We start from the raw sequence: 57,671 nt of genomic DNA, 5'->3' as shown, positions 1-57,671 counted from the left end.
CCGGCTATCCCAACGGCTTCGAACTGACGATCGGCACGCCGAACGACCGTTACATCAACGACGAGAAGATCGCCCAGGCGGTCGCCCAGATGTACAGCCGGCTCGGCATCAAGACCCAGGTGGATGCGTCGACCGTCAACGTCTTCTTCTCACGGCGCAACAAGGGCGAGTTCAGCGTGTATCTCGCGGGCTGGAGCGCCGCGACCGGTGAAGCGTCTTCACCCCTGAAGTCCCTGGTCGCCACGAGGATCAAGGAGAAGGGCTTCGGGCCGACGAACTACACGGGATATTCCAACCCGAAGCTCGACGAGCTGCTCACCAAGGCCCTTGCCACCGTCGACGACAAGGAACGGGAAAAGCTCCTGGCCGAGACGATGAAGGTCGCGATGGACGACTACGCCGTCCTGCCCCTGCACTACGAGGTGACTTCGTGGGCCATGCGCAAGGGGCTGAGCTACGAACCCCGAGCCGACCAGTACACGCTGGCGGCAGCGATCCACGCGGCCAAGTAAGGGCGCCCGCCATTCGCCTGTCGGGGGCGGCATCAGCCGTCCCCGATCCATTTTCCCGTCCGCCATGTGGAATTCGACATGCTGGTTTTTCTGATCCGGCGCATCGCCCAGAGCGCGATCGTGGTTGCGATCATGTCCGTCCTGGTGTTCGCGGGCATCTTCGCGATCGGCAACCCCATCGACGTGCTGATCAGCCCCGAGGCCGACGAAGTCGAGCGAGCCGCCGCCATTGCGCGCCTCGGCCTCGATCGTCCTATGCACGAGCAGTTCCTGACCTTCGCCAAGAATGCTCTTTCCGGCGACCTCGGAACCTCGTTCGTCCACGGCGTGCCGGCCGTCAACCTGGTCCTCGAGCGCTTTCCGGCGACCCTTGAACTGGCGCTGTTCGCCATGATCATCGCGGTGCTGACAGGCATTCCGCTGGGCATGTGGGCAGGACTTCGTCCGGACTCCCGCGCAGGCCGCATCATCATGGCCGGATCGATCCTGGGATTCAGTCTTCCCACCTTCTGGGTCGGCATGCTTCTCATCATGGCTTTCGCCGTCTCTCTCGGCTGGCTCCCTGCCAGCGGCCGGGGATCGACCGTCAGCGTGTTTGGCGTCCCGTTCAGCTTTCTGACGCTCGACGGCCTCAAGCACCTGCTTCTCCCGGCGCTGAACCTGGCTCTCTTCAAGGTGTCTCTCGTGATACGCCTCGCCCGCGCCGGAACCCGCGAGGTGGCGCTGCAGGATTACGTCCGCTTCGCTCGCGCCAAGGGCCTGCCGATGCGGCGCGTCATCGGCGTCCATATTCTCAAGAACATCATGATCCCGGTGGTCACCGTTCTCGGCCTCGAGCTGGGCTCCGTCATCGCCTTTTCGGTCGTTACCGAGTCGGTCTTCGCGTGGCCGGGAATGGGCAAGCTCCTGATCGACAGCATTCTGGTGCTCGACCGCCCCGTGGTGGTGGCCTACCTGCTGGTCACCGTGCTCCTCTTCATCGTCATCAACCTCGTGGTCGATCTGATCTATTCGCTGCTCGATCCGCGCATTCGCCTGGGAGGCGGCAAGGCATGACCACGGCAACTTCGCTTCCCACGCCCCCCAAGGTGCAGACGCCCCTGAGGCGGTTCGTCTCCCAGTTTCTGGAAAGCCGCACCGCACTTCTCGGCCTGATCGCGCTGGCTCTGGTCGTCTCGTCGGCCCTGTTCGCTCCCCTGATCGCGCCGCAGGATCCTTACGATCTCAGCACGCTGAACATCATGGACGGAATGCTGCATCCCGGCGGAGAAAGCTTCGACGGAATCACATTCTGGCTCGGCTCGGACGAGCAGGGCCGGGACCTGCTGAGCGCGATTCTCTACGGCCTGCGCACCTCTCTCCTGGTCGCGTTCTCGTCCACGGCCATGGCGCTCGCCATCGGCTTGATCGTCGGCATGGTCGCAGCCTATGCCGGAGGCGGCACGGATTCCGCGATCATGCGGCTCGTGGATATCCAGCTGTCCTTCCCGGCGATTCTGATCGCGCTGATTCTGCTGGCCGTGCTCGGCAAGGGCGTCGACAAGGTGATCGTGGCGCTCACTGCCGTGCAATGGGCCTATTATGCCCGCACCGTACGCAGTGCCGCACTGGTCGAACGTCGCAAGGAATATGTCGAGGCTGCGCAATGTCTGGCGTTGCCGGGCCGCAGCATCGTGCTGCGTCATTTGCTGCCGAACTGCCTGCCGCCGCTGATCGTCGTCGCCACCGTGCAGGTCGCCCATGCGATCACGCTGGAGGCGACGCTCTCCTTCCTCGGCGTCGGCGTTCCGGTGACGGAGCCGTCACTCGGCATGCTCATCGCGTCCGGTTTCGACTACATGCTGAGCGGCGAGTACTGGGTCAGCGTTTTCCCCGGCCTTGCGCTGCTGATCACCATCGTCAGCATCAATCTGGTGGGCGACCAGATGCGCGATGTCCTCAACCCGCGCCTGCAGCACTGAGGAGGCGAACGTGACTCAACAGATTCCAGTGCTCGAAGTCGAGGATCTGCGCACCCACTTCTTCACGCGCGGCGGCGTTGCGAAGGCGGTGGACGGCGTGAGCTTCACCCTCAACCGCGGTGAAATCCTGGGCCTGGTCGGAGAATCGGGCTCTGGCAAGTCAGTCACCGGCATGTCGATCATCGGCCTCATCGATCCACCGGGCCGCATCGTCGGAGGCTCGGTCCGCTATCGGGGAGAGGACCTCGTGACGGCGGACGAAAAACGCCTGCGCCAGTTGCGGGGCACCCGGATCGCCATGATCTTCCAGGACCCCATGATGACGCTCAACCCGGTGCTCAGCGTCGAGACCCAGATGGTGGAGACCGTTCTCGCCCACGAGCGTGTTTCTCGCCGCGCAGCCCGCGACCGTGCCCGAGAGGCGCTCGCGCGTGTCGGCATTCCCTCTCCCGACGAACGGCTGTCGTCCTATCCGCATCAGTTCTCGGGCGGCATGCGCCAGCGCGTCGCCATCGCCATCGCCCTGCTCCACCAGCCCGAGGTCATCATCGCGGACGAGCCGACGACCGCGCTCGACGTTACGATCCAGGCCCAGATTCTCTTCGAGGTTCAGAAGCTGTGCCGAGAGACCGGAACCGCACTGGTCTGGGTCACGCACGACCTCGCCATCGTGTCGGCATTGGCCGACCGGATCGCCGTGATGTATGCCGGACGTATCGTTGAGACCGGCACCACGGAAGAGGTGATCGACCGGGCCCGCCACCCCTATACCCACGGCCTTCTCGGTTCCGTTCCGAGCCGCAACAAGCGTGGCCAACCGCTCGCCCAGATTCCCGGGATGACGCCGTCCCTGCTCTACCTGCCTGAAGGATGCGCCTTCCGTTCACGCTGCCCGCGCGCCACCGATGCCTGTCTCGCCCTGCCCTCCCTTGCGGGAGACGGCGGCCATGACTGGCGCTGCTTTCATCCCCATGGGGCCGCCGCATGACCAACGCTCTATCGTCACAAGCCAATCCTGAACCGCGTCGTGCAGCGACCGGCGGAGTCCAGCCGATCCTGGAACTCGCGCATCTGACCAAGCGCTTCTCCAGCAGCCTCGATTTCGCCGAGCGAGTGGCGAAACGGCTCGGAGCCAAGGTGCAGGAATATGACGTCCATGCCGTCGACGACGTGAGCCTGAGCATCGCTCCGGGCGAGGTGGTGGGCCTCGTCGGCGAATCGGGCTGCGGCAAAACCACTCTGGGCCGCATGGTGGCGGGGATCATGCCCCCCAGCAGCGGTCAGCTGCTCTATAAGGGACAACCGATGGCCGTCATGTCGCCCGAACAGGCACGACAGGCCAAGCTGAAGATCCAGATGGTGTTCCAGGATCCCATGGCTTCGCTCAATCCGCGCATGCGCGTGTCCGAGATCATCGGCGAAGCGCCGCGCGTTCACGGCATCGTCTCACGGAAGGAGCAGGCCGATCACGTCGCCACCATCATGGAGAAAGTCGGTCTCGACCCGACCTATGCGGCACGGTTCCCGCATCAGTTCTCCGGCGGTCAGCGCCAGCGGATCGGCATCGCTCGCGCCTTGGCGGTCAGACCGGATTTCCTCGTCTGCGACGAATCCGTTGCGGCGCTCGACGTCTCGATTCAGGCGCAGATCATCAACCTGTTCATGGAACTGCGTCGCGATCTCGGCCTGACCTACCTGTTCATCAGCCACGATCTCGGCGTCGTCGAGCACATTGCCGACCGCACGGTGATCATGTATCTGGGCCGGGTCGTCGAGATCGCGCCAACGCCCGAGCTGTTTTCGCAGCCGAACCATCCCTATAGCCGCGCGCTCCTCGATGAGGCGCCGCGGGTCGACACACGCAAGCGGATCTTCGCGCCGATCAAGGGCGAAATCCCGTCGCCTCTGGACCCGCCGTCCGGTTGCGCCTTCCACCCGCGCTGCCCGCATGCTTTGCCGCGCTGCACGATGGAACGCCCCCAAATGCGCGAAGTCGCGCCCGGGCGTTTCTCGGCCTGCCACCTGAATGACGCTCGCTAAGCGGATTGCGGGCGAGCCTGGAGCGATGATGAATACGGATACCCTCGTCAGCCTCGAACTGATCCGGGACCTCGTCGGCTTCGACACGACGAGCCGGAATTCCAACCTGGAAGTGATCGGCTATATCCGCGACTATCTGGACCGGATCGGCATCGAGAGCACGCTCGTGTTCGACGAAACCGGCCAGAAGGCCAATCTCTATGCCACTATCGGCCCACGTGACCGGGGCGGCATCCTGCTGTCCGGCCACACCGACACCGTGCCCGTCGACGGGCAGGATTGGACGAGCGATCCCTTCACGCTCACCCGGCGCGGCGACCGGCTCTATGGGCGGGGCACCGCGGACATGAAAGGCTTCGTGGCCATCGCGCTCGCCTTCGCGCCGGCCTTCGCACAAGCCGATCTGAAAACACCGATTCACTATGCCTTTTCCTACGACGAAGAAGTCGGCTGCGTCGGTGTTCGACGATTGATCGCCCATCTCAACGACTTGTCCGTGCGGCCGGGCATGGCGATTATCGGCGAGCCGACCGGGATGCAGGTCATCAGCGCCCACAAGGGCAAGCTGGGAATGCGCTGCCGGGTCAGCGGTCTTTCCTGTCACTCCTCCCTGGCCCCGCAGGGCGTCAATGCGGTCGAATACGCGGCCGAGGTGGTTTCCTACCTGCGCGGCATGGCGCGGCGGATCGCCAAAGAGGGACCGTTCGATGCCGATTTCGACATCCCCCACACCACGGTGCACACCGGCGTGATCCGCGGCGGCACGGCGCTCAACATCGTGCCTTCGGAATGCGAGTTCGTGTTCGAGTTCCGTCATCTCCCGGAACAGGATCCGCAAGAATTGCTGGCCGAGGTGAAGCGCTACGCCCATGAGGTCCTTGAGCCGGCCATGAAGGCCATCGCCCCCGATGCAGGCTTCTCCTGGCAGCAGCTGTCCTCGACTCCCGGCCTCGCTTCGGAGCCGGAGGACGACGTCGTCACTCTGGCAAAGGCCCTGGCCGGACAGAACGGCCACGCCAAGGTCGCCTTTGCGACCGAAGCCGGTCCGTTCCAGAAGCTGGGCGGCATCCCTGCCGTGGTGTGCGGCCCCGGCAACATCGCCCAGGCCCACAAGCCTGACGAATACATCGAACTCGGCGAGGTCGCCAAATGCGAGGCTTTCATGCGTCGCCTCCTCGACAGGGCGACGAACTGACCGGGCCGTCGACTCGGGCTTGACGGCTCCGTGGCAGCAACCTGGCACGGGCATCGAGAGCCGATGCCCGCCTGCCCCTTTCCCATCGCGACGGGCGGAACCCATGCACCGGCGAGACAGGTCCCGGTTCGGCTGACCGAAAACGCTTCAAGATCGCATGCTCTGCGGGCCGCAGGCGCGCCTTATGGCAAGCGGCTGCGTTCGGTGGCCTGGCGATGCGCCTCCTGGGCGGCCTTCAACTGCGCGCGGGTATACATCAGCGCGTGAGAGGCGAGATCGTGACCGTCGTCCCAGAGATTGCGCCAGATGCCGAGGATACCCTCCAGCGGCTGTCCGACGACACGGGACGAGAAGGACTCGAAGGTGATCGGCCCTTGATAGCCGGACCGGACGAGGGCGCGGAATGCGCCGGTGAGATCGACGGTTCCGGAGCCGAGATAGCCCCGATGGGAATCGCCGGTGTGGAAATAGCCGAGATAGTCGCCCGTTTCCATGATGGCGGATGCGATGTCCGATTCCTCGATGTTCATGTGATAGACATCGAGGTGGACCTTCACGTTGCTCGCGCCGATGCGCTTGCACATCTCCACGCCTTGCGCTGCGGTGTTGAGGACATTCGTCTCGTAACGGTTCACCACCTCGAGCACGAGTGTGATGTCGCTCCGCGCCGCGATCTCCGCCACCTCGCGCAGAACGTCCGCCGCCTGAGCGACGCCTTCGGGAGTGGCCGGCTTGGTATATTTGCCGAAAGCCGAGTAGAGGATGCCGCCGATGTACTGGCCTCCGCAGTCCCGGCAGACCGCGATGGCTTGTTCGAGCTTCGCTTGGCCCCGGCGCACCTTCTCCGGATCGCCGCTGGAAATGTCGGTGTCGAACTCGAGGCCGAGGGAGAAGTTGATCCCGATACCGTTCTTCTCGAGCTCCCGCCTCGTGAAATCCGGATCGATGGAGCCGGGATCGAGCGCGGGAGCCTCAATGAAATCGTAGCCGACTTCCGCTGACTTCGCGATGGCCCGCGCGCATTGGTCGTGGCTCCATCCTGCCTCCCAAACCAAGGCATGGACCCCAAGTCTATTCATGGATTACCTCCCCAGTATAGTTTTCTCGAGTCGAAAACTTTGTGATTTTCAGGAATATCTACACAAACGGCAACTTTGGAACGTAATTGACACATGTTTACTTAAGACTTAGCGTAGTTTTAAACGTTTTACTAGGCATCATGCCATGAAAAACACGCCAGCCCCGCGCCCTTCCATTCCCTCGATCCGCACGGTGGCGGACCGGGCCGGCGTTTCGGTCGCGACCGTTTCCAATGTGCTCAACGGAAAGCCGAACGTGTCTGCCGACGTGGCGGACCGCGTCAACGAGGCGGTGCGGGAATTGGGCTATACGGTCGACATAGCGGCTTCCCGCCTGCGCTCGCGCAAGTCGATGCTGGCCGGTGTCGTAGTGCCGGACCTGACCAACCCGCTCTTCGCCACCTTCGTGTCGACACTCGAGCATCTGGCGCGCCTCGACAAATTCGATCTCGTCGTCGTCTCTTCGCGCAACGACTGCACGGAAGAAGCCGCCCGTCTCGCCGACATGCGATCCTGGCGACCCGCCGGCCTGATCGTCATTCCCTGTGACGGCGCCTTCAAATCGCGCCGGCCTGCGGGCTTCGCGATACCGACCGTTCTCGCGGACCGCATCCCCGACGAGCCCGATTTCGATCTCGTGGCCGTGGACAATGCCGCCGCTGCGGGCGCGGTCGCCCGCCACCTCGACCGGCACGGCTACGAAACCTGCATGGTGATCGGATCGACGCTGTCGATCAGCAACGTACGCGAGCGCTGGGAAGGCGTGCGCGCCAAGGCGAAACGCATGCAGGTGGATATGATCGAGATCGGGATCGACGATCCGGCCGGCATGGATCGCCTCGAACGCTATCTGCGATCCGGTCGCCTGGCGCAGGCGATCTTCGCTCTCGACCATACGACCTCGCTCCTCACATACCGCTTGATGACCGACATCGGGATCAGGATGCCGGAGGAGGTCGCCTTCGCCAGCTTCGACGAGATGGAGTGGATGCGGCTCGTATCGCCGCCCCTCACCGCCGTGCGCCAGCCGGTGGAGGAGATGGCGGAGCAATCCTGGGCGCTCCTGAACAGGCGCTTCCGCAGCCCGGCGAGCGGTCCGGTGACCAGACGCCTCAAATGCATCGTCGAGATCCGCGCTTCAACACCGCGGTACCATGCCTCGCCGAAGGGCGAGATCGCAGCAACGACAACGGGAGGGTAGTTATGGGAGTCTCAAGGCGCCTTACCATGATGGCATTGGCGACCGGCCTTGTCGCCGGCGCGCTCGGCACAACGACGCAGAACGCCTGGGCGGCCGAACCGAAAGTCGGCGTCGTGGTCAAGATCGGCGGCATCCCCTGGTTCAACGCCATGGAGGCCGGAATCAAGAAGGCCGCGCCGGACGCGAAGGTCGATGCATGGATGGTCGGCCCGACCCAGGCCGACGCGGCGCAGCAGGTGCGCGCCATCGAGGATCTCATCGCCCGGAAGGTCGACGTCATCGGCATCGTGCCGAACGACTCCGCCGCGCTCGAACCCGTGCTCGCCCGCGCCCGCGCGGCCGGCATCAAGGTGCTGGCGCACGAGGGTCCGGACCAGAAGGAAAAGGACTGGGACTTCGAGCTCACCACGACCGAGGCCTATGGCCGCGCCCATATGGATCTGCTCGCCAAGCAGATGGGCGAGCAGGGCAAGTACATCGTCTATGTCGGATCCCTGACGGTGCCGCTGCATAACGCCTGGGCGGATGCCGCGATCGCGTACCAGAAGGAGAAGTATCCCAAGATGCAGATGGTGGGCGACCGCTTCGGCGTGGCCGAGAGCGTGGACGAGAGCATCAAGACCACGCAGGATCAGATTCGCGCCAATCCCGACCTGAAGGGCATTCTCACCTTCGGGTCGCAGGGCCCCATCGGGGCGGCGCGCGTGCTGGAGGATCGCGGCAAGGCTCAGTCGATCGCCCTCGTCGGCGGCTTCTCTCCGGGCCAGGGCGTCAAATACGTGAAGTCCGGCACCATTCGCGGCGGCTACATCTGGAACCCGATGACGGCGGGCGAAATCTTCGTTCAGCTCGCCGCGATGCTGGCGGCCGGCAAGGAGCCGACCGACAACATGGAGCTGACCGGGGTGGGTCCGGTCCATGTCGACCCCGGCAAGAAGCTGATCCAGGCGCAGAAGCTCGAATCGCTCGACAAGGAGAACATCGACCGCCTCGTCGCGCTGGGGCTCTGAGCGAAAGCCCGCGACCGGCCCGAACCCCTCGGGCCGGTCGCTTTCAGGGTTCCTCTTTCAGGGTTCCTCTTTCAGCGTTCCTGGGAGTTTCCGGAGTCTGCGACATGCGCGATGACGCCCCATTCCTGCGCCTGACCGGCCTTTCCAAGCATTTCGGAGGCGTGCGCGCGCTCGAGAGCATCGATTGGGATGTGCGCGCGGGCGAGATCCACTGCCTGGTCGGCGAGAACGGTTGCGGCAAGTCCACGCTCATCAAGACCGTTGCGGGCGTTCACCAGCCGAGCACGGGCACGATCGAGATCGACGGCCGAAATGTTTCGCCGCTCGATCCGGCGCGCGCCAAGGCCCTCGGAATTCAGGTGATCTTCCAGGATCTCTCGCTGTTTCCCAATCTGTCGGTGGCGGAGAACATCGCCATCGAGAACCACATGGATCACGCGCTGAAGCCCGTCCGCAAGAGACTCATGCGCCGGATCGCCCAGGCGGTGTTGAACCGCCTCGATTTCGATCTTGATCTCGACACGGTGGTGTCCGACCTGAGCGTGGCGGAGCGCCAGATCGTTGCGATCGCCCGCGGCCTCGCGGCGCAGGCCCGGCTGATCTTCATGGACGAACCGACCGCCTCCCTCACCCGCGCCGAGGTGAACCGGCTTCTTGACATCGTGTCGCGGCTGAAGGCCGACGGCATCGCGGTGGTGTTCGTCTCGCATCGCCTGGACGAGGTCGTCGAGATCGCCGAGCGCGTGACGGTGATGCGCGACGGGCGAAAGGTGGGAACCTGGAATGCGGCCGACGTCGATCAGCGCCGGATCGCCCATCTGATGACCGGTCTCGACATCTCTCACGCGGTCGTCGCCCGCGACATGTCGAGCGCGCCGCCCCTCCTGAAGGTCGAGGGCCTTTCGCGGCGCGGCGAGTTTGCGGATGTGGACTTCGTCCTGCGGCGCGGCGAAGTGCTCGGCATCGTCGGCCTGCTCGGGTCGGGCCGCACGGAAATGGCCCTGACGCTGTTCGGCATGCACCGGGCCGATTCCGGCACGCTCACTCTCGACGGAAAGAGACTCACGCTGCGCTCCAACCGCGATGCCGTCAGGGCCGGCATCGCCTATGTGTCCGAGGACCGGCTCGGGCTCGGCGTCGTGCTGCCTCAGTCCATCGGCGACAACATCATTCTCGCGGTGATGCGGAGCGTGGCCGGGCCCTTCGGCCTGCTCGGCAACCGAGGCCGCCGCGAGATCGCCGGAACATGGGTGAAGCGCCTCGCCATCAAGGTGCCCGGCATGGACCGTCCGGTCCAGACGCTGTCCGGAGGAAACCAGCAGCGCGTGGTGCTCGCCAAGTGGCTGGCGACATCGCCGAAGGTGCTGATCCTCGACTCGCCCACGGTCGGTGTCGACATCAAGAACAAGCAGGGGATCTACGAGGTCGTCGCCGAACTGGCGCATCAAGGGGTCGGGATCATTCTGATCTCGGACGAGGTGTCCGAGGTTCTCGCGACCTGCGACCGCGTTCTGCACATGCGGGCCGGGCGGATCGCCGACGAGGTCGTGCCCGGCCGCATCAGCGAACACGAACTGGAGGAGCACATCTATGCCTGAAGGCGTCCATGCCGCCAATGCTTCCTCCGCTGTTTTGCGCAGACTGCGCCGGAGACCGGAATTCTGGCTCATGGCCGTGATCCTCGTCGTCGGCGCGGTGCTCGGCCTCACGGCGCGGGATTTCCTGTCGCTCCCCAACATCATCGATCTCCTCGACACCTATTCGGTCCAGGCGATCATGGCCATGGGCCTGTTCGTGGTGCTGGTATCGGGCGGCATCGACATTTCCTTCGCGGCGACGGCCTCGGTCGCGCAATACGTGGCCGCCAAGCTCGCCACGCAGGTCGGCCTGCCGGCGCCGCTCGTGATCGCGGCCGGGCTGTCCATCGGCATTCTGCTGGGCTGCGTGAACGCGGCGCTCATTCACTACGTGCGGATCACGTCCATCATCGCCACCATCGCGACCATGAGCATCAGCTTCTCCCTGCTGATGTACTTCTCCGGCGGGCGCTCGATCTACAGTCTTCCCGACTGGTGGATGGATCGCATCGTCTTCTACCAGACCGAGTCCGCTTCAGGCGATCCCGCGCGGATCACGCTTCCGATCGTTCTGATGGCGGCCGTCGCCCTGTTCACCTGGGCCTGGATGACGCGTTCGTCCCTCGGGCGCCAGCTCTATGCCCTGGGCGGCAACCCGGAAGCCGCGCGCCGGATCGGCATGCATATCGGGCGGCTCCAGTTCGTCGCCTATGGCTACCTCGGTCTCACGGCGGCCCTGGCGGGCCTGCTGCAGGCGCATCGCGTCGGCGAGAGCGTCCCCAATGCGATGGTCAATACCGAACTGACGGTTCTCTCCGCGGCCGTTCTGGGCGGCGCGAGCCTGACCGGGGGGATCGGCACCGTTCCGGGAGTCCTGCTCGGCATCATGCTGCTCGCCATCCTTCAGAACGGGCTCAATCTGCTGGGCGTGTCGTCCTATTTCTTCCAGATCGTCATCGGCGCCACCATCCTGATCTCCACGTCGATCACGGTCCTCAGTTCGCGGCGCGGCCGACGCCATCGCATCCTTGCGGGAGCGCCCGCCCATGGCTGACTCCCGCCTGTCCCGGAACTATCCCGACAAAGGCGGTCTCGCCCATCTGATGGCGCGGCTGCGGCCCGGGCTGCCCGGGGGACACGCGGGCCTTGCCGCCTTGCTGATCCTGCTGCTCGTCGCGTTCACGGCCTTCGTGCCGAACTTTCTGAGCGCCAGCACCCTGCAGTCCTTCATGTATCAGCTGCCGCTCCTGGGTCTTCTTTCCCTTGCGATGGTCGTTCCCCTGATCAGCGGCGGCCTGAACCTTGCCATCATCGCCACGACGAACCAATGCGCTCTTCTGATGGTCTGGGTCATGAGATCCATGATCGCGGCCGATTCCGGCGGGGCCACGACGCTCGGCGTCATCTGCCTTGCCATGGCGGCGGGCTTTCTCCTGTGCCTGGTCATCGGGTTCGTCACGGGGGCGCTCGTGGCCTATACGGGCGTCCACCCGATCCTCGTGACGTTGGGAACGAAATCGCTGATCGACGGCATCAGCATCTATCTGACGCGCGGCATGGCATTGTCCGGACTGCCGGAGATGTTTACCCGCGCGAGTTCCTCGACCCTCTTCGGAATCCCGCTCGTCTTTCTCCTGATGATCGGAGTCGCGATCCTGATCGGGACGATCCTCAGGCATACGGTCTTCGGCGTGGCCTGCGCCATGATCGGATCGAACCCCGAGGCCACACGCTACTCGGCGGTCGACACACGCCGGGTCCTCGTGGGCGTTTACGTGATGTCGTCCCTGACATGCTTCGTGGCCGCCCTGGTCATGCTCGCGACCTTCAACACGGCGAGCGCGGATTACGCGCAATCCTACCTTCTGGTTACGATTCTGGCGGCCGTGCTCGGGGGCGTCGATCCCTTCGGGGGCTTCGGGACCGTGACCGGGCTGATGCTTGCGCTGTCGATCCTGCAGGTGATCTCGTCAGGGTTCAATCAGTTCGGGTTGAGCAACTACCTCACCGTGGCGATCTGGGGCGCCATCCTCATCGTCGTGGTGATGGTGCAGACGGCGCGGCCCTATCTCGTGGATGTCTTGGCCGGCATATGGAAATCGACCGATGGGCATGGTGGCAGTTTTCGACGTCGGCAAGACGAACGTTAAGCTCTCCGCCGCGTCGGCGGACGGCGTCATCGTCGAGACCCTGTCGGCGCCGAACGTCGTGCGGGACGGCCCGCCCTACCGGCACCACGACCTGGCGGCGCTGGAAGAATGGCTGATCGACGGCCTCTCCTCCTTGGCCGATCGTTTCGACATCGATGCGATCGCTCCCTGCGCCCACGGATCGGGCGGCGTTCTGGTGGGCCCGGACGGGGCCGCGATGCCGATGATCGACTATGAGCAATCGCTGCCGGCCGACGTCGAGAACGCCTATCCGGCTCTCGCCGGCCCTTTCTCCGACCGCGGCAGCGGGATCATGCTCGGGGCCGCTCACCTCGCCCGCCAGATGCTCTGGATCGAGATGCACTGGCCGGAGCGATTTCACCGGGCTCAGGCGTTCCTCGCCACCCCGCAGTACTGGGCCTGGCGACTGTGCGGGGTCCCGGCGAGCGAGGTGACGAGCCTGTCGGCGCAATCGCATCTCTGGTCTCCCGCGGGCGGATGCCCGGCCGCCCTCGTGGCGAAGAGGCAGTGGCAGCGCCTGATACCGCCGCTTCGCCCGGCATGGGACAGGCTGGGGCGGCTCAAGCCGGATATCGCCAATCGCACCGGGCTTGCGCCCGGAACGCGCGTCCTGTGTGGAATTCACGATTCATCGGCGAATTTCTATCGCTACCAGGCGGCAGGCCTCTCCGACCTGACCGTCGTCTCCACGGGCACCTGGATCGTCGCGCTCACCGACCGGGAAGCCCCAGACCTCCACGTGGAGAAGCCGGGGCGCACATGCAATGCCGACGTGTTCGGGCGACCGGTGCCGGGCATGCTGACGATGGGCGGACGGGAGTTCTCGGCGATCACCGCCGGCAGCAACGGGCCGGCGTCGCGCGAGGTCCTGGAGCGCCTCGTGCGATCCAGGGCGCTTGCGGTGCCGTTCTTCGGCTCGGATGACGGCCTGTTCCCGGGCGCCGCGCGGCGTGGCCGCATCGAGGGCCTCTCCACGGAGGATCCGGGCGCGCGCTTCACGCTGGGTGTGCTGTCGGTGGCGTTGTTGACGGCCGAATGCATCGAGGCCCTGCCGGCCGCGGAAACCGTGGTCCTCGACGGGAGCTTCGTCCAGGACGCGCTTTACGGTGCGTGCGTGGCGGCCCTGCTGCCCCACATGCGGATTCTCGTGAGCCGAAGTACGACCGGGACGGCGACCGGCGCCGCCCTCCTCGCCTCCCACACCATCCGCCGCGAACCCGCGCCGTTGGAGTTGGAGACGCCGGCCCCGCTCCACCTGCCCGAACTGACGGAGTACCGTGCGTGCTGGCGCGCACGGGCGAAAACCATGGAGACGCATCTTGACCGCGTATGACGACGACGCCGCCCGCAGCGAGATGGTGGCGACCTGCCGCCGCATGAACGAAACCGGCATCAATCAGGGCACGGCCGGCAACATTTCCCTGCGCAACCCGATGGGCTTTCTCATCACTCCCACCTCGCTCCCCTACGATCACATGCAGCCGGGCGACCTGGTGCAGATGGATTTCGACGGCCGTTACGAAGGGGAGCGCCGCCCCTCCTCGGAATGGCGGTTCCATCGCGACATCCTCCGGTCCCGCACGGACATCGACTGCGTGCTTCACTGCCACTCGGTCTATGCGACGACGCTTGCGGTACATCACAAGACCATCCCGAGCTTTCACTACATGACGGCCGTCGCCGGCGGCACCACGATCCGCTGCGCCCGCTACGCGACCTTCGGCACGCAGGCGCTCTCCGACGCCGCCCTCGAGGCCCTGGAAGACCGGCTCGCCTGCCTTCTTGGCCAGCACGGCCAGATCTCCCTCGGCAGGACCCTGTCCTCGGCGCTCGCTCTGGCCGTCGAGGTCGAGACCCTGTCCCGCCTCTACGTCCAGGCACTCACCCTCGGGGATCCGCCCATCCTTCCCGACGACGAGATGGCCCGGGTCATTCAGCAGATGAAGAACATGAGCTACGGGCAGGCTCCGGATCTCGATGGCGTCAACGACGCGGCCCGTCCTAGAGTATCGGACGTGAAAAGTGGCCCCACTTTTGGGTCCGATGCTTCACTCCTTGAATAGCGCATCGTTCGGAGCGGAGAACCGGGTCCACTTTTCGCTGGCGCGGCCCGCTGGGTCCGCACGATGCGCTAGTTCCGCAAAAGTGGATGCCGGTTTTGCGAAGAAAAGGCGTCTTTCTCAAACAACAAGAGCCTTTTCCATGAACCGAAGTTCATGGAAAAGGCTCTAGCCGAGCAAGCGCCGAGCGATCGCGTTGATTGTGAGGTCGATCGCAGCGCCCTCGTCGTCGCCGTCGCCGATGAACCAGGCCGCGGACAGCCCAGTCCATGCAACGACCCAGCGAAGGAGCCGCTCGGGTTCGAGTTTCATCAAGCCGCTCACGATATCCAGCCGGATTTCCAGGCGGCCCGGCAAGGTGGCGAGCGGCAGGCTCGGATCGCTGAGATCGGGGTTCGTGAAGATATTGGCGTAGTCGAAGGTTCGCTCGCCCAGCAATCCATGGGGGTCGATCGCCAGCCACCCTCGCTCGCCGAAATCGAGCACGTTCTCGTGGTGCAGGTCGCCGTGGAGCGGACCGACCGCATGCGGAGCGGCGAGAAGCTGGCGCGCGGTCTCGGCCGCAGGCGCAAGCGCCGCGTGCGTCGAAGCGAGGTGAAAAAGCGGCTGGAACCAGGACTCCAGCGGGTGCAGTTCCGGAAGCGGATCGCAGCGCGGTGCGTGCAGCCGAGCCGCAGTGTCGCACAGGATCCGGCAGGCCTCCTCGTCCTGGTCGGCCCGGGCCATCCGTGCGAGATTGCGGGCGCCTGCAGCCCGCTCCATGAGCAGGGCGTCCGCGGACGAGGCGACGACCTTGGCGGCGCCCTGACCATTCCACCACGTCATGAGACGGTAACCCGCCCGCTCGTCGGGGGTGCGAGCGACCTTCAGCATAGCAGGCGCACCCTCGTGCAGGACCGGAAGGACCCAACTGGAGCGTGTGGTCAGCAGAGAGCCGTCAGGAGCCAGGCGCCACGCCCCAAGGAACTCTCCGACCTTCGACGGGAGGGGAGCATGCATACCCACGGGATCTCTCCGCGACTGCGCCACTGTGAACGACGGGAATCGTTCCAGATTGTTGGAGATACGTTCCTATTGCCCTGAAGGCACGACAGCGGTCGCCTCGATTTCGACGAGTGCCTTCCGTTCCACCAGCCGCACGACTTGGACGAGAGCCATCGCCGGGTAATGCGCTCCAAAGACAGCCTGGTAGGCTCGACCCAATTCACGCTGATTCGCCAGATAATCGTCAATGTCGACCACGTACCAGGTGAGCCGGATGACATGCCGGGGCGTTGCCCCGCCCTCTGCGAGGATGGCGCAGATGTTCTCCAATACCTGGCGCACCTGTGCGACGAGGCCCCCAGGGAACTCGCCGGCCTCGTTCCAACCTACGACCCCACCTGTAACGACAATCCGTCCCTCTGCCATCATTCCGTTCGAATAGCCCTTGGGAACCGGCCAATTCTTCGGCTGCAGAATTTCGACCCCATTGTCTGGGGCCGACGTGATGGGAGAGCCTCTAGAGGCCGTCATTGGCATTTCTCCTGATAGAGTTCCAAGGCTGCGCGAATATCATCGGGAAGCGGAATCGATCGATGGGTTTCGAGCGACGTTGCGACAATGACGAGTTCCGCCAGAAGCACCGGCTCGGGCCCGCGCGAGGCATGGATACGAAGCCTGAAGGATGACCGTCCGATAGCACGAACCACAACTGCAAAGTCCAGCTTATCTCCCATGAAGCCGGGCTTTGCAAACTCTGCACTGGCATTCACATATCCCAGCCCGACTCTGCGCCTGCCGATCACCTCATGATAGTCGATGTGCAGTTCCTGGCAGAACCAATCCTCAATGACGCCATTGAGGATGTCGAAATAGCGCGCAAAATAGACGATCCCGGCCGGATCACAGTGAGAAAACCGAATGGGAACGGCGGTTCGCCAGACCGTTTCGCCAAGCGCCGGATCCTTAGGTGTCGGCAAGGGATTATCCAAGGGGTTATCCACGCCGCACTCTGCCTGTAACCGGGGTGCCGGACTCGGATCCATCGAGCATTTTCAGAAGTTCGCGCGCGATCACGACCTTCTGCACCTCGGTTGCGCCCTCATAGATGCGCAGCGCGCGGTTCTCACGGTAGAGCTCCTCGACCTTCACGCCCTTGGTGACCCCGAGGCCTCCGAAGATCTGGACGGCTTTGTCGATGACGCTTTGAGCAGCCTCGGTCGCGTGCATCTTGGCCATCGCGGCCTCCCGCGTCACCCGAGGCGCGCCCTGGTCCTTCGTCCACGCCGCGCGGTAGACGAGGAGCGCCGCGGTATCGACGTTCGTCGCCATGTCGGCCAGGGCCGCCTGCGTCATCTGGAGATCCGCCAGCGGGGCCCCGAAGAGATGACGTGAGGATGCGTGACGCAAGGCCTCGTCCAGGGCGCGACGGGCAAAGCCGAGCGATGCGGCTCCCACGGTCGCACGAAAAACGTCCAGGGTCGCCATGGCGACCTTGAACCCTTCTCCCGGAGCCCCGATCCGCTTCGTCAAGGGAATCCTGCACCCTTCGAAACGCAGCGTTGCGAGCGGATGCGGCGCGATCACGTCGATACGCTGTTCGACGCTGAAGCCGGGCGTGTCGGCATCGACCACATAGGCCGACAATCCCTTCGCACCCGGCGCCTCGCTGGACCGTGCGAAAACGATATAGTAATCTGCAATTCCCCCGTTGGAGATCCACGTCTTCAGACCATCGATCCGTACGTGATCAGGGCCGTCCGGAGTAGCGGTGGTGCTCATGGCGGCGACGTCCGAGCCGGCCTCGGGCTCCGATAGAGCGAAGGCCGCGATGGCTTCGCCGCGAGCCACCTTCGGAAGGTAGCGTCGCTTCACATCCTCGGAACCAAAAAGGCTGATGGGGCCGGAGCCGAGCCCTTGCATCGCGAAGGCAAAATCCGCAAGTCCGTCCTGGTAGGCCAGTGTCTCGCGGGACAGGCAGAGCGTCCGCACGTCGAGGGTCGCATAGAGGCCGCCATAGGCTTCCGGGATGACGGCCCTCAGCCATCCATCGTCGCCGAGCTTGCGCACGAGCCGACGGCACGATTCGTCGACGTCGTTGTGGTCGACGAGGCCATGCGTTTCCGATTCCGCCCAAGTTCTCAGCGCCTCCGCGTAGCGGAGGTGGCGATCATCGAAGAACGGCCATTTCAGGAATGTGGTGTCGATCATGTCAGTCTCCCCGGAAGACTGGTTTTTCCTTCGCCGCAAAGGCTCGGTAGGCGCGAGCGAAGTCCTCCGTCGTCATGCAGAGGGCCTGTGCGACGGCCTCCGCCTCGATCGCCTCCTCCACGGACATTGCCCATTCCATCGCCAGCATGCGTTTGGTCATCGTATTGGCGTAGGTCGGCCCCGTCCCGATTTCATGAGCCAAGGCCCTCGCTTCGCGAAGCAGCTCCGCCTCACCGACAATACGGCTGAAGAACCCCCAGCGCTCGCCCTCCTCGGCCTTCATGAAACGGCCCGTGTAAAGAAGCTCCGAAGCCCGGCCCTGTCCGATCAGACGCGGCAGGATGGCACAGGCGCCCATGTCGCAGCCGGCGAGGCCTACCTTGTTGAAGAGAAAAGCGACCTTGGCGCTTGGTGCCGCGAGCCGTAAGTCGGACGCCATGGCGACGATGGCCCCCGCACCGGCGCAGATCCCCTCGACAGCCGCGATCACCGGCTGCGGAGCCGCGCGCATGGCTTTCACCAGCTCGCCGGTCATGCGCGTGAAGGCCGTCAGGCCTTTCGTATCCATCTCGACCAATGGGCCGATGATCTCGTGCACGTCGCCACCGGAGGAAAAGTTGCCGCCGGCCCCCGTTACGACAATGGCTTTGACGCTATCGTCCTTCGTACAGGCCTGAAAGAAGTCTGTCAGTTCGCGATAGCTCTCGAACGTCAAGGGGTTCTTCCTGTCCGGACGGTTGAGTGTGACCGTCGCGACCGGACCGTCCACGGACAGAAGAAAGTGACGAGGCGTATACTCGACCAGGGGCAACCTGACTGGATTGGCGAACTGCGTCACGGAGCTTCTCCCACGATGACATTTCTGGCGGAAAGTTTTGTCCTGGCGAGCAGGCGCATCAGATCCTTCTGCTCCCGTTGCGTGAGGCCTCCGAAGATCTCGGCGATCCACGCCTCGTGCTCGGCAGCCATCGCGCGGAACTCCGCCCGGCCGGTCGGCGTCAGGTTGATGATCTGAGCCCTCCGGTCCGTTGCGGAGACGCGGCGTTCGAGATGCCCGGAGGCAACGAGCCGGTCGACCAAGCTGGTGAGGTTGCCGTTCGACACCATCATCCGCTTCGAGAGGTCCGAGAGCGTCATCCCGTCCGGAGCCTTGTCGAGCTGAGCCATCAGATCGAAGCGGGGAAGCGTCACGTCGAACCGGTCGCGCAGACGACGACGGACTTCGCCTTCGATCAGCGTGGAGCACGTCAAGAGCCGTAGCCAGAGCCGAAGCTCGTCACGGTGATCGTCCGGCATCTCGATGGCCTTCGTCTCGGCATCGAGCGGGATCGTCTGATGGGTCATTTCAAATCTCTCCCCCGGCCACAGCGATGGCCTGGCCCGTCACGGAGCGAGCGCCCTCTCCGCACAGCCACAAGACGGCATCGGCAATCTCCGCCGGATCGATCAGTCTTTGCTGAGGATTATGCTTGACCAGCTCGCTCAAAGCCTGTTCGCGGTCTCTGCCGGTCTTCGCCACGATGCGATCGAGGCTGTCGGCGACGAGATCCGTATCGGTGAAACCGGGACAGACGGCATTGACGGTCACGCCGGTCGTCGCCGTTTCCAGCGCGAGCGCCCGTATGAAGCCGATTACCGCGTGCTTCGCCGCACAATAGGCACTCACATAAGGGTATCCTTTCAGACCCGCCGTCGAAGCCACTGCGACGACGCGCCCGAACCGCCGCTCGGTCATGGAGCCGAGGACGGCATGCGTGACATTGGTCACGCCGAGCAGATTGACGTCCAGCATCTGTCTGAACACATCGGGAGTGGACTTCAGGAACGGAGCCGAAACCGCCGATCCGGCATTGGCGATCATGATATCGACGGGGCCATGCCCTGAGATCGCAGCCTGAACGGCGGCCCGAGAGGCATCCGGATCCGTGACGTCGGCGACGAAGGCAGCATGAGCATCGCCCTCCGCGACGGCACGATCCAGCGTCGCCTGATCCCGACCGAGAATGGTGACTTTGGCACCGTCCCCCGCAAGCGCCTTGGCAATGGCGCGACCGATGCCGCGCCCACCACCTGTGACAATCGCGTGCCGGCCCTGAAGAGCGTTCGTGTTCATCTCATTCCGCGGCGAGGGGCTTCCCGCCGGCCTCCATCTTCAATTCGGCTCGGGTCTTCGGCTTGGCCTTGATCTTCAGCTCGTCCAGGTCCTGCCGGTCGCGAACGCTGTTGCGGAAGATCTGGTCCCTCCCGGCGAGGTATTGCGGCGGGCAGAACGTGTCCTTCGCGCCGTACCACGCGGCCGCCTTCATGGTGAAGAACGGGTCCGTCAGATGGGGACGTGCCAGCGCGACCAGATCGGCCCGTCCTGCCGCCAGGATGGTGTTGACCTGATCGCCCGTGGTGATGTTGCCGACGCACATGGTGGCGACCTGCGCCTCATTGCGCACCTGATCGGAGAAGGGCGTCTGGAACATGCGCCCATAGACCGGCCGCGCCTCCCGCACAGTTTGCCCCGCCGAGACATCGACGAGGTCGACGCCATGCTCGGCAAAGGCGCGCGCGATCTCCACGGCATCCGCTCCTGTAATGCCGCCCTCGGCCCAGTCGGTGGCGGAAATGCGGACCGACATGGGCTTGTGCGCCGGCCAGACCTCCCGCATGGCATCGAAGACCTCCAGGGGATAGCGCAGGCGGTTTTGCAGGGAGCCGCCATACTCATCCGTGCGTCGATTGGTGAGGGGAGAGATGAAGCTCGCCAGCAGGTAGCCGTGCGCGCAATGGAGCTCGAGCATGTCGAACCCTGCCCGGTCGCCCCTCTCCGTCGCATCCACGAACTGGCTCTTGATGGCGTCCATGTCGGCGCGGGCCAGCTCTCGCGGCACCTGACTGTCCGGGAAATAGGGAATCGGCGAGGCGGAGCAGATGTCCCAGGCCCCGCTCTCGAGGGGACGGTCGATTCCTTCCCACATGAGCTTCGTGGCGCCCTTGCGGCCCGCATGCCCGAGCTGCAGACAGAACTTGGCGGCGGAGTTGCCGTGGACGAAGTCGACGACGCGCTTCCAGGCAGCCTCCTGCTCGTCGTTCCACAGACCCGTGCAGCCGAGGGTGATGCGCGATTCCGGCGAGACGCATGTCATCTCGGTGAAGATCAGCCCCGCGCCTCCCGTCGCACGCGAGCCGTAGTGAACGAGGTGCCAGTCGCCGGGAACGCCATCTTCGGCCGAGTACATATCCATCGGAGAGACGACCACGCGATTTTCCAGGATCATGTCGCGGAGCCGGAACGGCTGGAACATTGGCACGCTCGGTTTCTCGACGGATACGTCGAAACCCTTCTTCCTCACCTGCTGGGCGAATGTGCGGTCCACGGCGGCCACGAAATCGGGCGCGCGCAGGCGCAGGTTGTCGTATGTGATCGCTTTGGCGCGGGTCATCACCCCGAAGGCGAACTGCACCGGTTCGAAATCCCAGAAGCGGGCGACATGCTCGAACCAGACGAGGGACACATCGGCCGCGTGCTGGGTCTTCTCGACCTCCTCGCGCCGACCGGTTTCGTAGAGCGACAAGGCCCTTTCGACATTCGAATCGCGGCGGAAGGCTTCGTAAAGAGCGATGGCGTCCTCCATGGCGAGCTTGGTGCCCGAGCCGATGGAGAAGTGGGCCGACCCCTTCGCATCGCCGATCAGGACCTTGTTCCCCAAGACCCAGCGCTTGTTGCGGATCATCGGGAAGTTGCGCCAAAGGGAACGATTGGTGAGAACCCTATGCCCGTTCAGGAACCAGCCGAAGATCTGCTCCATGAGGGCCGCGGATTCTTCCTCCGTTTTGTGCCCGAGCCCGGCACGGTCGAACGTGTCGGGATCCGTCTCGAAAACCCAGGTGGAGCGGTCAGCCTCGTACTGATAGGCATGGGCGATGAACGGTCCCCATTCGGTCTCCTGGAAGATGAAGGTGAAGGCGTCGAGCGGCCTGGTCGATCCCATCCAGGCGAACTTGTTGGGCCTCAGATCCACCTCGGGCTCGAAGTGATCGGCATACCGGTCCCGGAAGCGGCTGTTGATGCCATCGGCCACGACGACGAGGTCCGCATCGGCGAACAGGCTCTCGTCGTCGACATCCACCTGATAGCGCAGCCTGACACCGAGCTCCTCAGCGCGGTCCTGCAGGATCAGCAGCAGCGTGCGGCGCGAGCAGCCGCAAAATCCGTTCCCGCCGATGCGGTGCTCGGTTCCCTTGAAATGGATCGCGATATCATCCCAATAGGCAAACTCGCGCGTGATCCTCTGATAGCTCGGCAGATCGTATTTCTCGAAACCGTCGAGGGTCGCATCGGAAAAGACCACGCCGAAGCCGAAGGTATCGTCCGCGCGATTGCGCTCATAGACCGTGATATCCGCCCCCGGCTGGAGCTTCTTCATCAGAATGGCGAAATAGAGACCCGCAGGCCCCCCGCCGATGATCGCCGTTTTCATGCGAAGACGTCTCCAGGGCAAGATGGATTTATTTTAAGCATAAAATAATTGCGAGGCAACTCCGGATCGAGACAACCCCGATGGATGCTGCCGAATCGCGCGTTTGCGCCCCCCTTGCTCCCTCCGGGAGCCAGGGGGGATTCGTGTTCATGTCCAGACGCTTGCCTGATGCAATGTCACGATGGCCCGGACGGGAGATTATGCGAGGCGCCCCTTCCGCTCGACCTGATCCCCTCACGGGACGATGGCCTCGTGGGATTCCTGCGCGGCCAGCTGGCGAAGCTGGAACCGCTGGAGCTTCCCGGTCTGGGTGCGGGGGAGCGCATCGACATATTCGATGAGGCGCGGATATTTGTAAGGCGCGATCTCCGCCTTCACATGATCCTGCAGCGCCTTCGTCAGTTCGGCGCTGGCCCTGGCGTCGGAGCGCAGGACCACATAGGCCTTCACGACGGCTCCGCGCCCATCGTCGGGAGCCCCGACAACGCCGCATTCGGCGATCGCCGGATGCGTAAGGAGCGCCGCCTCCACCTCCGGCCCCGCGATGTTGTAGCCTGCCGAGATGATCATGTCGTCGGAGCGGGCCTGGTACCAGAAGAAGCCATCCTCATCCATGAGGTAGGTGTCGCCGGTGACGTTCCACCCATTCTGCACATATTTGCGCTGCCGCTCGTCGGCGAGATACCGGCACCCGGTCGGCCCCCGGACCGCGAGGCGGCCGATGCCGCCTGGAGGAAGCGGGCGCCCCTCATCGTCGATGATTCTCGCCTCGTACCCTGGAACGGGCCTTCCGGTTGCGCCCGGGCGGATCTCCTCCTCGGTCGCGGCGATGAAGATGTGGAGCATCTCCGTCGCGCCGATCCCGTCCATCAGCTTGAGGCCTGTTGCATCCTTCCAGCTGTCGAATGTGTCCTTGGGCAGCGGTTCTCCCGCGGACACGCATTTCCGCAGCGAAGAGAAATCGTTGTTTTCCAGCTTGGCCAGCATGGCGCGATAGGCGGTCGGCGCCGTGAAGCAGATCGTGGCCCCATATTGCGCGATAGCCGGAAGGAGATCGTCGGGCCCCGCCCTTTCCAGAAGAACGGTCGAGGCCCCGACCCTCATGGGAAACAGGACGAGCCCGCCGAGCCCGAAGGTGAAGGCCAGGGGCGGCGAGCCGATGAAGCGGTCGGTCGGCTCGGGGCGCAGCACGTTGCCGGAATAGGCATCGCAGATCGCCAGCATGTCGCGATGGACATGCATGGTGCCCTTCGGCTCGCCGGTCGTACCGGACGTGAAGGCGATGAGGCACACATCGTCCGCCGCCGTGTCGACCGCATCGAATTCGGGCGAAGCCTCGGCGATCAGCGCCTCGAGACCATCGGGCCGGCCCGAACCCCAATACGCCACATGCCGCAGTTCCGGCGCCATGGCCCTCGCCCGCTCCATCTCGTCCGAGAGGCGATGGTCGCACAGCGCGATGCCGATCCTGGCCTTGTTCAGCGGAAAGGCGATTTCCTTGGCGCGCAGCAACGGCATCGTGGCGACGACCACGCCGCCCGCCTTCAGCACGGCCAGATAGGCCGCAACCATCATCGGGTTGTTGGCGGAGCGAAGCAGGACACGATTGCCCGGCACGAGGCCGAACCGGTGCACGAGCACGTTGCAGATCCGATTCACGCGCTCCTGGAGTTCGCGGTAGGTGAGCGTCTCGGCGGGACTGATGAGACAGGGCTCGTCGCCCCTGCCCTCATCGACCCACCGGTCGAGGAAGGCCACGGCGCAGTTGAGCCGTTCCGGATATTGAAGCTCCGGACGGTTCAGCAGGAAAACCGGCCATTGATCCTGCGGCGGAAGGTTGTCGCGTGTGAAGGTATCGACATGTGCCGTGTGCGCCATCGTTGCATTTCCTCTGGTTCCGCCTGACAGACGACGAACCGCGAGGAGTGATGTGGCTAGGATCGACCTCTTTCGGGACAATGCGCAGCTTCACGATCACCAGAGCCTCGGCCGGGGTTCGCCGTTCAAGCCCCTCTCGCCACCTGCTTGTTGACCAAAGAATCCGGGTGGCTTTATTGCCGATTTATTTAAAGCCTAAAATATTCCTTGGCAATCCCGGAGATCGAATCTAACATTCCTTCATTGTCGAAAACGGAGTATTCGACAGGAGCGTTTTACGGCAGTATAGCGCCGACCTTCCGTCGAGGCGTCTGAACGTCCCGCCGGGAACAACGATGCAGCACGGCGAACGTGCGCAGGGAACAGCGACTCGGGAGACCATGATGAACGTGACGATCAAGACCCTTGGCCTGGCAGCGGCCGTGACACTCGCGGCGGCCCCGGCCATGGCGCAGGAGAAGCTGAAGATCGGCCTGCTCCTGACCCTCTCCGGCCCTTCGGCCGTTCTCGGGCAGCATGCGCGGGACGGTTTTCAGCTCGCCTTGAAGGACCATGGCGGTAAGCTGGGTGGACGGGATGTCGAAGTGATCGTCGTCGACGACGAGCTGAAACCCGATGTGGCGGTCACGAAGGTCAAAGGTCTTCTGGAGCGCGACAAGGTCGACTTCGTCGTCGGTCCGATCTTCTCGAACGTGGCGGTCGCGACCCACAAACCAATCGTCGATTCCAAGACGTTCTACATCAGCGTGAACGCCGGCCCCTCGAATCTCGCCGGCAAGAGCTGCAGTCCTTACTTCTTCGCCACCTCCTACCAGAACGACCAGAACCACGAGGTTCTCGGCAAGGTGGCTCAGGACCGCGGCTACAAGAAAGTTTATCTGCTCGCTCCGAACTATCAGGCCGGCAAGGATGCCCTCGCGGGCTTCAAGCGCCATTACAAGGGCGAGATCGTCGAGGAATCCTATGTTCCTCTCAACACCCTGGATTTCCAGTCGGAGCTTGCGAAGATCGCTTCCATGCAGCCCGACGCGATCTTCACCTTCATGCCGGGCGGCATGGGCGTGAACCTCGTCAAGCAGTATCGCGCCGCAGGCCTTGCCGACCGCATTCCGTTCCTGTCAGCCTTCACGGTCGACGAGACCAACCTGCCCGCTCAGCAGGACGCCGCCATCGGCATGCTCAGCGGCTCGAACTGGGCTCCCAACATGGACACCCCGGAAAACAAGAAGTTCGTCGCGGCCTATGAGGCTGCCTACAGCACGGTGCCTGCCTCCTACGCCATGCACGCCTATGACGCCGCCCTTCTCATCGACAGTGCCGTCAGGGCGACGAACGGCAAGACCGATGACAAGGAGGCTCTGCGCGCGGCCCTCCAGAAAGCGGATTTCAAATCCCTGCGCGGCGACTTCAAGTTCGGAGTGAACGGCTTCCCGATCCAGGACTTCTATCTTGTGAAGGCCGCCAAGCGTCCGGACGGCAAGCTCGAGACGGAAGTGGTGGAAAAGGTGTTCGACGACTACACGGACGCCTATGCCAAGGAATGCGCCCCTACCAACTGACGTGTGAAGCGATGGGCCTGTCTGCTCCTGACACGATCTCGGGCGGGCAGGCTCTCGCCTTTCACTTCATGAGCGTTCCTCTCTTGCGTGAGTGCCCGGACGGGCGCTCACCCGATCCGGGCCTGCTGCCGATGATGTGCCGATGACTGCGACATTCTTTGCGATTCAGGCTCTGAACGGCCTTCAGTTTGGCCTCATTCTCTTTCTCATCGCCGCCGGACTGACCCTCGTCTTCGGGGTGATGGACTTCATCAACCTGGCGCATGGCGTGCAGTACATGGTCGGGGCCTATCTGGTCGCCGCCTTCAGCGCCTGGACGGGGAGCTTCGGCTGGGGCCTTCTTCTGGCGCTCCCGACCGCCCTCGCCTTCGGCCTTCTGCTCGAAGTGCTTGTCTTCCGCCATCTCTACGACCGGAGCCATCTTGACCAGGTTCTCGCGACCTTCGGGGTGATCCTGTTCCTGAACCAGGCCGTGAAGTTCGTCTGGGGAGCGGCTCCGTTGAGCGTGCCCGTGCCGGAGATCCTGTCGGGCTCGGTGGAGATCATGGACGGTCTTCTCTATCCGGTCTATCGCATCGCCATCATCGCGGCGGGCCTTCTCGTGGCGGCGCTCCTCTATGTCCTCGTCAGCCACACCCGCGTCGGGATGCTGGTGCGCGCAGGCGCCACGAATGCCGCGATGGTGTCGGCTCTCGGCGTCAATATCCGGCGGCTTTTCATGATCGTTTTCGGCTTCGGGGCCATGCTCGCCGGCTTTGCCGGAGCCATGGTGGCGCCGATCCTCTCCGTGCAGCCCGGCATGGGCGACAACATCCTCATCCTGGCCTTCGTGGTGATCGTGATCGGCGGCATCGGATCGATCCGCGGGGCCTTCCTGGCAGCGCTCCTGATCGGTCTCGTCGACACGCTCGGGCGCTCGTTCGCGCCCAACCTCCTGCGCCTCGTCCTCGACCCGTCCGCCGCGAGCCAGACTGGGCGGGCGATCGCCCCGATGCTGATCTACATTTTCATGGCCGCCGTGCTGTTCTTCCGCCCCTCCGGTCTGTTCCCGGCGAAGCGATAAAGGCGGAGCAATGACAGAACTGACTCACATCCGGTCCGCCTCCGTGCCGTCCGCGGCTGCGCGGCTCGACCTTCTGCCCGTCATCGTCTTCGCCGCGTTCGCGGCGGCGCCTTTCCTGGCTCCGGCATCCGGAGCGGAAGGCTATGTGCTGTCGCTCCTCACCCGCGTGATGATCTTCGGCATTGCGGCCATGTCCCTCGATCTCATCCTCGGCTACGGCGCGCTCGTGAGCTTCGGTCACGCGGCCTTCTTCGGCATCGGGGCCTATTCGGTGGGCATCCTGGCGAGCCACGGCATCGAGGATGCGCTCATTCAGGTTCCCGTCGCCCTCGCGGCGTCGGCCTTCTTCGCAGCGGTGACGGGCGCGATTTCCCTGCGGACGAAGGGGGTGTACTTCATCATGATCACCCTCGCCTTCGCGCAGATGCTCTACTTCCTCGCCTCGTCGCTGGCCGCCTATGGCGGCGACGACGGCCTGACGCTTCCATCGCGCAGCCTCGTGGCCGGCTCGAGCCTCCTGAAGAACGACTATGCGCTCTATGGCGCGACCCTCGCCTGCCTTCTCGGCGTCTATATCCTGTTGAGGTCGGTCGTGAACTCCCGCTTCGGACGCGTCCTGCGCGGAACGAAAGAAAACGTCACCCGCATGGAAGCCATCGGGTTCCAGCCGTTCTCCTTTCAGCTCACGGCCTATGTGATCAGCGGCATGATCGCGGGCCTTGCCGGATGCCTCCTGGCCAATCAGGCGGAATTCGTCAGCCCGGCCTTCATGACATGGCAGCGCTCGGGCGAACTGATCTTCATGGTCGTGCTCGGCGGGCTCGGCTCGCTCCATGGTGCGATCATCGGCGCGGCAGCCTATCTCCTCATGGAGGAATTCCTGCCTGAGATCCTTCACGCGGCCGGCTTCTTCCTGAACGACGACTTCCGCTGGCGTCTGACGGAGAACTGGCAGATGGTCTTCGGTCCCATCCTGATCCTGATCGTGCTGTTCGCCCGCGGCGGCATCACGGGTCTCCTGCGGCGGGGCCACCATGGCTGAACCTCTCCTGCAACTGCGCGGCCTCCGCAAGACCTATGGCGCCTTCGTCGTCACCGACGATGTGAACCTTTCCGTTCGCCCCGGCGAGCTGCACGCCATCATCGGCCCCAACGGCGCGGGCAAGACGACGCTCATTCATCAGATCTCGGGCATGCTGAGCCCCGATTCGGGACAGGTCCTGTTCGATGGCGAGGACGTCACTCATCTGCCCATGCACCAGCGGGTCCGGCGGGGGCTTGCCCGCTCGTTCCAGATCACGTCGATTTTGCCCGCGTTCTCGGCTCTCGAAAACGTGGCGCTCGCCGTTCAGGCCCGCTCGGGATCGAGCTTCCGCTTCTTCGGCGATGCGGCCCGGGAGAGAGCGCTGAACGAGGCCGCCATGGACTATCTGAGCATGGTCGGGATCGGCCCCCGCGCCCGGATCGCCGCGGGTCTCCTGTCGCACGGGGAAAAGCGGCAGCTCGAACTTGCCATCGGACTTGCGACGCAGCCGAAGCTGCTCCTCCTCGACGAGCCGCTGGCGGGTACAGGTCACGAGGAATCGCTGCGCGTGGTCGAAACCCTGCAGCGCCTCAAGAGCCGCATCACCATCATGCTGATCGAACACGACATGGGCGCGGTCTTCTCCCTCGCGGACCGCGTCAGCGTCCTCGTCTACGGGCGCGTGATCGCCACCGACACGCCGGGGCGCATCAGGGCGAACGAGGAGGTCCGTGCCGCCTATCTGGGCGAGGGGGAGGTCGTCTAGTGCTGTCCGTCCGACATCTGCAGGCATCCTACGGTGCGGCTCAGGTCCTGTTCGACGTCTCCCTCGATGTGGGCGCCGGCGAAGTGGTGACGCTGCTCGGGCGCAACGGCATGGGCAAGACCACGACCATCAAATCCATCATGGGCCTGTTGCGCCCACGGGGCGGCGATATCCGGTTCGACGGAGCGGTCGTGACGGGCCTCGCACCCTACAGGGTCGCGCAGACCGGCATCGGCCTCGTTCCGGAGGGGCGGCAGATCTTCCCGACCCTGACGGTCGAGGAGAATCTCGTTGCAACCGCCGCCTCGCGGGCGGGGGCGCGGCGCTGGAACCTGAACGAGGTCTATGCGCTTTTTCCGCGGTTGAAGGAGCGCCGGAGCAATCTCGGGACGCAATTGTCCGGCGGCGAGCAGCAGATGCTGGCCGTGGGCCGGGCGCTCATGACCAACCCGAAGCTCCTCATTCTCGACGAGGCGACCGAAGGGCTCGCTCCCCTGATCCGCGCGGAGATCTGGTCGTGCCTCAAGCGTCTGCGGGACGAGCGCCAGTCGATCCTGGTGATCGACAAGAACGTGGACGTGCTGGCAAGCTTCGCCGACCGGCACGTCATCATCGAGAAGGGCCGCTCGGTCTGGACGGGCACAAGTGCCGAACTCGTGGCCGATGCCGGGATCAAGGAACGGTATCTCCACGTCTGAGACGGCAATGTGCGTCGGCATGGACATCGACCGGCGCGAAGACGGCTCCGGCACTGAAGGGTGGATCAATGCTCTATCGTGGAATGGACCAGGCCGCGCTGGATGCGGCCTACGACAATCCCCGCGCGGTCGGACTGTCGACCCTGCAGGCCATGATGGCCGACTGGATCGCCCGTGGCCAGACTATCGCGTCATCCGGCCGCCTCACGGAGATCCGCTATGGCGAAGGAGAGCGGAACCGCATCGATGTTTTCGAGGCGCCCCGCGATGCAGGCTTCCAGGGCCGGGCGACGCTCGCCTTCATCCATGGCGGCTACTGGAGAAGTCAGGACAAGGAGACCTATCGCTTTCTCGCGAAGGGGGCTCTCGCGCGCGGACTGAACTTCGCGAATATCGAATACACCCTCGCGCCGCAAAAGACCCTCGGCGGAATCGTTCTTGAGATCAGGGATGCGATCGCCTGCCTGAACAGGCACCTCGTCCAGATCATTCCCGACCATGCGGCCCTTCACATTTCCGGCCACTCGGCCGGGGGCCATCTCGTGGCGATGAACCTCGACGAGAAGGGCGTCGGGAGCGGCACGTCCATCAGCGGAATCTTCGATCTGGAGCCGATCCGCCTGAGCTATCTCGACGAGGCGCTGAGGCTGACGCCCGAGGATGTGGTTCGCTACAGCCCGCAGCGTCACATCCCCGCCTCCTCCCCTCCTCTCATTATCGCCTACGGCGAGGAGGAGCTTCCGGAGCTCCGCCGGCAGTCGGAGGACTTCCACGCCGCCCGGAAAGCCAACACGCTCGTTTCCCCCTTGATGCCGCTTTCCGGGCACAATCATTTCAGCATCCTCGAGGAGCTGGCGAACCCGGACGGTCTGATCCTGAAGGAGATCGTCACCCACATGGCAGGGCGGTCTCCTGCCCGATAACGCCCGGGCCCGGACCTACGTCAGATCGAGCCTGCGCGTGACGCCGATCGCCTCCAGGAACCTCTCGTCGTGACTGACGATGAGCAGCGCACCGTCATAGCCCCGCAATCCGGCCTCGACCGCCTCGATGGAATCGATGTCGAGATGGTTCGTCGGCTCGTCGAGGATCAGGAGGGAGGGAGGCCGCGGCCCGCCCAGAACGCACGCCAGACCGGCACGAAGCATCTGCCCGCCGCTGAGGCCGGAAACGACCTGGAGCGCGGCGTCGGCCCGGAACATGAACCGGGCGAGAGCGGCCCGGCAGTCATTTTCGTGAGCGTCCGGATTGATGCGCCGGAAGTTGTCCCGGATCGACGCCGACGGGTCCAGAAGGCTCACCCGCTGGTCGAACGTCGCGAAGTCGGTCATGACCTGCACGGACCCGGTCCAGGGCCGCAGCCGTCCGGTGACGAGGGACAGAAGGGTCGTCTTGCCGGAGCCGTTGGGGCCCATGACGGCCACACGTTCGGGCCCGCTGACGGTCAGCGAGAGATCCTCGAGGATCGGCCGCTCCGGCTCATATCCCGCGCTCGCGCCGTCGATCCTCAGCACCGTCTTACCGGCCGGCAGATGGGTCGGCGGAAGCACGAACGAGAGGGGTTGCAGCACCTCGATGCGCTCGCGGGCGGAGGCCGCCGCCTCGAGGGCCCGCCCCCGACGCCGTTCGGCCAGGCGCGTGGCCTCTCCGGCCGTGTCCTCGCTCCGGTCCTTTCGAAGACCCATGAGGATCTTGGGCATATCGCCTTTCGCGCTCTTCTTCCGGCCCATTCCATCCTTGCGCGCCTTCCTCTCCGCCGTCTCCTGCGTTTTCCGATCGATCTCCGAGACGCGCTTCTCGGCATCCGCCAGATCCCGCCTGGCAGCCGCGAGTTCGAAGGCCTTGCGCTCACGGTAGCGGCTCCAGTTGCCGCCATAGCGTGTGGCGCCCAGCGAGGTCAGTTCGACGATGGCGTCCATGGCCTCGAGCAGCTCCCGGTCATGGCTCACGACGACCGCCCCGCCCCGCCAGGCGGCGAGGAGGTCGATCACGGCCTGACGCCCCTCCCGGTCGAGATTGTTCGTCGGCTCGTCGAGAAGCAGGAAGTCCGGCTCCGCGAAGATGAGCGCGGCAAGACGGGCCCGCGTGTTCTGGCCGCCCGACAACGTGGCGAGACGCGTGTCCGGCTCCGTGGACAGGCCGACGCGGCCGAGAGCCGCCGCGACGCGGGCTTCCAGCATCCAGTCGGCGCTTGCGAGCTCATCAGCCGTGGCTTCGCCACTGTCGGCGCGCCGGAGAACGGCCAGCGCTTCGGCGATACCGAACAGGCCGGCGACGGTTTCATCCGGATCGGCCTGAACCGTCTGGCGCAGAACGCCTAGGCTGCCATCGACGGCGACCGTGCCCGAATGAGGCCGCATGTCACCGGCGATCAATTTGAGAAGCGTGGTCTTTCCGACGCCGTTGCGGCCGACAAGTCCCGTCCGCTCGGCGCCGAAATTCAGATCGACATGGGACAGGAGGGTTTGATGGTCAGGCGTGGACCAGGACAGATGGGAGAGTGAAATCGAGGCAGGCATGGCTACGGAAATCCCCGGTGGCAAGGCAAAGCGGCGTTGCGGTCGGGTTGAAATCCATTGCTGTGCACATCCTGTCAGAACTGATGCCGCTCCCTGTCGGGGCATCAAGGGCCAGATATAGAAGGGCCTTCTGCCCGCCGCAAGGGCCTTGACCCGGCTACCGGGCATTCCGCCTGTCCTGTCTGTCCTGTCTGTCCGGCCAATCCCCGATCGGCCGGTTTCAGCCAGCCAAGGACGAAACGAAACCAACATTCCCTTCGAGCGTTCCCCAACCGCAGCAGTTCGAGTGCGTGAGGCTGGGCGTATGCGGCGATTCCTGCGTGACAACGGGCTATCGATAGCCTTGTTCAGTTTGTTTCTGATCTCGCTTGCCGGTCAGGCGCTGACCGGATGGAGGGCCCATATCGAGGACCTGCGTCTTCACGAACGGCCCGCCATCGACTTCCTGACCTATCTCGGAAGCGGCCACTTCATCTCGGCCGTGTTCGAGAACTGGGAGAGCGAGTTCCTCCAGATGGCGGCTTACGTGCTGCTCACGATCTTTCTGTTCCAGAAAGGCGCCTCGGAATCCAAGAAACCGGATGAGGCGAACGCGGAGGACGAGCCGCCCTCCGCCCATCGCAACGATCCGGATGCGCCTTGGCCCGTTCATCGCGGCGGCCTGCTGCTGAAGCTTTATTCGCATTCATTGAGCCTCGCCCTGGTCGGACTGTTCCTCGTCTCCTTCTGGCTGCATCTGGCAGGCAGCACGCGCCGGATGAACCAGGAGGCGCTCGAGCATCACCGCCCCCCGCAGACGATGACCGGGACTCTCGGGAACCCGGAATTCTGGTATGAGAGCTTCCAGAACTGGCAGAGTGAGTTCCTGTCCATCGGCGTGCTGCTGCTGCTCGGCATCGCGCTGCGCGAGAAGGGATCTCCCGAATCGAAACCCGTGGCGGCGCCGCATACGATGACGGGGCACTAGCGTATCGTGCGAAAATGTGGCCCTGGATTTTCGCAAGGACGATGCGCTGTTCTAGCGTGGGGGCATCGGATTCAATTCACGCCATCCGGCTCAAGGCATACCGGCCTGCCGTGCATGCTCTCGACGGTCTGAGAAAAAGGCGGAGGACGGTTCGATCTCAGCGGACCGGAGGCGGCCACGGACGTGCCGCCCTATAAGGGATCGTCGCTGCGTATGGCCGTCGCCGCCCGATCGCGCCTCGCGGGAGAAACTTTTCGATCCGAATGCCGTACACGGCTGAAGCAGCAGGAGAATGCCTCATTGTCCCGTTCCGTACCACGTCAGGCCCGCGTGCCGAAAACATAGACGCAGGGGTAGAGAACCGAGTCGAGCTGGGTCACCTTCATCCAAGTCGCGAGCTTCCCATAGAGCTTGGAGTAATACTCGCTAGAAACGGCAATCGGATTGCGCCCGAACGCCGCCGAGCACATGTCGAACAGTTCCTTTTGGGTGAAGCCCGCATGGGCACCGGCCTCGTTGCTCCACTTCCCCTTCAGGCGTTGCCTATAATCGGTGAGGTTCCACTGAAACTTCTCTTTGAACGAGGCGGCCGATCCGACATAGCCGACCAATCGACTTTTGTTGGGTGTTCCGATCAGATAGCTTCCGCCGGGTTTGAGAACGCGCGCCATTTCGGCGAGGGCCTTTTCCGGATGAGGAATGTGCTCGAGTGCGTGAAACGAGAAGATGAAATCAAACGACCCAGCGGGAAAGTGAAGCTCCCTGGCGTCCATGATCATCAACTCCGCAGGCTTCGACCCGGCATAGTCGAAGTCGAAGTCTCCTCCGATATCTATTCCAACGGTATTGGCCTCGAGACCTCGCGCGATGAGACCGGCCTCGCGGCCGGAACCGCAGCCGACGACAAGGGCCCTGCCCACGGGCGCATTCGTACACGCTTTGATGACTTCGATCAGGGCCAAACTCTTGTTGGCCTCCGTCGTCCGATAGGCCGGATCTATGTCTCTTTCCTGCATACCGACTATCTCCTCTCGAAGAGAACTACAGAACTCGCTTGATCTTTCCTATTGCAAATCTGGGTTAGGACTTGGCCGGCTTCATTGATAGGGCACGTCGCTCGAGCCGTCGAAGCGTAATGCCGGAAAATGAAGATCGCTTCCGTGACGCGATGATACCGACCGGCGGCCATTGCGCGAGAGAACCCAAGGACCCATCGCCCGCATGGAGTGTCCGGAATTCGAGATCGAGCGGCCGGATAAGTTAATGCCGAGCCAGGACATCCTGCACCTGTGCGTAAAGCTCTTCTCCTTCGAGAAGAACCCCTTCGCTCCCGATCGTCGCGCGGCCTCCAGATCGGCCGCTTTATCTCCGGTGAGAACGCAGTGGGCCGGGTTCGGCTGCCACGCGCCCAGCAGGCTTGTGATCACTCCAGGTGCCGGCCTGCGGCGGTCGCATTGGACTCGAAAGGTTTCGATTGCCCCAACCGGATGGTGCGGACAGTGAGGCGAACCCCTATGAACCTCCTCCGCCCTGTGTCCGGCTGAACGCACAGCCTCTTCGATGTTGAATCGACCGCGCTCCCGCATCACCCATCCCGGAGAGGGGCAATCGCCACCGATGAGCAGGGGCTCCGGCTTTACGGCCGTCAGCTCGCCGGGACGGGCTCCAAGTCCCCCCACCAGGATGGCAACTTGTTTTACGGGAGAGGGCATTCACGCTCCTAGGTGGCCTGCTACGAAAATCGATCTTGCTCGACCAAGGCGCAAATGATGTGGGCGGCAACGGTGTACATCTGCCGTATGATGGGTGTAGCGCGCGCCGATGCGGCGAGAAAGTAACCGCACATGCCGTGGATGAGAGAAATCGCCCATGCGCTGCGACGCGATCCTCCGCCTCACTCCAGCATGGAGTTGCAACCTCGCGTCCGGCAGGCTCTTGCCATTGGCTGCGAAGGACTCCTCAATTCCGAGGTGCCGCGCCTGGAAATGAATGCGACCGTGCAAGGCCGGCTCGATCGCCGCGAATGCGTACCGGTCGATCGATACATTCAAGACGGCCCCTCCATACTGGTCGCAGAAGCGACTGAGATCCGTCCGTCCTCTGGCGTGTCCCAGACGAAGCCGAGCTCTCGACCGTACTAGAATGACGCTATCCAGCGAGAGCATCCGAACTACCTTTGATCTCTAAACAGAAGAGTGCATGGATCAGTACAGAGGCATCGGGAAGGAGCGTTATGACAGTCTATCGGTTCTATTTCGTCTGCCTGGTCCGTGAGGCAGACGAATTATGACCGGTCCGAGGCTCAAATGGTAGAAGGTCCCGGCGCATCAGAGGGATTACTCCCTATTCTCGATTCCGGGTCAACCATCGGAGGACCCATCGGGGTTACGACCCACTGCCCATGCTGTTTGCCAAGAACACGCTCTGCGTGAGCGTTTTGATGACTGCGTGCTCGTCGGGGAAACCACGGTCTGCCGTCTGTACTTCAGAAGCAATTCCCGAACGCGGCTAGCCCCTTTGTATCCTTTCTTCCAAAGGGGCGCGCATATAGACTTGTACAATCTTCGCAGCCAGTACCCATTGATGAGGAGCATTCATGAGGGTAGTCGTTTCCCCGGCGAACCAGCTCCCAGACAAACTAGCAATCCGCTGGGCGGAGATTCAAGAGAATAATCCCGGCCTTGCCAGCCCATTTTTCCGACCTGAATTCACACAGGCCGTTGCAAGGGTTCGGGAAGATGTCCTCGTTGCGTGCATCGATGACGGCGCTGCGTTCTTCCCTTTTCAACGGAGCTCGTTCGGACTGGGGCGACCGGTAGGAGGCGCCATGTCGGACTATCACGGTCTGATCGCGCCACCAGCCTACAGTTGCGACATGGTCGAGGTCCTTCGAGCGTGCCGGCTGCAGCGCTGGATCTTCGACCACGTCCCCGCGGATCAGGCGGTTTTCGCACCCTGGAAGACCGTCAGCACCTCGTCGCCCATTCTGGACGTTTCAGAGGCGGACCACGCCGGCTCTACCAATCTGCATTCGAACCACAGACGAAAGTGGCGCCGTCTTGAGGAGGCGCACGGCCAAATCCAGGTAGACCTCGACGTACAGGATCCCGCGCTTCTCGCGACCTGCATCGAGTGGAAATCGGAACAATATCGCCGCACCGGTAATGTCGACCTTTTTTCACGCCCATGGACGCGAGCCCTTGCAGACATCATATCCACTTACCATGAGCCGCATTTTGCCGGAATGCTATCGGTGCTGCGCGTCGACGGCCGGCCGATTGCGGTGCATTTCGGGATGCGCTCGCTCAAGTTCTGGCACTACTGGTTCCCTGCATACGATCCGGAGTTCCAGCGCTTCTCGCCCGGGATACTCCTGCTCCTGAAAATGATTAAAGACGCACCGGCGCTTGGAATTGAAGCGATCGACTTCGGCAAAGGAGAGAATCATTACAAGCTACGACTGTTCAACCGCCGGGTTCCGCTTCTGGAAGGTTGCGTTACCATCAACCACCCTCTCTGGATGGTCACGCAGACGCAGACGAAATTGAAGCAGCTTGCGAAGAATTCGCCAGCCTCTGATTACATCATCCCGCCGATGAGAAGACTCATGCAGTGGGCTAGATTTAGGTAGATCCATTTCGCCGATGGCGTGACGCGAAAGCCTTCACGGCACATGCGGATGGCGAATGTCGTAGAGCCAAGTTGTCGGCTTTATCCCTTACCCGGTACTCGCGCCTGAAGCCTTTCGATGTCCATTCATCAAGAGAAAGGCCCTCGGCGACGGAAAGTTGGTCGGTTCATAGATCGATGATCAGAAACAGGAAACTTCGAATAGGCCTTCTATCGAGAAGCACGGCTTTATCGGTCTATCATGCCGACTTTCTGAAGTGGTGCCTTTCCCACCCGAATATAGATCTGTCTCACCTGATCATCATGCGGGAGCGCATTGCCGATGTGAAGGGCTCGAATGGTCATGATCACTATCCGCCTTCCGCTCATTCCAAACGGAGCACTGCCCGATCTCCGTCCCTGACACTCGTGCGCGTACTGGGCTTGATCGAAGAAGCGGTCCTGCGGGCGTCGACTCATCACAGGAAATACGTCAGCGAGTTCGACATATCCGAACTCATTCCATTTACGATCTGCACGACCACATCGCTCTCATCACCGGACCTTACGCATCGTTTCAGGTCGGACGATGTCACAAAGATCAGGGAGCTGGACCTTGACCTTCTGATCATGCCGGTCGGGGTCAATCTCAGCGGCGATATCCTCAAGGCGGCCCGGCTTGGCATCATCGCCGTTCAGTACTCTGACAATAGGGGTGGTCGAGACTCTCCTCCCGGATTCTGGGATGTCTACCACAGGAACGAGACGAGCAGTTTTTCTTTCATCCTATTCACGAAGGAAGCCAATAGCGGAGTTCCCTTGCGCCATGGCCGCTGTTCGACCAAGTTCTTCTGGAAATACAACGAGGCCAATATCTTTCAGCGCTCGATGTATCACCTCAAGCGCCTCGTCGAGGAGATCGCGGAAAAGGACAGCCTGCCGGCTGCGCTACCCCAGCTGCCGTACCCGGGCCCCTCGGCCCAGTACCCGACGCTCCCTCAGTTTCTTCGGTACGGTGGGAACATTGCCCGCCATATTGTGAGAAAGGTCGCAACGAAGCTCATGCGACGCCTGGGGTGGGACTTTCGCTGGAGGGTCGCTTACGTACCAACCAATTGGGCGGACGCCGTCCTATGGCGCGGTATCGACATCAAGAATCCCCCTTCCCGGTTCCTGGCAGACCCGTTCGTGATCACCAGAGAGGGAAAGCATTACTGCTTTGTCGAGGATTTCAGCTACAAAACGGGTAAAGCCGACATCGCCGTATATGAGCTTGCAGCGGACGGCGCCACGCGATTGGGAACGGTCATCACCGAACCTTTTCACCTCTCGTTCCCGTACCTGTTCACCTACAACGGCGAACTTTACATGTGCCCCGAATCTGCGAGCAACAAGGATATTCGAGTATACCGCTGCATTTCGTTCCCACTGCACTGGCGTTTGGAAAAGATCATTCTCACCGGTGTCCATGCTGCCGATACGATGCTGTTCGAGCAGGATGGCCGATGGTGGATGCTGACCAATGTCGACCCCTTTGGAACTTACGATCACGGGTCCGAACTTTCCATTTTCTACGCGGATTCGCCTCTCTCCACCGAATGGACGGCCCATGAGCAGAACCCGGTGCTCATTGACGCCTCCTGCGCAAGGAACGCCGGCCTCGTTCGGCAAGGCGAAAAACTGTACCGCGTCAGTCAATGCCAAGGCTTCGACTTCTACGGACGGCGAAGCCGCGTCAACGAGATCATCGAGCTTACGAGCACGACTTATGTCGAGGAATGCGCTTTGACGATTAAACCTGACTTCAAGCCGAAAGCCAAAGGTACCCATCACTTGCACAGCAACGGGTCGGTTACGGCATTCGACTATATCGCATACGACAATTTCAAGTTGTGACCTCCGGGTCTGTCGAATTTGTGTTCATGAGCCCGCGATCCCGTGCAACTCACCGATTCACGCTCCGAGACCAAGTCGACATGGACCCGCCGAATGTCAAAGAGGTCCATCATCTGAAAGAGGCACGCCGGAAGGTAGGGAATACGTGTATTGAGTGCGACAATGCTGGAGCGCATAGTTTCCCGGTTGTAACGGTGCGGGCGGACCTGTGCGGCGGACGAGTGCCATTCCATTTCGTCCCGGAGCTATGAACGTTTCGATGAGCGGTGCCGACGAATATCGCGCAAGGGTGCGAGGCCGCTCGGGGAGAAGGCCGGGTATTACCAAGAGGACGGACGTTGAGATCAGAGGCTCTTACTTCTCGCGAGCGGGGGGACATGCGAATACTTGTCTTTACTCCTTTAGGCCCTGGCGGCGAAGGCGGCGTCGACCGTATGATGGACGGATTGCACGAAGAATTGATGCGCCAGAATCCCGATGACGTAAGCGTGCATTTCATCACCACGCGAGGCCGTTCCTCGCTATTGTGGCCCCTGAGGTACGTTCTATGCATCGTGCAAGCCGTCATGCTCGGACTCACGCGCACATACGATGTATGGCATATCAACCTCGGATCCTTTGGAAGCACGATGCGAAAGCTCGTTCTGGTTCTTATCGCCCGAGCATGCGGCCAAGCCTATGTTGTCCACTTACATGGCGGGCATTTTCGCGAGTATTGGGAGTCTCGGCCTAAGTTCTACAAGGACCTTATCCATGGCATATTCCTGCACGCCGGTGCCGTCGTCGTGCTGGGAGCGATCTGGAGGGACCTGATCGTCAAGCATGTCCCCGAATGTGCAAATCGAATTGTGGTGCTTCCGAACGCAACCCGAGCTTCCCGGAGTCAACCAATCTCTCGCTCCCCCGACGGGCGGGTGAAAATTCTCTTCCTGGGACGGCTGGGACCGGAGAAGGGTACTCCCGAACTCCTCGAGGCCCTTTCCGACCTGACGGCCCTGTCCGAATGGGAGTGCGTTCTCGCAGGAGATGGAGCGGTGAAGGAGACGAAAGCATTCACCGACGAAAGGTTCCCGGGACGCGCCTCGGTGCCGGGCTGGGTCGATGCCGCGGAAGTCGAGCGGCTTCTCGGCACTTCCGATATCCTTGTTCTTCCATCGCATGTCGAGAATCTGCCGATGTCCGTCGTGGAGGCCTTTGCATACGGGCTCGCCGTGGTGGCGACGCCCGTTGGCTCGATTCCCGATATCCTCGAACATGAGGAGAACGGCCTGCTCGTGCCGGTGCGGGACCCCCGCGCTTTGGCTGCGGCACTTGAGCGCCTGATCGTCGACCGCAGTCTTCGTGAGCGGCTCGGTCGAAACGCGAAAGTGACTTATCAGCGCTCCCTGACGATCGAATCGTACGCCGACCGGCTTCTCGGGGTCTGGAAACATGCCGCTCCGACCTCCGGAGCCGCCGAAGCGTCCTAGCGCATCGGCCAGACAGGCGGCTTGGCGCGACTGGGATCTTGGCACGCCTGGGATCTTGGCACGCCTGGGATCGATGCCGCTCCCTTCATCCTGGCTCTCCCGTCGCGGCCGCACTTGGTTTGCGGCCATCCCCGTCCTCACGGTAAGCGGTGTTCTCGCCGCACCTTACATTCGCATGTGTGAGCAGCGAGACTGACGATCTTGGATTGAGGATCGTTTTGTGCCGATGGTTGACCATATGCTTGAGCCGCCGCGGCCGGTGCGGCGCCTGGAAGTGATCACCGGAGCCAGTGGACGCCGGCGCTGGTCAGCCGATGAGAAGGCGCGGATCCTGGAGGAAGCCATGGCGCCGGGCGCGGTGGTGTCCGAGGTGGCCCGCCGAAACGGGATAGCGCCGCAGCACCTGTTCACCTGGCGCCGTCAGGCCAAGTGCGCGGCGGACGATCATCCTCTCGCCTTTACCCCGGTTATTGTCGCCCCTGACGGGCCGCAGCCCACCCCGGCAGCCTGCCGGGAGGCGGTGATCGAGATTGTTGTGGCGGGCACTGTCATTCGCATCCCTCCGGGGGCCGATGGCGCAACGCTGGCTATGGTCCTGCAAGCGCTCAAGAGCCTGCGATGATCGGGCCGAGCGGGACTGTCCGCGTCCTGGTGGCCACCAAGCCCGTCGACTTCCGCAAAGGGGCGGATGGCCTCGCTGCGCTCGTGCGCGACACCATGGGGGCCGATCCGTTCTCCGGGACGGTTTATGTCTTCCGCGCCAAACGCACGGATCGCGTCAAACTGGTGTTCTGGGATGGCACCGGCGTGGTTCTCGTCGCGAAGCGATTGGAGGATGGTGAGTTCCGCTGGCCCAAGCTGCAGGATGGTGCCCTTCACCTGTCAGCCGCCGAGCTCTCCGCTCTGCTCGAGGGTCTGGACTGGCGCCGCGTGCATGCGCCACGACCGACCTCTGTGCCTGTGGAGCCCAGCTGACCCGATCCCATCCATAAGAGCCATCGCGGCTCCCGTCGAAGCATGATTCACTTCGTCCTGTGACCAGCGCGATGCAAACTCTCCCGGATGATCCTGAACTGCTCAAAGCCATGCTCCTGGCCGAGCGGGCCCGCGCTGAACGTCTGGAGCAGATTATCAAGGCGATGCAGCGTCATCGCTTCGGCCGCAGGGCCGAGAGCCTGCCTGAGGATCAACTGCTGCTCGGGCTGGAAGAGGCCGAACAGACTGAGGCCGCCGAAGGCGCCCAACACGAGCAAGCGGATCTGGCCGAGCGTCAAAGCCGAGCGGCCCAGCGGCGTCGGAACCGCGGATCCTTGCCGGCCCATCTGCCGCGCATTGAGACGATCATCGACATCGAGGATCCAACCTGTCCCTGCTGCCGCAATGCCCTGCACCGCATCGGCGAGGATGTCTCCGAGCGCCTCGACATCGTGCCGGCGCAACTGCGCGTGCTGGTGATGCGACGGCCCAAATCCGCCTGCCGCCACTGCGAGGATGGGGTGGTGCAAGCCCCGGCTCCGGCCCGCGTGATCGAAGGCGGCCTGCCCACCGACGCGCTGGTCGCGCAGGTGCTGGTGTCGAAATACGCCGACCATCTCCCGCTCTACCGGCAGTCTCAGATCTACGCGCGTCAGGGCATCACTTTGGATCGTTCGACCCTGGCTGATTGGGTCGGGCGCGCCGCCTGGCACCTGCGGCCGGTACATGAGCGCCTGCTGGCGCAGCTGAAGACCTCACCCCGGCTGTTTGCCGATGAGACCACCGCACCGGTGCTCGATCCCGGCCGCGGCCAGACCAAGACCGGGCAGCTGTTTGCCTATGCGCGGGACGATCGGCCGTGGGGCGGCACGGATCCGCCTGGGGTGGCCTACGTCTATGCGCCGGATCGCAAGGCGGCCCGGCCGATCGAGCATCTGTGCGGTTTTGCCGGCGTGCTGCAGGTGGACGGCTACAGCGGCTATCGGGCTCTAGCTGGAGGCAATCAGGTCACCCTCGCGTTCTGCTGGGCGCACGTGCGACGGCGCTTTTACGAACTGGCCGTGGCCGGAGCGGCGCCGATTGCCAGCGAAGCGCTCACCCGGATTGCGGAGCTCTACCGGATCGAGAGCGAGATCCGTAGCATGAGTGCGGCGGAGCGCTGCCGGATTCGTCAGGCCAAGAGCGGTCCGGTACTGGACGCTCTCGAGCCGTGGTTGCGCGGCAAACTCGGTCTGATCAGCCAGAAGAGCAAGCTGGCCGAGGCGATCCGCTACGCGCTTGTGCGCTGGGACGGGCTGACCCGCTTTGTCGACGACGGGCGGATTGAGATCGACTCCAACGTGGTCGAGCGGGCAATCCGGCCTTTGGCCTTGACGCGCAAGAATGCACTGTTTGCCGGCTCGGATCGCGGGGGCGAACACTGGGCGATCATCGCCTCATTGGTCGAGACCTGCAAACTGTGCGGGGTGGATCCGCAGGCTTATCTCGCCGACGTGTTGAGCCGCATCGCCACCGGCCATCTCAACACCCGCATTGATGATCTACTGCCGTGGGCCTATGCCACCGCGCCGGACCTCAAGGCCGTGGCCTGAGAACACCGCTAACTCCTCACGCACCGTTGCACGACAAAGACGGGGATGCCAGGCTCAAGGCCGGGCGCGACGCTGGAGGGATGACGGCTCACCTCACCTCCTCATGCCGCCGCCACGGCCGCACGCTGCGCTGCAGCGTCGGACGCGACGTCGAACTCACGTCCGACGTTTTACGATTTTGATCTGGAGCATCTTTCCATGCAAAACCGGCTCCCACTTCTGGGTTCGATGCTCAGGAATTGCGTCTTGCGCCGGGATGCGCGCGGACATCCTGCACGGCTGCGCCCTACCCGGGGGTCTTCTCGGATATAGATGGGATGGGGCGAGTTGAATTCGGAGAGTTCACACTTTACGACGCGCGCGGAAGTCCCGTGACCCGCGTCATCATCTTGAGCCTTCTCGCTCCGGTACTGCGCTTCTGCAGCGAAGACCGCTCCGCCGCCTCGGCCTGTGCGAGAGAAACGGACACCATGATATACGCGATCACGAAGCACGTACCGTGAATCGATGCGTAGGCCAGAAAGAACGACTCAGTGATATTCGAGAGAACGATACCCGTGAAGAGCGAGATGGCGAGCGGAAGGACCAGCTTCTCATAGGGAGCTTGCGATCTGAGGATCTTCACGACCTTCGAGGCAAAGGAAATCAGCACGACGACCAGAAGAAGAACCCCCACATATCCGAAGTTAATGAATGTCTCCAGGTATCCGTTATGGGCGTTGACCAGATTTTCTCCCGTGATGGCGAAGAAGCGTGGCAAGAGGGTCTCTTCAAAACTCCCATAGCCGGTACCAAGCCATGGGTGCTCGTTCGCCCAAGGAAGAATCGTACCCCATATTGGCACACGCCCCGTAAGATCCGGCTTCTTGCCGAGCATCTCGAGCCCGACGGTGAGGACGGGAACGGCGGTTATAAGTACCAGCGCAACGATCGAGGACGCACTTCCCAAAATCAGGACCCTTGCCTCCTGCCTTGCCTCCAGGATCAGCGAGAACCCTTTTGCGACGGCAATCATGGCCATGCCCACAACGAGACCCGTCACCGATCCAGAGCCGAAGAGACACGCAGCAATAGCAAGCAGCACGGAAGCTCGAAAGATGGCGCTGCGAAGCACGCGCTTTGCGAACACCACGTAGACCAGGAGGGCTATGCTCGCCGTATTTCCAAGCGGGTTCTTATGGCTGTAGATACCCCGCCAATGTCCCGCCCAATGAGGCTCGACCCAGTCGCTAGCCTGATGGACACCGTAGGCAGGATCGACGAAGACGAAGAGCACGCTCAGCAATATAGCCCAACCCAGAGCGAGCGACATCGCTCTGGCGACCCGCGGCGGAGGAACCAGGGCGATCAGGCAAGCTGCGGCGAGAAAGCTGAAGGAGAGAGCATAGGCCCGTCTGAACGTGATCGCCGGATTGTCGGACCAGATGCATGATAGAAAGGCCAGGAGAGGAAACAGAAAGGGAAGCCATGATGCTCTGATCACGGCATTCACTGCCCGTGAGTTGGTCAAGTATATCCAGAACGTCGCAAGTGAAATGAGAATGGTGTTAGCCCGACCCAAGTAGGAGGCAGGGTCGTTCCCGGGGGGGTCCATAGGATTGGCGCCTGTCAGGAGAAATACGAATCCGCCGGTGCTGATCAGAAGCCAGTAAATGAAGAAATAGTCTATCCACTTGCTCCGCGTCTGTCCGTCCATAAGCCTAGCTACCTTGGGGCATTCCCGCCCTCGCCTTGAAGTGGATAAAGACCGCTTTACGCCGCGAGCAACCGGATGCGCACGTGCCAGCAGGCAGTTTTGCAAGTCGTGACGTTGGAGCCCAGAATGCGATGATCCCGTCTAAGCTACCGACAGCATCGGGTGTGACAGCGAACGCACATCCGATGCATCGAGTCTCCGCTTTCGAGCATCTTTCCACGCACAACCGGTTCCTACTTTTGCGTCCTCTGCTCTAGAGAGCAGGCAGCTTGATCGCGACCTCGACGACATCGCCGGGCAGAAGCGCCATAGATTCTGTCGCGTTTATCTTGGTTTCCACCCCTGCCTCGTCGACCCTGAAAAGGGTGATCGCAATGACTCCCGGTCCTTCCGTCCACACGGATTTCAGCGCACCTGCGATTGCCAGCTTTTGCTGTGCCGCCGATAGCTGAGCCTTGATCCTCGCTTGGCGGGATAAGGCGTCCTGGAGCTCCGTCAGAAGCCGAATATTATTCTGGTCCTCCAATTGCTGAGAGGCGCGGGTCGCCTCTTCGTATTCCCGCTGTGCGCGGGTCGCCTCAACGGCCGTTTGGAGCGCCCTTGTCGAGGACAGGAGCATCGCGCGACGCGCATCGCTGACCCGTTGCGTCGACACCGTGCCCTTTTCGAGCAGGCTCCTCGAGCGCTCGAAATCTTCCAAGTCGGCCTTGCTCCCCTCTTCTTCCTTCGATTTCTGCTCCGATAAGAGGGTAGCTCGCGAGGAGGCAAACTCTGCTGAACTGACGACATAGCGCAACTGCTTCGCATAATCTTGCTGCTGCAGCTTGAGCCGTTCAGCGAGAACATTCGCCTCACCGGAAGGAGAGCGGACGGGTTGACCGGCGCTTTCGACGCCGACAGCTGTTGGTTGCTGCAGCTGCGTCTGTAGCTGCTTGATCCGCTCGCCCTCCACGGCGAGCTCCTGGATGAGCGTCGTGCTCTGCGCCTGGTACTCCACCGTATCGACATACGGATTGCTGATTCTCAGGCGCGCGACGTCAAACCCGCCAGCATGGGCAATCGCTTGCCTTATCGACATTCCGGGCCGGTACGGGACCTCTCCGGCCCGGGCGATGTCACCGTGAAGATAAACCGGCCGGTACTCGGCGATTTTCACCGAGACATCCTCTGGAGCAACGGACGTCAATCCGGTTCTGCCATCCGGCGCACGAACAGGTATCTGACGCTTCGTGAATTCTGTTTGCAGATTTGCCCGCAGATCATCGAGCGAAAGACCCTTCGCAGGGAAGCTTCCGAGGATGGGAACGTTCACCGAGCCATCGAGATCGACCGGCACTCGCGCCGTCATTTCGGAAATTCCTGCGATCGAGAGCTCAACAACATCGCCCGTTCCGAGCTTGTACTCGGCTCTTGCAGGCGATTCATGAGCAAATATGGCTAAGGCGAGCGACGCGAGGAACGCCGGATGAACGATGGCCTTGCGTCGGAAAGGCGGGAACATGAGCAGCATGACACTCACTTGGCTTCAGTGATCGGGATTACTTTCGAGCTCGATTCAAGATGGCTCCCAAGATCTTTCCGCTCATGTAGGACCATGATGCGAGCGCGCTCACCACCTGCGACTTCCGCGCGGTTGTCGCATTCAGCAGAAGCAGAACACCATCCGATGCGTTCAGGGTTGGGAGCACATCAAGACCATCCTCAAGGGGCGGAGCATCGATGATCACGTAGTCGAAGGCGTTCCTCGCCGTATTGATCATTCTCTCAAGGGTCGAAACATCAGCGATCGCCTCCGCCGGCGTGAACACAAGGCCGGGCCAATCCTGATAGAAACGTGGGTGATCGTCCTGGGCTCCGCTTGCCGGTAATCCGGATGCTGCTCCTGTCTTGGGAGACTCGGATCGTTCGGAATGTGAGCCGCCTATATTGGCATCGATCAAGGATACCTTCTTGCCAAGCCGGCAAAGATTGTACGCCAAGGCGGTTGCCATGCTCGTCACGCCCTCCCCTTTTCTCAAGGATGTGACCGTAAGGACTCTTCTGTCGAGAGGTTTCGTCTCAGCCAGAAGAGCGAGAGTAAGATGCGCCAATCCACTCTGCATTTTCAGCTGACTGGAAGCCGCCTTTCCGGAGAGTTGCTGCGATCCCGGCTCGCAGAGGGAGAGAATGCCGAGCTTTCCACCGTCCGGGATTGTCCCCAAACATGGAAGTTCGAGTGCCGATTGCACGTCTTCCGCCGAGCGCAACTTGCGGAAGAGGCGCTCCCGGATAAGACCTACGATGAGCCCCAGCATCCCACCTAATCCGATTCCGGCTCCCAGGATCAGGATCGACTTCGGCTCGCTCTTGTTCTGCGGCGGCGTCGCTCGCGTGATGATCCGCGCGCTGAGAGTCGGAGCCGACATCTGCTGCTCGACGGCAATGTGGCGATCGAGAAAGCCCTCATAGAGCTTTCTATAGGATTGCGCCTGAGCTTCGAGATCCAGCTGCACCGCGCTCGATTGGCCACTGCGGTTCTTGGCTTTGAAGTCCTGAAGAGCATCCTCGGCATTCTGTGCTTCCATGCGAAGCGCAACGAGCCGTTCATCGAGCCATTTGCTTGCTTTGTCGATCGCGTCGCTGCGTGCTCGTGCCTGGTCTGCCAGGTACTCGTCAGCGACCGTATTGGCTATTTCCGCAGACTTGACACGGTCCCGCGACAGAACCTCGATCTCGAAAACGTTCGTCGCCCCGACACGACGGATGGCAAGCGAGCGCCGCAACTTTTCAATCGCCGCTTGAACATCATCCCGGCTTGCATCGGCATTTGCTTGGTCATGAGTGTTCGCCCCGAAGATGCCGAGAAGATGATCTTTCAGCTTCCGCAACGATCCAAGCCCGAGACCGGAGCCTTCCGGAGAGGAGCCGAACTCGGGATCATCGACCAGATTCAATGCATGCGTCACCTGCCGCAGTACATTCCCGGATCGTCCGACCTCGACCTGCGTCTCGATTGCAAGCGTATCGAGCTGTCTGTCGGGACCGCTCGCGTTGGATGCCATTTCCACACGCGCCGGATCGATCATGACCTGCGCAGTCGCGAGATAGCGAACCGGCCATATGAGCAGGACACAGATCGAGAGGAAAATGCAGAGAACCAGAAAGCTCGCAATGATCGTCCACTGCCGCCTTAGAACGGTGAAGAGTTCACGGGCTCCAAACTGCGGCTGCAGTTTATCCCATCCGGCAGGAACGGCTTCATACTCGTTTTCAATCGGCCACTTGACTCTATCAAGCATAGTTCAACTTAACCTCGCTGCAGTGAGAGCCAATATTGCCGCTGTGATTGATACTTGTGTTTTGATCGAGAATTTTTATTGCTTCTCAAACAGTCCAGATACGCCCAGTTTTGCATCGTAAATCCAGAACGATCTGCAAACTCTTGCTTGCCTCAACAAGTATCCTTGCAATGATGATAGAGTTGCGCACTTTGGAACGCAACCTGGGTTGCGTCACATAAGTATAGTTTGCGCTACTCCCTCGGGATAACTCATTCGGGTGTAGAAGCGCTTGAGCGATTACAGAATGCCTGGGCGGCATCTTCGAAGCGCTGATGGGTGCGCCTCATATACCGAACGAGTGTCGATGACGGTCTGGCAGCATCCGGCGTAACATCGAACCCACATCCGATGCTGTCGGTCTCTGGTGTCGAGCATCTTTTCACGCAAAACCGGTGCCCGCTTTTCACGTTCGATGCTCCAGCGTTCAGCTGCATGCAAAAGGTCTCCCCTTCGGGTCCGACACCCAACGGCGTTGAGCCGGAACTCTCGCCACCGCTCTTCTCGACAGACCCGATACGACTCAAACCGATCCGGACGCCGCTGCATGCTCCGTTGGCGGAGTGCTTTGGCGAGATCTGCAGGTCCATTTCAAAGCCCGAGTATGGCTTCTGGCGTCGCGCTGGACGCACATGTCCGAAAGTGGCGTCGGTCAGATCGAACCATCAGAGCCTCCGGTCCAATTGAAGGAACACCCTTCGCGCAACTCTCCGGTGAGGGCGAACATGCGGAACTTGCACTCGTTCACGGGGCAGCTCCCACCGAAGCCGCATGAACAGGCAGTGCTGGATCACCGGCACGACGGACACGAACGCTAACAGACCAAGTCGTTGATTTTACTAGAAATTAGGAATTATGCGCAAAAGTAGGAAGATATTGTTGCCTAAACTTCGCCTTATTTGATATTTAATCCCGATTTGCCAGTAAAACGGCAGATAAAAAATCAATCGTGAACATATAACGGGCAGACAATCTATGTTTATATTCACATTATCCAAGCACTTTACGTTTGGTCAATCGAGCGGCGAGCGTCCATTTCACAGCTCATCCATCTGCCGCTAATTTTTAAACAATAATTTTCTTCATTCACCCGAACACTCACCCTCAATCTTGGAATTGCAGCGGCTCGCCGGACCGTTGTTTGGCTCGTCTGTTCCCATGCAGTGCGCGTGTTCAGACGCCGAAAAACAGCGACCCAGCGGATCGATAGCCAGGAAGCCGATTGGTCCTTTGATGGGCCAAAAGCGGACGCCCCGGCTGCTTTTGCAGGACCTACCCCCACCTTGGAGGCGCCTTCTGCGCTTCCTGAGCGTGTCTCCGCACGCACACAGCAACAAGAATCGGAAAAATACGTATGGCAAACCAATTGTTTTCGACCGGGTTTGAAGGCTCGGTGTCCCTGGCCCCGATGCAGGTGAACAGCAACACCGAGGCGCTGCAGAGCCTGCAGAACGCCGGCACCGTCTGGGGCCGCGCCCCGACCATCCAGATGCTCTCGGGCGCCGGCAACTACAACAGCGTGTTCTCCAACGCCATCACGACCACCACCGGCCATGACGGCGCCCAGACCCGCGCCCTGCATCTCGACGTCAACTCGCGTCCGGCCGACTACACCCAGTCGCCGCTGCTGTTCCAGCCCACCTCGGAGCCCGGCGACTTCTACATGAGCGCCTGGATGAAGCTGCCCGACAATCTCTGGTCCAAGCTCGGCGCCGGCGGCTGGACGGCGGCCCTGCCCGAGTGGAAGACCGCCGGCGACTTCCGCGTGGTCAACACGATCCAGGCGATGAGCAACGGCAAGCTCGCCTGGAACATGAAGTGGGACACCAACGCCAACGGCAACGTGCCGCTGCAGACCTTCTGGGAGAGCACCAACACCAGCGTGGCGGTGCCGCAGGGCGAGTGGTTCAAGGTCGAGATGTTCACCCACCGCGACAACACCGATGGCCGCGTCTGGCTGAAGATCAACGGCGAGACCGTGTTCGACCACACCGGCGACAACATCGGCGTCAACAACGCTCCGATCAACCGCATCTTCATGGGCAACCCTTACTCCAACAACCCCATCGACACCTGGCTCGATGACGTCCAGATCTGGGACGGCGTCCCCTCCGGAAATACAGGCAACCCGGCCCCGACGCCGACGCCCACTCCGACTCCGACGCCCACTCCGACACCCACTCCGACGCCTACTCCCACTCCGACGCCGACGCCGACCCCCACGCCCACGCCGACGACCGGCAAGACGATCAACGGCACGGCTCGAAACGACACGCTCATCGGCACCGCCGGCAACGACGTCATCAAGGGCAATGCCGGCAACGACGCCCTTTACGGCCGGGATGGCAACGACACTCTGACCGGCGGCAGCGGGCGCGATACTTTCGTGTTCGACAGCAAAACGGTCAAAGCGGGCGGGATCGACACGATCACGGACTTCACCCCGGGTCAGGACATCATCGATCTCGGCTTCGCATTCTCGTCATTGACGAGCGGCACGCTGAGGGCCAGCGAGTTCCGGATCGGCACGAAGGCGCTGGATCGCGACGACCACATTATCTACAACAAGACGACGGGCGCGCTGTACTACGATCCCGACGGAAACGGATCGGCCGCGCAAATCCAGTTTGCGAAGCTCGCCCCCAATCTCAAGCTCGCCTACAACGACTTCTTCGTCTACTAAAGGCATTCAAGACGGGAACTTGTCGAGGTCTGGCGAAACGAGTCCGCGGAGTAGCGTATCCGGGCTCTCGCCGGGCCCCAACGGGCCCCGCCTTCCCCATTCACGAATTCTGCCGGCGCGGAGAAAAATTCACCGCGCCGGCACGAAACATCGCGTCTCGCAGACACACCCCCCGCTTCGGGCGAACGAGCCGCAAGCGACGATCTGAAGAAGCCGTGGACTACATGCGGCTGAACTGCCGAGTGTTCATCGCCGAACCGGCAACCCGGCGGATGAGGGATGCATAGCTCCCGCCGATTGCCGTCCAACCCAATTGTTGAAGAAGAGCACCGCGTGCCGCGCGAGCTTCCCGCTCCCAATGCTCCAGAGGGCGTTTCTGGAAGAGGTGCAGCGCGTCTGCAATTGCGTCGACGGACGGATCGTCCCGCATCCTGACGCCGGCCAGGCCCATTTCGAACAGGTCCGCCAGGCCGCCGGCGTCGCTTGCGATGACCGGACGCGCACTCAAGCCGGCAAGGACGGCGACGCCGCTTTGCGAATTGAAGTCTCGATACGGAAGCAGAACGGCATCGACCTCTGCGATGATCGATGAAATCTCCTCCTCCGGAACGAAACGCACATCGACTTCAGTGCCCGTCGGGTCGCATTTCGCCAGTTCCAGACATTCGGTCGTGTAGGCGGCGGGGCCGCTTGATCCAACAACCAGGAGCTGTAACTTTCCGCCTCCACGGCGATATTTCTGAACGGCGAGGATCGATTCCCTGACGAGCTTGTTCGGCCGGATGAAGCCGAACACGAGAATTTTTCCATTCCTTGGCAGCGGACTGGGCGTACCCAGATCATAGGCCCCGTGAGGGATGACCGTTACGCGCTCAGGAGCCAGGCCATATTCTTTGAGCATAACGTTTCGCGACGCGCTCGACAAACATACGATATGAGTCGCAAGAGAAAAATCGAGCCTGAAAGCCAACCGCTCCAGGAAGCGCGCCCAGCTTGGAAGCACCCACATATGCGGCACAGGATCATGCACCACAAGAACCAGGCGTTGGCCCCACAAGCGTACCAGGAGAGAGATGGGCAGTTCGAAGCCGGCATGCCCAACGAAATTGAAGAGATAGACCTGCGCCTTCCCTCGAGCCCTCCAGAGTTCCCGAACATTCGCAGCGAGACGCTTGAGTGTCGCCATTCGTCTCTCGAACAAGCCCGCATCGGCCGATTCGACGCGCGGTGTCTGCCGTCTGTCGATGCCTTTGCCGACGGCCTCCTTCGATGGCGGGAGCATCGGAGGAGCGATGAGCGTCACCCGGAGACCTGCTTTCGCGATGGAACTCGCAAGTTCGTGCGTGAACCACCCGCTTCCGCCTCGCCAGGAGTTCGACAGAATGCATACCTCGGTGGCACCAGGGCTGCTCGCTTCCATCCTAGGTCTATCCTCGACGCTGTCTTTCTTGGAGATGACGGTGGCTAGCCTAAGAATTCGGGAGGGGTAAAGTGTTCGCATTGTGGCGATCAATATTCCAAGATGCAGTCGAGAGGTCTGTCGAGCCAACCGACGAATGATCCGTCAAAAACCTCGCCCATCAAACTGCCCAATAGGTATGAAATACTAAAGTTCATCTCAGACCCCGCACGGTGCTCCTGCACGGGGAGCCAAGAACGATTTCGATTTGACGTTCTGAACAAGGCACCTTTTTGATGCGTCATCGGCCGCCCCTCGCAGGAAAGTCAGATCAACTGCCGCCTTTAAGCTTCCCAAGTCTGCACAACGCTGAGGCGGAATCAATGAGGCTGGCGGCGATGCAGCATGGCGGCAATCCTGTTCGACCGCCGACACGTCACGACCGCCGTCATCCTGCGGGGCGTGAGCAGGCGATCGCGGTCTCTGGCCAGTAGGCCCAATTCCGCGTCTCGCCTCGAAACGCCGCCGCCATGCTCCACTCGGCGGAAACGGGCCGAACCAGTCCTGGACGCTATTTCGCAAGGAGACCCACCATATTTCCGACCCTGACGTTATTCCTTGGCGAGAAACCATCGATGAGTTGGTGCTCCTGACGGCGGAACGGCCTCGACAGGAGGAGCGTCAGCATGAATGTCACGCCAGCCAACAAACTCAGGCAGATCCTTCCCAGGCTGTCGAGACCGAACCGCCAAATCAGCGCCTCCGTCGTAAGAATCAAGATGATGGCAGGTGCAATCACCACGTTGAGGCGGGCGACATCAAAGATCCGTGCGGCCCCGCGTGCTCTCAATGCATAGATCATAATCGCAAGCTTCGCGGCTGTATCGGCGCAGGGCCAAATCAACAGTGCTGCCGGGCCTAGGGACGAGCTCGTGAGATACACGAGCACAAGGGAAAGCAGGCTGATTGGCAGCATCGCGACGAAAGTCACATGGACTTGCAGAATGCTGCCCAATATCTCCGCCGCCCTGAAATAGCTCGTTCCAAGCGACTGAACCAGGAGGATGGGCAGAATGAAGCCGTAAGGAGCGAAATCCGGCTTTCCGAGTGCGGTTATGAGCAAGGGTCCAAGAGGTGCGGCAACCACAATGGCGCCCATGACGATGATCGTCTCCAGCTTGATCAAGACACTCAAGGTCATCTCCGCAGCTGGCCGATCCCCATTGACGATGATTTTCCCGACGAGGAGAGGCTCGACAATAGGAGACAGCAGATGGACCGGGAGCCCACGTAACGCCGAGGTCGCCAAGGCTTGCGCGAAAGATATTGCGGCGAGCGGGGCCGGAGGCAGGGCGGTAGCGCTCATCAAGCGTACGGAGAACGGACTGGCCGCGAGCCACGACAGAGCCGACATATAGATGCTGATCGAGAACTTGAGCTGCTGCCCGAAGGAGGGGATCAGGCTGCGGTCAGCCGGATTGAAGTCCGGCCTGACAGAATTTTTGTTCTTGGCGCACAGGATCAGGATGACGATCAAAATTTGTGTGGCTGAGGTGGCGCCCCAGATGAACATGAGATCGTTCGGATGGAGCCGGCCGAATCCCGCAATGGATAAACATATGCAGGCTCTGGATGCTACTTCGAGAAATGCGGTGACAGCCCAAGCACGATAGGCCTTCAGAGCTTGCGCCACGGCCTCGATATCCAGCTGGAGGGACAGGATAAGGATCCAGGTGATCAATATGCCCTGATCGAGCGGATGCCCGCTCCACAACGTCGGAATGTCGAGCACTCCAAACTGTAGCAGTCCACCGATGATGATCCCCAGGCCGATCGCCTTGAGGCAAAGGTAGAAGGCAAGCGTGCGGACCAAGTCGGAACCCGAGCCATAGGCAATGACAAGAGGAAGGAAACGGGACAGAGAGCGTGCAATTCCCAGGCCCGAAAGAGTTCCGACGACAACCGAAATGGCTAACGCGACCGAATACGATGCGTATTCGCCCGTCATCATCGCCTTGGCGACAAGGATCTGGAATCCAATCCCGAGGACGAGACTCCCCAATCGCGCGGCCGCAGCCAACGCGATTCCACCTGATCGGCCGGATGTCGAGCTCATGCCATGTCCCCGGATCACGAGAGAGCTATCCGGCCGGCGCCGAATGCGAAGGCCACGAAACACACATTGTGGAAAGCTGAGGTGGCGAAGCCGGACTGGGTCTTCACGAGACGGCCGGGCCAGCACCACGAGTGTGATTCACGCCTCATGTATGAACTTCGCGAATCCGGAGAAAGCATGCGAACAATCGACCTGCGTGGTGCAACCTTTCTTGTATGCTACCCTCATGCGCACAGGGTCGAAATAGCCTATCCGGGTATCTCAAGGGCTGCTCCGGAATTTTAGGGGTAGAGGACGGACTGGTGAGAGAGGCCGGGAGAGCTCTGCAGCCCAGACGCGACCGTAAAGCAAGACCAACCTGTCCCTGGCTCTCTCCGGATACTTTAGAGGTCCCTCAGAATGCCTCATGCCTCAGGATCTGTATCGCCGTCATGACGATGATCTTTAGATCGCGCATCACCGTCCAGTGTTTGACATACCAGAGGTCGAGTTCGACGCGACGCTTCATCTGACTGAGTTCAGGAGTCTCACCCCGGGCGCCGTTGACCTGAGCCCATCCTGTTATGCCGGGTTTGACCTGCTGCCGCGCATTATACTCCCCGATCAACTGCGAGTAGTAGCTGTCATGCGCCAGCGCATGCGGGCGGGGTCCGACGAGGGACATCTCACCCCGAAGAACATTCACGAGTTGAGGGAGTTCATCGATGCTCGAGCTCCGAAGCCAGCGGCCGGTTCTCGTGACGCGGCTGTCTCCGCGCCTCGCCTGCTGTACGACATCCCCATCCTCAAGAACGGACATCGTCCGGAATTTGATGATTTTGAAAGGTTTTCCATGTAACCCTCGCCGTGTCTGCCAAAAGAACACCGGCCCCGGCGAGTCGATCTTGATCATCAGAGCAACGGCAAGGAACAGGGGGAGGAGAAGCAGCAGCGCACATATCGAAATGACGAGGTCGATCCCCCTCTTTGCCACCGAGGCATAACTACGCCATCCGACGGAACTGCTCGGCCTATGGGGTGCAGGATCGTCATGAAGGAGGAGTTGCTTAGCGGGTGCATTCATGACGTGAATCTTCCGGTTGTATGGAGTGGTCTTTGACGATCTTTCCGTGAAAAGCCGCCTCCAATGGCAAGGTATCCGCCTTTTCGATTTCGCGGACGCTCGCCATACCTATGCTCTTGGAGTGGAGGAGATTGTAGCCAGTCACGTATCCAGCTTGATTATGTGATTTAGTGTGTCATGCCATAAGGCAGCATTGCGCCCTCCTAAACTGCGCAACCAAGACATCGTTATAATCTGTAGTATAGAGAACCCTCTGCCTACGCCGAGACATATTTTGGAGAGTTTCCGTATACATAAGGGTTATACGGCTCCATCGTCGGCGGCTCCCGCTCACGTCAGACTGGGAATGCCCCACCACCCGACCTCGATACAGGCCGGTGGAGCACGCTTCGTCCCCTCACGCAGCCCAAAAGGAGGCGAAGCAGTTTCAAGGAACGCTCCCTCGCATATCCTGGGGGGCTCTGTCAGATTCAGAGATAGCTCTCCAAAGCAGCCTTCGCCGAGGCTCCCGCCCATGGCACTCTTCGGGCTCGACTTTGGGGTTACCGCGCGAGAGTGCTCATGCCCCCATCTCTCTAGGCACATTGGCAACGATGACGAATAGCTCGCGGCAACGGATCTACCGACCATACGGTTACGTAAACTCTATTCTTGTCTTGATTGTATCGCTTGGACGCGAATTTACCCGGACATCAATCCGCGAAGTCGATGTCAACCGATTGAACTGCGGCGAGAACGGTACGGTAGACAGTGAAATTCTCTCCGTGTGGGCAGCAGGGCCAGAGAATATGATCCGACCAAGAACGCTCCCTCGCCGTCTCAGCACGACCGTGCGATCACTTCTGAGTTCAGGAACCACGCTTGAATCCAGCAGATAGCTGATGCAGGTGTCGACATCACGGAAGGATCCCGTCAATCGATCGACGATCTCGATTGCGTCGCCATCGTAGGAAACTCGCCGTCGATGGACGGCGCCATAGCGTCTCGCGTATCCGTCATGTTCCCCTTCGACTTCCCAGGCCGTTCCGGAATGGGCCGAGGAGCTGATACGGCCCATGGCCTTCCTCTTCCAGTTGAATGCACCTGCCGTTTCACTCTGACTATCCTGTCCGACTTGCAGAGTGCTGTGGGATCCGGTTGCCCTGAACACGTCCCTGAAAGGACCGATAGAGTAGTACAAATATGTGCCGCAATCTGCGAGGACCGGATCACCATCGACAGACAGCCAAAGGGCCAATGCATCGGCGTGACCGTGTGCGGCGATGGTTCCAAACCCTAATGGGCCATGGTCGAAGACAAGATGAATATGGCGCCGTGGGGAGCTTTCCTGATACGTCGTGTACCCGCCTGCCGCGAAAGTCGCCAGGCGGGTTTCCGGAAAGCGGAATGCATTGCTGCTCCCGAAGATCAGGTCGCGGATATGCAGATCGTGTGGAGGCGGAGGCTCCTTGCTTCCAGATAGCCCCTCGACTGCGGCGATGATCGAAGAAACATACCTTGGTTCGCGCCCGAGGGGCCCCGAAACGACGCGAGTTTCATCATTGTCGCCGATATTCGGAGGGATCCCTTTCTCATTCAGAAAGCATCGCAGTGCCGTTGCCGGCTTTACCAGCGAGGCTGGGTTCAATCGCGTAGCCTCAGGCTCATCTTTCAGCACGAGAGCCGCGAAAGCGAGCATTTCAAGCGTGAATGCCGTGTACGATGGGGATTGTTCGACTCCGATTCCGTCGGCGAAAAATTGTGTCTGAACTGCATCCTGAAGGATCGAGACGGCTTCACGATAGCGTCGCGGCGATTCCGGCAGATCGGGTGTGAGTTGAGCGGCCAGGAGGAGGCCCAGACCTTCCGCGACACGATGGTTGTTCGCAGAGGAGTAAAGGGACGGATTGTGCTGAAGCCAGAACCCGTGGGCCGCGACGAACGTACGGATCTGGCGCCTCTGATCCGGCGTCAGGTACTCGCCGATGCAGGCAACGATAATGGCAATCGAGACCATTCGCAGGCCCAACTCGATCCCGGATGACCAGTTGACCCCGCGGAATGGTGGATTTGCCTGCATCCATGAGGTGATGACTTTCATGATCCAGGCGACGTCGCTCCGGTCGCCTCGAATACGAGCGAGCATGGCGACCGGGTGGAGCATTTGAAGCCGGTTCAACTCCCATACGAACTTGACGTCGCTATGCTCTGAAGCGCTTCGGTAGTTGATATCGAAGCAGAACGTTTGCTTCCCCGGCCATTGCTTCTTGGTGACCGGATCCTGCAGCCATAGATCCGGGCTGAGAGTTTTCAGCGCATCTGCAGGCCACTCCAGGCCCAGCAGGGTCACACCCCGTGCCCGAATGTTCTCGACCTCGCGGGTCAGCAGGTCGATGTGATCCGCGCCGACCGGTGACGCAAGTGCCGCCATCAGGTTCCGGTTTGCTTCAAGATTGCCGTCGGGTGCGTCGAACCTCCGCCATCCGAAGCGCTTAAGTCTCCATCCGAAGCGGCGTCCCTGCTCCGAAACCCGATGCAGCACTTCAGGAGGGGACATTGCACTGGCGCGCTGCCAATACCAATAGTAGACTCCGGCTCGCAGCTTCAGGCTCTTGTAGATCTTGTTCATTGCAGGACGCCGGACAATTCTCTCTCGAAATTCGAATGGATCAACAATTCCGCGCGGCGGATAGCGATTGATACGCGTGCAGGAGCTTAGGCGCCTCGTGGGGCCAAGAAAGCTCCTGGCTCACACGTCGCCTTCCTTCTGCGGCCATCGTCGCTCGCCGGTCAGGATCGTCGAGAAGATCGAGTATTTTGTCGCCGAAGTCGCTGTGATCGGTGTTACGGGCGTAAAGCGAGGCATTCTGAGCAGAGACCCGCCCTTCAGTAAGATCGTACTGCACGATCGGACGGCCGAGCGCCATGTACTCCAT

General features: G+C 61.9%; 47 protein-coding genes and 2 pseudogenes (2 of these 49 running past the window's edge). 28 read left to right on the top strand and 21 right to left on the bottom strand.

The annotated features are described in order from the left end of the window. From RE429_RS25875 to argE, 6 genes are all read left to right on the top strand, one after another. Positions 1-512, top strand: the 3' portion of a protein-coding gene (locus tag RE429_RS25875; RefSeq protein WP_414474593.1) for an ABC transporter substrate-binding protein. The gene continues 1,087 nt to the left of window position 1, outside the view; only the last 512 of its 1,599 coding nucleotides appear in the window; its start codon lies off the left edge, out of view; its stop codon occupies positions 510-512. A 78-nt stretch (positions 513-590) separates the two neighbouring features. Next, positions 591-1,568 (top strand): ABC transporter permease, encoded by a 978-nt coding sequence (locus RE429_RS25870; RefSeq protein ID WP_414474592.1) that lies wholly within the window; start codon positions 591-593, stop codon positions 1,566-1,568. Continuing rightward, positions 1,565-2,473 (top strand): ABC transporter permease, encoded by a 909-nt coding sequence (locus RE429_RS25865; protein ID WP_414474591.1) that lies wholly within the window; start codon positions 1,565-1,567, stop codon positions 2,471-2,473. Before RE429_RS25870 ends, RE429_RS25865 begins: the two co-directional genes overlap by 4 nt. Continuing rightward, a complete protein-coding gene (locus RE429_RS25860) occupies positions 2,445-3,461 on the top strand; it encodes an ABC transporter ATP-binding protein (RefSeq protein ID WP_414474590.1) in 1,017 nt (338 codons plus the stop codon). The genes RE429_RS25865 and RE429_RS25860 overlap by 29 nt, the downstream gene beginning before the upstream one ends. After that, on the top strand, positions 3,458-4,513 hold the full coding sequence (locus RE429_RS25855; RefSeq protein WP_414474589.1) for an ABC transporter ATP-binding protein: 1,056 nt from the start codon (positions 3,458-3,460) through the stop codon (positions 4,511-4,513). The genes RE429_RS25860 and RE429_RS25855 overlap by 4 nt, the downstream gene beginning before the upstream one ends. Positions 4,514-4,538: 25 nt before the next feature. Continuing rightward, on the top strand, positions 4,539-5,708 hold the full coding sequence (argE, locus tag RE429_RS25850) for an acetylornithine deacetylase (protein WP_414474588.1): 1,170 nt from the start codon (positions 4,539-4,541) through the stop codon (positions 5,706-5,708). A gap of 182 nt (positions 5,709-5,890) precedes the next feature. On the opposite strand, the gene RE429_RS25845 is transcribed toward argE, so the two are convergent. Continuing rightward, positions 5,891-6,787 (bottom strand): sugar phosphate isomerase/epimerase family protein, encoded by an 897-nt coding sequence (locus RE429_RS25845; RefSeq protein WP_414474587.1) that lies wholly within the window; start codon positions 6,785-6,787, stop codon positions 5,891-5,893. 145 nt (positions 6,788-6,932) lie between these two features. On the opposite strand from RE429_RS25845, the gene RE429_RS25840 reads away from it, so the two are divergent. The 7 genes from RE429_RS25840 to RE429_RS25810 all read left to right on the top strand — a co-directional run bounded on the left by RE429_RS25840 (position 6,933) and on the right by RE429_RS25810 (position 14,809). Beyond that, positions 6,933-7,988: a LacI family DNA-binding transcriptional regulator gene (locus RE429_RS25840; RefSeq protein ID WP_414474586.1), complete on the top strand. Its 1,056-nt coding sequence runs from the start codon at positions 6,933-6,935 to the stop codon at positions 7,986-7,988. Positions 7,989-8,017: 29 nt separating this feature from the next. After that, a complete protein-coding gene (locus RE429_RS25835; RefSeq protein ID WP_414475933.1) occupies positions 8,018-8,998 on the top strand; it encodes a substrate-binding domain-containing protein in 981 nt (326 codons plus the stop codon). 104 nt (positions 8,999-9,102) lie between these two features. Continuing rightward, complete coding sequence (locus tag RE429_RS25830) at positions 9,103-10,596, top strand: sugar ABC transporter ATP-binding protein (RefSeq protein ID WP_414474585.1); 1,494 nt, start codon at positions 9,103-9,105, stop codon at positions 10,594-10,596. A 70-nt stretch (positions 10,597-10,666) separates the two neighbouring features. Further along, a complete protein-coding gene (locus RE429_RS25825) occupies positions 10,667-11,629 on the top strand; it encodes an ABC transporter permease (RefSeq protein ID WP_414475932.1) in 963 nt (320 codons plus the stop codon). Next, entirely contained in the window at positions 11,622-12,725 is a 1,104-nt protein-coding gene (locus tag RE429_RS25820; protein ID WP_414474584.1) for an ABC transporter permease, read from the top strand. Before RE429_RS25825 ends, RE429_RS25820 begins: the two co-directional genes overlap by 8 nt. Next, positions 12,682-14,079 carry an FGGY-family carbohydrate kinase gene (locus RE429_RS25815; RefSeq protein ID WP_414474583.1) on the top strand — a complete coding sequence of 466 codons (1,398 nt, stop codon included), beginning with the start codon at positions 12,682-12,684 and terminating at the stop codon, positions 14,077-14,079. Before RE429_RS25820 ends, RE429_RS25815 begins: the two co-directional genes overlap by 44 nt. Positions 14,080-14,101: 22 nt before the next feature. Then, positions 14,102-14,809 carry a class II aldolase/adducin family protein gene (locus RE429_RS25810; protein ID WP_414475931.1) on the top strand — a complete coding sequence of 236 codons (708 nt, stop codon included), beginning with the start codon at positions 14,102-14,104 and terminating at the stop codon, positions 14,807-14,809. 165 nt (positions 14,810-14,974) lie between these two features. On the opposite strand, the gene RE429_RS25805 is transcribed toward RE429_RS25810, so the two are convergent. The 9 genes from RE429_RS25805 to RE429_RS25765 all read right to left on the bottom strand — a co-directional run bounded on the left by RE429_RS25805 (position 14,975) and on the right by RE429_RS25765 (position 24,345). Then, complete coding sequence (locus RE429_RS25805) at positions 14,975-15,805, bottom strand: APH(6)-I family aminoglycoside O-phosphotransferase (RefSeq protein ID WP_414475930.1); 831 nt, start codon at positions 15,803-15,805, stop codon at positions 14,975-14,977. A gap of 72 nt (positions 15,806-15,877) precedes the next feature. Continuing rightward, complete coding sequence (locus RE429_RS25800) at positions 15,878-16,321, bottom strand: RidA family protein (protein ID WP_414474582.1); 444 nt, start codon at positions 16,319-16,321, stop codon at positions 15,878-15,880. After that, the gene (locus RE429_RS25795; protein WP_414474581.1) at positions 16,318-16,779 is read right to left on the bottom strand and encodes an acyl-CoA thioesterase; all 462 of its coding nucleotides are present in this window, start codon (positions 16,777-16,779) and stop codon (positions 16,318-16,320) included. Before RE429_RS25795 ends, RE429_RS25800 begins: the two co-directional genes overlap by 4 nt. A gap of 4 nt (positions 16,780-16,783) precedes the next feature. Continuing rightward, on the bottom strand, positions 16,784-17,998 hold the full coding sequence (locus RE429_RS25790) for an acyl-CoA dehydrogenase family protein (RefSeq protein WP_414474580.1): 1,215 nt from the start codon (positions 17,996-17,998) through the stop codon (positions 16,784-16,786). A 1-nt stretch (position 17,999) separates the two neighbouring features. Further along, positions 18,000-18,836, bottom strand: coding sequence for an enoyl-CoA hydratase family protein (locus RE429_RS25785; protein WP_414474579.1), 837 nt, complete (start codon positions 18,834-18,836; stop codon positions 18,000-18,002). Beyond that, the gene (locus RE429_RS25780) at positions 18,833-19,342 is read right to left on the bottom strand and encodes a MarR family winged helix-turn-helix transcriptional regulator (protein WP_414474578.1); all 510 of its coding nucleotides are present in this window, start codon (positions 19,340-19,342) and stop codon (positions 18,833-18,835) included. Before RE429_RS25780 ends, RE429_RS25785 begins: the two co-directional genes overlap by 4 nt. 1 nt (position 19,343) lies before the next feature. Then, complete coding sequence (locus RE429_RS25775; protein ID WP_414474577.1) at positions 19,344-20,111, bottom strand: SDR family NAD(P)-dependent oxidoreductase; 768 nt, start codon at positions 20,109-20,111, stop codon at positions 19,344-19,346. 1 nt (position 20,112) lies between these two features. Continuing rightward, positions 20,113-22,467, bottom strand: coding sequence for a bifunctional salicylyl-CoA 5-hydroxylase/oxidoreductase (locus tag RE429_RS25770; RefSeq protein ID WP_414474576.1), 2,355 nt, complete (start codon positions 22,465-22,467; stop codon positions 20,113-20,115). Between the two features lie 234 nt (positions 22,468-22,701). Next, the gene (locus RE429_RS25765; protein ID WP_414474575.1) at positions 22,702-24,345 is read right to left on the bottom strand and encodes a benzoate-CoA ligase family protein; all 1,644 of its coding nucleotides are present in this window, start codon (positions 24,343-24,345) and stop codon (positions 22,702-22,704) included. Positions 24,346-24,728: 383 nt separating this feature from the next. On the opposite strand from RE429_RS25765, the gene RE429_RS25760 reads away from it, so the two are divergent. The 6 genes from RE429_RS25760 (at position 24,729) to RE429_RS25735 (ending at position 30,378) form a co-directional block, all read left to right on the top strand. Then, positions 24,729-25,904 carry an ABC transporter substrate-binding protein gene (locus RE429_RS25760; RefSeq protein WP_414475929.1) on the top strand — a complete coding sequence of 392 codons (1,176 nt, stop codon included), beginning with the start codon at positions 24,729-24,731 and terminating at the stop codon, positions 25,902-25,904. A 142-nt stretch (positions 25,905-26,046) separates the two neighbouring features. Then, positions 26,047-26,967 carry a branched-chain amino acid ABC transporter permease gene (locus RE429_RS25755; RefSeq protein ID WP_414474574.1) on the top strand — a complete coding sequence of 307 codons (921 nt, stop codon included), beginning with the start codon at positions 26,047-26,049 and terminating at the stop codon, positions 26,965-26,967. 10 nt (positions 26,968-26,977) lie between these two features. Further along, positions 26,978-28,009 carry a branched-chain amino acid ABC transporter permease gene (locus RE429_RS25750; RefSeq protein ID WP_414474573.1) on the top strand — a complete coding sequence of 344 codons (1,032 nt, stop codon included), beginning with the start codon at positions 26,978-26,980 and terminating at the stop codon, positions 28,007-28,009. Beyond that, positions 28,002-28,757 (top strand): ABC transporter ATP-binding protein, encoded by a 756-nt coding sequence (locus RE429_RS25745; protein WP_414474572.1) that lies wholly within the window; start codon positions 28,002-28,004, stop codon positions 28,755-28,757. Before RE429_RS25750 ends, RE429_RS25745 begins: the two co-directional genes overlap by 8 nt. Continuing rightward, the gene (locus RE429_RS25740) at positions 28,757-29,455 is read left to right on the top strand and encodes an ABC transporter ATP-binding protein (RefSeq protein ID WP_414474571.1); all 699 of its coding nucleotides are present in this window, start codon (positions 28,757-28,759) and stop codon (positions 29,453-29,455) included. Before RE429_RS25745 ends, RE429_RS25740 begins: the two co-directional genes overlap by 1 nt. A gap of 68 nt (positions 29,456-29,523) precedes the next feature. After that, complete coding sequence (locus RE429_RS25735; RefSeq protein WP_414474570.1) at positions 29,524-30,378, top strand: alpha/beta hydrolase; 855 nt, start codon at positions 29,524-29,526, stop codon at positions 30,376-30,378. Positions 30,379-30,393: 15 nt separating this feature from the next. Here the strand turns inward: RE429_RS25735 and RE429_RS25730 are convergent, their stop codons facing one another. Continuing rightward, positions 30,394-31,974, bottom strand: a complete 1,581-nt coding sequence (locus tag RE429_RS25730) for an ABC-F family ATP-binding cassette domain-containing protein (protein WP_414474569.1) — start codon at positions 31,972-31,974, stop codon at positions 30,394-30,396. Between the two features lie 304 nt (positions 31,975-32,278). On the opposite strand from RE429_RS25730, the gene RE429_RS25725 reads away from it, so the two are divergent. Beyond that, positions 32,279-32,941 (top strand): DUF6766 family protein, encoded by a 663-nt coding sequence (locus RE429_RS25725; protein ID WP_414474568.1) that lies wholly within the window; start codon positions 32,279-32,281, stop codon positions 32,939-32,941. Positions 32,942-33,261: 320 nt separating this feature from the next. Here the strand turns inward: RE429_RS25725 and RE429_RS25720 are convergent, their stop codons facing one another. Then, positions 33,262-33,957: a class I SAM-dependent methyltransferase gene (locus RE429_RS25720; RefSeq protein ID WP_414474567.1), complete on the bottom strand. Its 696-nt coding sequence runs from the start codon at positions 33,955-33,957 to the stop codon at positions 33,262-33,264. A gap of 1,811 nt (positions 33,958-35,768) precedes the next feature. Here RE429_RS25720 and RE429_RS25715 point away from each other — a divergent pair. From RE429_RS25715 to tnpC, 7 genes and pseudogenes are all read left to right on the top strand, one after another. Further along, a complete protein-coding gene (locus tag RE429_RS25715; RefSeq protein ID WP_414474566.1) occupies positions 35,769-36,572 on the top strand; it encodes a GNAT family N-acetyltransferase in 804 nt (267 codons plus the stop codon). 302 nt (positions 36,573-36,874) lie between these two features. Continuing rightward, complete coding sequence (locus RE429_RS25710) at positions 36,875-38,446, top strand: hypothetical protein (RefSeq protein WP_414474565.1); 1,572 nt, start codon at positions 36,875-36,877, stop codon at positions 38,444-38,446. Between the two features lie 377 nt (positions 38,447-38,823). Continuing rightward, a pseudogene (locus RE429_RS25705) lies at positions 38,824-39,249 on the top strand (hypothetical protein); the annotation flags it as partial. A gap of 111 nt (positions 39,250-39,360) precedes the next feature. Further along, positions 39,361-39,915, top strand: coding sequence for a glycosyltransferase family 4 protein (locus RE429_RS25700; RefSeq protein ID WP_414475928.1), 555 nt, complete (start codon positions 39,361-39,363; stop codon positions 39,913-39,915). Positions 39,916-40,141: 226 nt separating this feature from the next. Further along, entirely contained in the window at positions 40,142-40,537 is a 396-nt protein-coding gene (tnpA, locus tag RE429_RS25695; RefSeq protein ID WP_414471471.1) for an IS66-like element accessory protein TnpA, read from the top strand. Continuing rightward, positions 40,534-40,890 (top strand): IS66 family insertion sequence element accessory protein TnpB, encoded by a 357-nt coding sequence (gene tnpB / locus RE429_RS25690; protein ID WP_414471472.1) that lies wholly within the window; start codon positions 40,534-40,536, stop codon positions 40,888-40,890. The genes tnpA and tnpB overlap by 4 nt, the downstream gene beginning before the upstream one ends. A gap of 71 nt (positions 40,891-40,961) precedes the next feature. Further along, positions 40,962-42,482 (top strand): IS66 family transposase, encoded by a 1,521-nt coding sequence (tnpC, locus tag RE429_RS25685; protein WP_414475927.1) that lies wholly within the window; start codon positions 40,962-40,964, stop codon positions 42,480-42,482. Between the two features lie 349 nt (positions 42,483-42,831). Here the strand turns inward: tnpC and RE429_RS25680 are convergent, their stop codons facing one another. From RE429_RS25680 to RE429_RS25665, 4 genes and pseudogenes are all read right to left on the bottom strand, one after another. Then, positions 42,832-44,178, bottom strand: coding sequence for an O-antigen ligase family protein (locus RE429_RS25680; RefSeq protein ID WP_414474564.1), 1,347 nt, complete (start codon positions 44,176-44,178; stop codon positions 42,832-42,834). Between the two features lie 253 nt (positions 44,179-44,431). Next, positions 44,432-45,688 (bottom strand): polysaccharide biosynthesis/export family protein, encoded by a 1,257-nt coding sequence (locus tag RE429_RS25675; protein WP_414474563.1) that lies wholly within the window; start codon positions 45,686-45,688, stop codon positions 44,432-44,434. Positions 45,689-45,716: 28 nt separating this feature from the next. After that, a complete protein-coding gene (locus RE429_RS25670; RefSeq protein WP_414475974.1) occupies positions 45,717-46,472 on the bottom strand; it encodes a cellulose synthase operon protein YhjQ/BcsQ in 756 nt (251 codons plus the stop codon). Between the two features lie 702 nt (positions 46,473-47,174). Then, a pseudogene (locus RE429_RS25665) lies at positions 47,175-47,456 on the bottom strand (Wzz/FepE/Etk N-terminal domain-containing protein); the annotation flags it as partial. 1,393 nt (positions 47,457-48,849) lie between these two features. Between RE429_RS25665 and RE429_RS25660 the strand changes: the two are divergent. After that, the gene (locus tag RE429_RS25660) at positions 48,850-50,178 is read left to right on the top strand and encodes a calcium-binding protein (protein WP_414474562.1); all 1,329 of its coding nucleotides are present in this window, start codon (positions 48,850-48,852) and stop codon (positions 50,176-50,178) included. A 220-nt stretch (positions 50,179-50,398) separates the two neighbouring features. Here RE429_RS25660 and RE429_RS25655 read toward each other — a convergent pair whose 3' ends face one another. The 5 genes from RE429_RS25655 to RE429_RS25635 all read right to left on the bottom strand — a co-directional run. Further along, positions 50,399-51,598: a glycosyltransferase family 4 protein gene (locus RE429_RS25655; protein ID WP_414474561.1), complete on the bottom strand. Its 1,200-nt coding sequence runs from the start codon at positions 51,596-51,598 to the stop codon at positions 50,399-50,401. 550 nt (positions 51,599-52,148) lie between these two features. Next, positions 52,149-53,693, bottom strand: a complete 1,545-nt coding sequence (locus RE429_RS25650) for a hypothetical protein (protein WP_414474560.1) — start codon at positions 53,691-53,693, stop codon at positions 52,149-52,151. Between the two features lie 394 nt (positions 53,694-54,087). After that, positions 54,088-54,756 carry an exopolysaccharide biosynthesis polyprenyl glycosylphosphotransferase gene (locus RE429_RS25645; protein WP_414474559.1) on the bottom strand — a complete coding sequence of 223 codons (669 nt, stop codon included), beginning with the start codon at positions 54,754-54,756 and terminating at the stop codon, positions 54,088-54,090. A gap of 634 nt (positions 54,757-55,390) precedes the next feature. Continuing rightward, on the bottom strand, positions 55,391-57,364 hold the full coding sequence (locus tag RE429_RS25640; RefSeq protein WP_414474558.1) for an alginate lyase family protein: 1,974 nt from the start codon (positions 57,362-57,364) through the stop codon (positions 55,391-55,393). Positions 57,365-57,404: 40 nt separating this feature from the next. Beyond that, positions 57,405-57,671, bottom strand: the 3' end of a protein-coding gene (locus RE429_RS25635; RefSeq protein ID WP_414474557.1) for a glycosyltransferase family 4 protein. The gene runs 1,044 nt beyond the window's last position; the window shows 267 of its 1,311 coding nt (coding positions 1,045-1,311); its start codon lies beyond the right edge, outside the window; the stop codon is at positions 57,405-57,407.

The organism is Microvirga sp. M2 (genome assembly GCF_047497095.1).
Classification (GTDB): Bacteria; Pseudomonadota; Alphaproteobacteria; order Rhizobiales; family Beijerinckiaceae; genus Microvirga.
Note: the sequence above shows the minus strand (reverse complement) of the source record. Positions and strands in the feature narration are given on the sequence as shown.

Excerpts from the sequence above, each read along its gene's own strand:
- RE429_RS25765 (WP_414474575.1), bottom strand. The coding sequence starts at position 24,345 with ATGGCGCACACGGCACATGTCGATACCTTCACACGCGACAACCTTCCG.
- RE429_RS25655 (WP_414474561.1), bottom strand. The coding sequence starts at position 51,598 with ATGGAAGCGAGCAGCCCTGGTGCCACCGAGGTATGCATTCTGTCGAAC.
- RE429_RS25860 (WP_414474590.1), top strand. The coding sequence starts at position 2,445 with ATGTCCTCAACCCGCGCCTGCAGCACTGAGGAGGCGAACGTGACTCAA.
- RE429_RS25745 (WP_414474572.1), top strand. The coding sequence starts at position 28,002 with ATGGCTGAACCTCTCCTGCAACTGCGCGGCCTCCGCAAGACCTATGGC.
- RE429_RS25675 (WP_414474563.1), bottom strand. The coding sequence starts at position 45,688 with ATGCTGCTCATGTTCCCGCCTTTCCGACGCAAGGCCATCGTTCATCCG.
- RE429_RS25775 (WP_414474577.1), bottom strand. The coding sequence starts at position 20,111 with ATGAACACGAACGCTCTTCAGGGCCGGCACGCGATTGTCACAGGTGGT.
- RE429_RS25825 (WP_414475932.1), top strand. The coding sequence starts at position 10,667 with ATGGCCGTGATCCTCGTCGTCGGCGCGGTGCTCGGCCTCACGGCGCGG.
- RE429_RS25650 (WP_414474560.1), bottom strand. The coding sequence starts at position 53,693 with ATGAGCTCGACATCCGGCCGATCAGGTGGAATCGCGTTGGCTGCGGCC.
- RE429_RS25640 (WP_414474558.1), bottom strand. The coding sequence starts at position 57,364 with ATGAACAAGATCTACAAGAGCCTGAAGCTGCGAGCCGGAGTCTACTAT.
- RE429_RS25730 (WP_414474569.1), bottom strand. The coding sequence starts at position 31,974 with ATGCCTGCCTCGATTTCACTCTCCCATCTGTCCTGGTCCACGCCTGAC.
- RE429_RS25715 (WP_414474566.1), top strand. The coding sequence starts at position 35,769 with ATGTCGGACTATCACGGTCTGATCGCGCCACCAGCCTACAGTTGCGAC.
- RE429_RS25800 (WP_414474582.1), bottom strand. The coding sequence starts at position 16,321 with ATGACGGCCTCTAGAGGCTCTCCCATCACGTCGGCCCCAGACAATGGG.
- RE429_RS25815 (WP_414474583.1), top strand. The coding sequence starts at position 12,682 with ATGGGCATGGTGGCAGTTTTCGACGTCGGCAAGACGAACGTTAAGCTC.
- argE (WP_414474588.1), top strand. The coding sequence starts at position 4,539 with ATGATGAATACGGATACCCTCGTCAGCCTCGAACTGATCCGGGACCTC.
- RE429_RS25660 (WP_414474562.1), top strand. The coding sequence starts at position 48,850 with ATGGCAAACCAATTGTTTTCGACCGGGTTTGAAGGCTCGGTGTCCCTG.
- RE429_RS25720 (WP_414474567.1), bottom strand. The coding sequence starts at position 33,957 with ATGCAGGAAAGAGACATAGATCCGGCCTATCGGACGACGGAGGCCAAC.
- RE429_RS25680 (WP_414474564.1), bottom strand. The coding sequence starts at position 44,178 with ATGGACGGACAGACGCGGAGCAAGTGGATAGACTATTTCTTCATTTAC.
- RE429_RS25835 (WP_414475933.1), top strand. The coding sequence starts at position 8,018 with ATGGCATTGGCGACCGGCCTTGTCGCCGGCGCGCTCGGCACAACGACG.
- RE429_RS25820 (WP_414474584.1), top strand. The coding sequence starts at position 11,622 with ATGGCTGACTCCCGCCTGTCCCGGAACTATCCCGACAAAGGCGGTCTC.
- RE429_RS25845 (WP_414474587.1), bottom strand. The coding sequence starts at position 6,787 with ATGAATAGACTTGGGGTCCATGCCTTGGTTTGGGAGGCAGGATGGAGC.
- RE429_RS25870 (WP_414474592.1), top strand. The coding sequence starts at position 591 with ATGCTGGTTTTTCTGATCCGGCGCATCGCCCAGAGCGCGATCGTGGTT.
- RE429_RS25735 (WP_414474570.1), top strand. The coding sequence starts at position 29,524 with ATGCTCTATCGTGGAATGGACCAGGCCGCGCTGGATGCGGCCTACGAC.
- RE429_RS25750 (WP_414474573.1), top strand. The coding sequence starts at position 26,978 with ATGACAGAACTGACTCACATCCGGTCCGCCTCCGTGCCGTCCGCGGCT.
- RE429_RS25805 (WP_414475930.1), bottom strand. The coding sequence starts at position 15,805 with ATGCATGCTCCCCTCCCGTCGAAGGTCGGAGAGTTCCTTGGGGCGTGG.
- RE429_RS25725 (WP_414474568.1), top strand. The coding sequence starts at position 32,279 with ATGCGGCGATTCCTGCGTGACAACGGGCTATCGATAGCCTTGTTCAGT.
- RE429_RS25830 (WP_414474585.1), top strand. The coding sequence starts at position 9,103 with ATGCGCGATGACGCCCCATTCCTGCGCCTGACCGGCCTTTCCAAGCAT.
- tnpA (WP_414471471.1), top strand. The coding sequence starts at position 40,142 with ATGGTTGACCATATGCTTGAGCCGCCGCGGCCGGTGCGGCGCCTGGAA.
- RE429_RS25780 (WP_414474578.1), bottom strand. The coding sequence starts at position 19,342 with ATGACCCATCAGACGATCCCGCTCGATGCCGAGACGAAGGCCATCGAG.
- RE429_RS25840 (WP_414474586.1), top strand. The coding sequence starts at position 6,933 with ATGAAAAACACGCCAGCCCCGCGCCCTTCCATTCCCTCGATCCGCACG.
- RE429_RS25670 (WP_414475974.1), bottom strand. The coding sequence starts at position 46,472 with ATGCTGGGGCTCATCGTAGGTCTTATCCGGGAGCGCCTCTTCCGCAAG.
- tnpC (WP_414475927.1), top strand. The coding sequence starts at position 40,962 with ATGCAAACTCTCCCGGATGATCCTGAACTGCTCAAAGCCATGCTCCTG.
- tnpB (WP_414471472.1), top strand. The coding sequence starts at position 40,534 with ATGATCGGGCCGAGCGGGACTGTCCGCGTCCTGGTGGCCACCAAGCCC.
- RE429_RS25810 (WP_414475931.1), top strand. The coding sequence starts at position 14,102 with ATGGTGGCGACCTGCCGCCGCATGAACGAAACCGGCATCAATCAGGGC.
- RE429_RS25760 (WP_414475929.1), top strand. The coding sequence starts at position 24,729 with ATGAACGTGACGATCAAGACCCTTGGCCTGGCAGCGGCCGTGACACTC.
- RE429_RS25865 (WP_414474591.1), top strand. The coding sequence starts at position 1,565 with ATGACCACGGCAACTTCGCTTCCCACGCCCCCCAAGGTGCAGACGCCC.
- RE429_RS25755 (WP_414474574.1), top strand. The coding sequence starts at position 26,047 with ATGACTGCGACATTCTTTGCGATTCAGGCTCTGAACGGCCTTCAGTTT.
- RE429_RS25770 (WP_414474576.1), bottom strand. The coding sequence starts at position 22,467 with ATGAAAACGGCGATCATCGGCGGGGGGCCTGCGGGTCTCTATTTCGCC.
- RE429_RS25710 (WP_414474565.1), top strand. The coding sequence starts at position 36,875 with ATGCGGGAGCGCATTGCCGATGTGAAGGGCTCGAATGGTCATGATCAC.
- RE429_RS25645 (WP_414474559.1), bottom strand. The coding sequence starts at position 54,756 with ATGAATGCACCCGCTAAGCAACTCCTCCTTCATGACGATCCTGCACCC.
- RE429_RS25855 (WP_414474589.1), top strand. The coding sequence starts at position 3,458 with ATGACCAACGCTCTATCGTCACAAGCCAATCCTGAACCGCGTCGTGCA.
- RE429_RS25790 (WP_414474580.1), bottom strand. The coding sequence starts at position 17,998 with ATGATCGACACCACATTCCTGAAATGGCCGTTCTTCGATGATCGCCAC.